Here is a 55,591-nt window from a genome sequence, read left to right as displayed (position 1 = left end):
CCGTACGGCACCGGGACCGGATCGCGGCACGGCGGCCCCGCGCCAGACGGGCGAGCGCCGGGGTACGGCCGGCGGGGCGTACCCGCCCCTGAACATGGTCTTGGCCCGTGACCATCGTTGCCGCGACGGCCACGGACCAAGATCCGGTCCCGTCGTTGCCGGTCGGGCGTTCTTGCACGGCGGGGGAGCCGCGCCGGCGACGACGGTGTCTCGGGGGTGTTCCGTTGTCGATCGGGTCGGTTGCTACGTGCGGCGGTGCCGTCGGCCGGGAACGGGTTCGGCGAGGCGTACGACCTTGACCCGCTGGCGGCCCGACCGCACCGCGCCCACCGAGGACGACAGGGCCCGGGCCAGCAGCAGTGCGGCGTCCCGGTCGTCGGCGCGTACGGTCTGGCGGCGCGGTTCCGGCGTGGTCTTCTCGTCGCGGAGCCGCTGGCCCTCGGCCCAGGCGGCAACGAGGTCGTCGTCAGCGACGGCGCGGATGTCGGTCCGTACGATGAGAAACCGCATGGTGTCTCCCGGCTCGGGTTGAACCGTTACGGATAGTCAGTGGTGTTGCCCGGTCCCGGGCGGGTCCGAGCTGTGAACATTCATCTGTGGAACTTCCACGGAACACCCTTGGTTATGTTCGCCCAGGTGTTTCGGGCCGGCAAGACAAACCCGATGATCGGCTGTGAGGCCCGTCCATTCGGGGGACAAATTACATCGATGCAGTTCGTTGCCTTGATCGCTGCCGGCCGCCGGCGGTGTTCCACCAGCGGCCGGCCTTGTCCGGGTCAACCGCGGTCGAACTCACCCGCCTTCGCCGCGCAGATGAAGCCCGACCAGCGTTCGGCGTCGAAGGTCAGCACGGGGCCGCCACGGTCCTTGCTGTCGCGTACGGCCACCGGCGCGCAGGAGTCGGCGCCCAGCGCGACCTCGACGCAGTTCGCGGTCTGACTACGGGAACTCGTCCGCCAGGCGGGTGTGTCGCCGGTCGGCATGGTGGGTCGACGGTTCGTCATCGATCAACTCCTGGTGTTCGACGGCCCGGCGCACGGCGCGGTGGCGCTCAGCGCCCCGGGTGAGGTTGGACTTCGCGGGTGCGTCACGCCGGTGGCCCGACCAGGGCGCCCGGTCCGGCGGTGGCGTTCGACGCGGCGGGGGCATTCGGGGTGGCGGTTCCCGGCCCGGCGCCCTCCGGCGCGGGCGTGGTCCTGCGGCGGTGCGGATGTCCCGGGCGCGGTGGCGGGACCGGCCGGGGTGCGGCGGCGTCGGCGAGCCAGGCGAGCGAATCCGCGGCCGACAACGCGGCCTCGCGGAGCCAGCCGAACACCGCCGTGTAGCGGTCGATCTCGGCGCGGTCGGTGAGTACCAGGTGGATGGAGAGCCCTTCGATCGCCAGGGTCTCCGGGTCCTGCGGGTGGTCGAACCCGTAGAGCGAGAAACCGGTGTGCGGCAGGTACCAGTCGCCGATCGTGGCCGCCCGTGGCAGCACCCGCAGGGTCACGTTGGGCCGGGTCGCCAGCTCGTGCAGGCGGATCAGCTGACCGCGTACGACGTCCGGCGGTCCACCCCGGCTGCCGAGCGCCGCCTCGTCGACCACGGCCTCGTACCGCAGCGACGTGTCGTCGCGGGTCAGCAGCGACTGGCGGGCCAGCCGGGCGGCCACCTCGGTCTCGGCGTCGGTGTTCTCCGCCGCGCCGGCGGCGAGCGGCCGCGACGAGAGAAAGCGCACGCGGGCGTACTCGGGGGTCTGCAACAGGCCCGGGACCAGCACCGGCGCCCACTCGCGGATCTCGGCGCAGCCGGCCTCCAGTTCGGCGTAGCCGCGCTGGCGGGCGGTCATCACCGGGTACGAACGCAGCCACGCGCGGGCGTCGCCGGCGGCCCGGGTGACCGCGACCAGATCGTCGCGCAGCGACCCGTCGACCGAGTACGCGTCCAGCAGGTCGAGCACGTCGCCCAGGTCGGGGCGGCTGCGACCGTTTTCCAGCCGGGACAGTTTGGAGGCCGAGGCCCAGCCGACCCGGGCGATCACCTGCTCCCCGGTCAGCCCCGCGGCCTCGCGCAGCCGGCGCAACTCGGCTCCGAGCCGGCGCCGCGCGGTCGGGATCGACACTGGTGACACCGACACCACTCCCTCGTCCGAATCGGTTCCGACGAGGCCGGCTCGTCGGCGATCTTTCGGGTGGCGGCCCGCACCAGTATGGCCCGCATGTCCTTGTTTTGTCGGGCGGTTTATCAGGCGTGTCATGCCGTGGACCGGAGCGGTCCGGCCCGGGCGCGGTGAGATCGAGCCATCCGCCGCCGGCGGGCATCGGCGTCGCTCGTTACTCGCCGGGCACGGTCGACAGCGGTACGGCGGCGGCCGACTCCAGTCGCGAGTGGATGGCCGTCCGGGCGCGCCGGTAGGCAACGGGGTCGTCGTGCAACAGCGATGTGGCGTTGGCCATCTCCAGCAGCGCGATCAACTCGAAGGCGAGCTGTTCGGCATCGGTCGTCGCCACGAGGTCGCCGAGTTGGCGTGCGTCCTCGATCGTGCGGGTCATCAGGCGGGTCCAGTCGAGGCCGGCGGCGGCCACCGCGTCGCGTACGGGGCCCGGGCGGGCATCGAACTCGGCGGCGACGGTGAAGAAGAAGCATCCGCCCGGGAACACCCGCCGTTGCGAGTAGTCCAGCCAGGCGTCGCACAGCCGACGCAGCCGACGCAGGCCCGGCGCGACGGCCATGGCGGGCTGGACCACCTCGTCCAGGTACACGCCGGACGCGGCGCGCAGGGTGGCGAGCTGAAGCTCCTCCTTGGAGCCGAAGTAGCCGAAGAGGCCGCTCTTGCTCACGCCGAGGTCGGCGGCGAGCCGTCCGATCGACAGGCCCTCCAGGCCGTCCCTGGAGGCGATGTCCGCGGCGCGACGGAGGATCGTCGCGCGGGCCCGCTCGTCACGCGGCCGACCGGCCATGCCGCCCCCTTGGTTCGCTCATTCAGCGTACGGACGTTCGGACGATGGTACCTCAGCTCGTGTTATCTTCCATTTCTAGCACGAACGATCGTTCTGAAAATAGGGAAGGGTGAGGGGATGGCGGACGTCGAAGGGGGCCGTGTGCTGCGGACCTCGTGGACGCCGGGGCCGGATGTCGGCACCACCGGCGCCGTGCTCGTCGCGGTGACCGCGTTCCGTGCCGACCACGCGCGGGACCTGCCGGGGATCTACCGGGCCGGCATGCGCCTGCGCGGCGCCTGGCCCGACCTGGCGGGTGCGGTCGGGATGTGGTTGTGGGCCGAACCGCTGAGGCGCCGGTGCGGTTCGGTGTCGGTCTGGCGAGACCAGGAGGCCCTACGGCGGTTCGTGGCGTGGCCCGACCACGTCGTGATCATGAAGCGCTACCGGCGGCGGGGCCGGCTGACCTCGACCAGCTGGGCGGCCGAGGGAGGCGAACCGTCAACCATCTGGCGGGCGGCCCGCCCGCACCTCACCGACCGGTGCGACTGACGGATCGCGGACGACCCGCAAGGCTCTGGAGAAACGCACAGACCCCGGCTCGCGGCCGGGGTCTTCCGCGTTGACGGTCGCCGCGCGGTGCGGTCAGGCGGTCACGCCCAGTTCGGCCAGCGTGTTCTTCACCTGGACGATCGTGGGGTTGGTCAGGACCGACTCGCCGCCGTTGGGGGAGACTATGCGGACCGTGGGCACGGTCTGGTTGCCGCCGTTGACGCTCTCCACGAACTTCGCCGCCGCCGGGTCCTGCTCGATGTCGACCACTTCGTAACCGATGCCTTCGCGGTCGAGTTGCGACTTCAGCCGGTGGCAGTAGCCGCACCACGGCGTGGAGTACATCGTCAGCATGGTCAATCCTCCTGGGGATGAGAGATGTGTCCTTGATCGGACCCACCAGGAACTTCAACGTACGGAGAAGCTGCCATGATTCCTACCTGTGGGGGTTGATGCGGGGAGGCGTTCCGGATCGCACGGTCCGGGGGCGGACCCTGGGTCGCACGGTCCGGGGGCGGGACGGGTGACGGCCGACCACGTCCTGGCCGGCCTCGACCCGGAGCAGCGGTCGGCGGTGACCGCCCCGGCCGGCCCGGTCTGCATCCTGGCCGGTGCCGGCACCGGCAAGACGAGGGCGATCACACACCGCATCGCCTATCGGGCCCTGTCCGGTGCGATCGCCGGCCGGCACGTGCTCGCGGTGACCTTCACCGCCCGGGCGGCGGCGGAGATGCGGGCCCGGCTGGCGTCCCTCGGCGTCGGAGGGGTGCAGGCCCGCACCTTCCACGCCGCCGCACTGCGGCAGGTCCGCTACTTCGCCCCCCGGCTGCTCGCCGGCCGGGAGATGCCCGAGCTTCTCGACAGCAAGGTCCGGCTGGTCACCCTCGCCGCCGCCCGGGCCGGGCTGCGCACCGACCGCGCCGCCGCCCGCGACCTGGCCGGTGAGATCGAGTGGGCGAAGTCGTCGCTGGTCGAGCCGGGTGACTACCCGGTCGCCGCGGCCAAGGCGATGCGGGAGACACCACACGAGCCGGCCAAGGTCGCCGAGGTGTTCGCCGCCTACGAGAAGATCAAGCGCGGCAACGGTGTGATCGACTTCGAGGACATGCTGCGGGCCGCGGTCTGGGGGATCGAGGAGCATCGCGACGTCGCCGATCAGGTCCACGCGCAGTACCGGCATTTCGTCGTCGACGAGTACCAGGACGTCAACCCGCTGCAACAGCGGCTGCTCGACGCCTGGCTGGGCGGCCGCGACGACCTGACCGTGGTCGGCGACGCCAGTCAGACCATCTACTCGTTCACCGGGGCCACCTCCGGCTACCTGATCGATTTTCCGCGCCGGCACCGCGCCGCGGTCGTGGTCCGGCTCGTCCGCGACTACCGGTCGACGCCGCAGGTCGTCGGGCTCGCCAACGCGGTGATCCGGCAGGCCCGGGGCACCGAGGCCAAACTGCGGCTCGAACTGGTCGGCCAGCGCCCACCGGGGCCCGAACCCGATGTGCGGATCTTCGCCGACGAGCCGGCCGAGGCCGCCGCCGTCGCCGTCCGCTGCCGGCAACTGGTCGACGCGGGCACCCCGACCCGCGAGATCGCCGTACTGTTCCGCACCAACGCCCAGTCCGAGGCGTACGAGAAGGCACTGGCCGAAGCCGAGGTGCCATACGTCGTACAGGGGGCGGAGCGGTTCTTCGAGCGCCCCGAGGTGCGGCAGGCGGTGATCGCGCTGCGGTCGGCGGTCCGGTCGACACCGGGTGAGACGCCGCTGGTCACGGCCGTCGTCGACGCGCTCACCGCCGTCGGGTGGGCACCCGACCAGCCGCCGCCCGGCGGTGCGGCGCGGGAGCGGTGGGAGGCGCTGGCCGCGCTCGTGCAGCTCGCCGAGGAGCACGCGGCCCGGCAGCCGGTGCTGCCGATCGGCGAGGCCGCGGCCGTCGAGCGTCCGGTCACTCTCGCCGACTTCTGTGAGGAACTGCAGCGGCGGGCCGCCCAGCAGCACGCCCCCACCGTCGAGGGGGTCACCCTCGCCTCGCTGCATTCGGCGAAGGGCCTCGAGTGGGACGCGGTCTTCCTGGTGGGCCTCTCCGACGGCACGCTGCCGACGACGTACGCCAAGACCGCCGAGCAGATCGAAGAGGAGCGGCGCCTGCTCTACGTCGGGGTGACCAGGGCAAGAGAATCGCTCTGGCTGTCGTACGCCGTGGCGCGCTCGCCCGGTGGCCGGGCGCGCCGGCCGTGCCGGTTCCTGCCCCAGTTCGACCGGTCGGGTGGCGATCGCGGCCGAGCCGCTGCCGGTGGCAGTCGGAAACCCGACGTTCGGCGAAACCAGGTGGTTTCCTGCCGGGTCTGCGGCGGCACCCTGCTGGCCGGCGTCGACCGCAAACTGGGCCGCTGCCCCGACTGCCCGTCCGACCTCGACGAGGAGTTGCTCGACCGGCTGCGCGAGTGGCGCGGCACGGTCGCCTCGACGCAGAAAGTCCCTGCGTACGTGGTGTTCACCGACGCCACGTTGATGGCCCTGGCGGAGCGCCGTCCGACCCGGTCCGAGGAGTTGCTGGCGATCGCCGGTATCGGCCCGCGAAAGCTCGCCCTCTACGGCGCCGCGGCGATCGCGCTGGTGGGTGGTGCGTCGGTGGCCGAAGTGACGCCGGAAAAAAGTTCTCCGGAAGAGCCGTAAAACCGTTTGCCCTCGCCCCCGATGCAGGCATAGCCTCATGGCACACCTCGCGAGCGGCGGCGTTACGGCTGCTCAAAGGGTGTACGAGACCGTGTCAGTGACGAGGGAAGCGTGAGGAGGCGGCACCATGGAGCTCTATGTCAACCAGCGTTCGGCGGGGCTGTCTGCTGCCCTCGTGTCGGTGCCAGTCGTCAGACTGCTGCCGGCCGCTGACGCTGCCCTACTGCCCGTGACGCACCCGGCGCCGACCCAGGCCGAACTGATCCTGGCGCCGAAATCCGTCCAGGGCAAGGGGATCAGTGGCTTCGCCGGCGGCGATGTCCCGAACGCTCCGAAGCGTATGGACGTCCGCGGAGTTCCACCTCGAGGAAGGCCGGTCTAGGAATAGACCACCGGCTCACCTCGAGGCCGCGGAACCCGTAACCGGGATCCGCGGCCTTAGTTTTTTGTCTCACCCAGCAACGACGATCCACAAGATCGAAGCGAGAGAGAGGTGACCGGGCGATGAGTCTGGCGCTGGCCCCCGTCGACGTCAACGTCGAACTGGAGGCGAACCTGCCCTGCCGGAAGTTCGACCCCGACCTGTGGTTCTCCGACGCCCCCGCCGAGCTGGAACTGGCCAAGTCGCTGTGCGGCGACTGCCCGCTCCGGGCCGCGTGCCTGGCCGGTGCGGTCGACCGCGCCGAGCCGTGGGGGGTCTGGGGTGGCGAGATCTTCGAGCGTGGCGCGGTCGTCCCGCGCAAGCGGCCCCGTGGCCGTCCGCGCAAGGAGGACGTCGCCCGTGACCAGGTCCTCCGGGTCGAGGTCGAAGCGCGGATGGCGGCCAACGGCCTCGCCGAGTCGCGCAGCAGCGTCCGGCTGGCGGCCTGACATGAACCCGATCCGTAAGTCCGCCGGTGTCGTACCGGCAATGAAGAACGAAATGACCATCGTCACTGCGACTCCGAGTGGGGCCGACACCATGTATCTCATCCAAGAAGCGTTGTCCCGAGCGCGAATGCGCCGGCCTCAGGCCGGCAAGACCACGCGCACTGAGGCAACCCGATCCGCCCGTACCATCTCGATGCAGGCCCGCCGGCAGGCGGCCCGGGACATAGGCGGCTACTGATAGATGACCGGTCAGGGGCTCGGCGGGGTATCCCGTCGAGCCCCTGACCGTTTTCCGAACCGTCCTCGACCGGCCGGGGCGAGCGCCGCGCCGGCCGGCGAGTCAGGGGATCGGGGCGAAACCGGGCAGCCAGCGTTCCAGGATCGAGCGGTAGGGCGCCTTCGCCTCGAGTTGGGACAGCACCCCGATCGAGCCGAGCGTCACCCGGTGGATCAGCAGGTAGGACGGTGGCAGGTTGAGGTGTCGATTGAGCTGGTAGGCCGGTGACCTGGGGTTGCCCAGCCGGGTCGCCTCGGAGCGCAGCCAGGCGCGGGTGAACCGGAACTCGTCGAGGGCCACCGGTTCCAGCATCGGCAGGATGAAGTCGAGTAGCGCCTGCGCGTCGATGTCGTCGGTCTGCTTGACGAAGCCCTCCTCGCGCAGGCCGTCGATGACCGCCCGCGCGTCACCGGCCAGCGCGAGCCGGACCAGCCGGCCGATCGGCTCCGGGTGGCCGCCGGGCAGCCGGGCCACCGCCCCGAAGTCGATGACGCCCAGGCGCCCGTCCGGCAGTAGCCGGAAGTTGCCCGGGTGCGGGTCGGCGTGCAGGAGCCCGGCGCGGGCCGGTGCCGAGAAGTGCAGGACGGCCATCAGCCGGCCGGCCCGGTCACGCTGTTCCTCGGTGCCTTCGTTGATGATCTTCGACAGCGGGGTGCCCTCGACCCACTCGGTCACCAGCACGCGGGGGGCGGAGGCGACCACCTTCGGTACGAAGATCTCCTCGTCGCCGGCGTACGCCTTGTGGAACGCCCGTTGGGACGTCGCCTCCAACTCGTAGTCGAGTTCCTCGGTGATCCGTTCCCGCAGTTCGGCGAGCAGCGGCTTGATGTCCAGACCCGGCTGGATGGCGCGGAACATCCCGCCGAGGCGGGAGAGTTGCTTGAGGTCGGCCAGCAGGGCGTCGCCGGCACCCGGGTATTGGATTTTGACGGCGACGGGCAGTCCCGCCTTGGCCCGGGTCTTCCAGACCGCCCGGTGCACCTGGCCGATGCTCGCCGCCGCGGCGGGTGAATCGTCGAACTCGACGAACTTCGCCCGCCAGTCCTCGCCCAACTGCTCGGCGAGCACCTTGTGCACGGTGGCCGCCGGAAGCGGGGGCGCGGCCTCCTGCAACTTGGTCAGCGCCTGCCGGTAGGGGGCCGCGATCTCTTCCGGGAGTGCCGCCTCGAACACCGACAGCGCCTGCCCGAACTTCATCGCGCCACCCTTGAGCTGCCCGAGGACGCTGAAGAGCTGTTCGGCCGTACGCTGCTGGATCTCGGCCGACACGACGTCGGAGGCCAGCCCGGTGACCCTCTTGCCCAGGCCGAGAACGGTCCGCCCCGCGAAGCCGAGGGGCAGAGCGGCGAGCTTGGCGGTGCGGGCCACGGCCCGACGCGGGATATCGGTCACCAGATCATTGTTACCGACTCGGCCCGTCGTTGGCCGCCATGCGGCGGTCGCCGGGGCCATTGGTGCCCTCGCCGTACCGGCGCCGACCGCGCCGGATGCAGTCGCAGCGTGGGTGGGGTGGCCAGGCGCGGCGCCGAATCCGCCCGGGTGCGCAGATTTCCACGGCCGCCCCCACCGTCTCCGGGGTGGCGCCGTCGAGGTGGGCAAGGATCTCCGCGGTGGCGAATCCCACCGCGGCGATCAGGGTCGCGGTGCTGCACGGCTCCTCGAAACTGCTCGCCGCCAGTTGGGCGGCCAGTGCCGGCCAGGCCGGATCGCGGTCCAGCCGGTGCAGGTCGAGACAGTGCAGGCAGGGGGAGCCGTCGGCCGGGACGAGCGGCCCGACGACCGGTGTGCCGTCGCGTACGCCCAGCAGCAGGTGCGCCTGCCGGCGGGCGGCGAAGCCGGCGGCGAGCAGTTGCGCCGGCCGGTCCATGCCGACCTGCACGACGAGCCCGGCCCGGCCCCGGCGTACCGGACGGGTGTCGGTGCCCGGGGCGGCCCGGGTGATCGCGGCGGCGAGTGCCTCGGCCCGGGGCCGGCGTACGTCTCCCGGGCCGAAACCGCCACCGACCGTCTCGGTCGGGCCCACCTCGCCGTCGAGTTCCGGGCTGACGTGACCGACGCCGGACTGGGCCAGGGCCACCGCGACGGGGGCGGCGAGCCGGCCGCGTCCGGTGACCACCACCCGGGCGGCGGCCCGGCGTCGCAGGACCTGGGCCGGGCTGCCGGGGGCGTCGGCGCCGCGCAGGGCGATGGCGTTGGCCTCGGCCGCCAGCCGGCGCCGGGCGGGCTCCGGCAGGTTGCCGGGCAGCAGGGCGTGGGCGCCCAGGATCAGTCCGGCGGCCCGCAGCGCGTCGATCAGGGTGCGGACGTCGTCGCGCGGTACGCCGATGCGGGCCGCCCGGTCGAGTACGGCGCGTTCGCTGTGCGAGCCGTCGAGCAGGTCGAGCAGGCGTGCCGCTCCCGGGTGGGCGACCTCGACCACGACGGCGTGGGCGGGATCCAGCCCGAGCTGGAGGGTGTGCCGGTCACGCCAGAGCCGGACCAGACCGGGGAGCAGGGTCGGGCGGGGAAGCGACGTTCTCGTCATGAGATGACACCCTGTCACCGTTGCCGAGCGCTCTGTCGTTCGTTATCCACAGTCGGCCGCCGCCGTATCCGGCGTTATCCACAGCGAAACCGGGGTTATCCACAACCCGCGGGTAGCTAGTGTCGTGCCTCCGACACGCTGCGTCGGCACCTGTCGCGCGGGAGGGGGTGGCCACCGGCCACCCCCTCCCGCGATCGTTCCTCCGGATCCTCGGTCAGACCTTCGCCTTCCCCAGGATCCGGTTGACTGTTGTGCCGCAGACCGGGCACTTGCCCTTGGCCATGTTCATCCCGGTCTTCGACACGGTGACCGTGCCTTCGAAGTCGCGCTTCTCCTTGCATTTGACGCAGTAACCGTTGTAGGTCTGGGCCTGATCGGCCACGATGTCCTCCTCGTCCGTTTTGTCGGGCGTTTGGCTCCCGACATGCACCCCGCGGTGAGAGCCATCCGGGCTCCGGCGCTGGGGGAACCTGTGGGCCACCTGATGTGACCACCGGTCCGGCGGACCCTACCCAGGTGTGGTCGGGTTCATGTCAGCGACGCGTCGACCTGTGAGCAAGCCGACGACGAGAGTGTGCATGCCGGAATAGATCGCATAAGTCAGGTTCGCTGGGACACGCCGGGTGAAGGCCCTCAGAAGTCACCTCGGGGGGCGGTTGGACTCCCCCGTGGATGATCCCCTAACGTGGGATCGACCGCTCGAGAACGCGCCAGAAGGACCACGTCTCGCGGTCCACCGGCGCATGCCGTCAAGAATTTTTTCGGACGACTAGTCGCTAACCGTTACTTTCCTGGCGCAACTCGGCACGTTGACACTTGCGGTGACCAGGCCATCAGGCATTAGCGTGCCATCGTGAACCAAACCCGGGGCGACGCGGGCCGGTAATGGCTGGGGCGCGGAAGCCGGTCGTCGAGGTACGGCGCAGCCAGCGCCGGCGCCGGACGGTGTCCGCCTACCGGGAGGGCGAGCGGGTCGTCGTCCTGATCCCCGACCAGTTCTCCCGCGCCGAGGAGACCGAGTGGGTCGACCGGATGCTCGCCCGGCTCGCCGCCCGCGAGGAGCGCCTCTGCCGCTCCGACGCCGAGTTGCTGGTCCGCGCCCAGCGCTTGATCACCCGCTATCTCAGCGAACACGCCCGGATCGCCGTACCCGCCAGCGTGCGGTGGGTCACCAACCAGAACGGCCGGTGGGGCTCCTGCACCCCCGCCGACCGCACCATCCGCATCTCCCACCGGATCCAGGAGATGCCCGAGTGGGTCATCGACTACGTGCTCCTGCACGAGTTGGCCCACCTCGTCGTGCCCAGCCACAACGCCCGGTTCTGGGAGCTGGTGGGGCGCTACCCGAAGACCGAACGGGCCCGTGGCTACCTCGAAGGGGTGGCCGCCGCCGCCGGGGTCGTACTCGCCGACTGAGGGCCGGCCCGCCGCGCCGGCAGGGTCTGCCATCCCGCCGCGCCGGCCGAGGGCCTGCCACCCTGTCGCGCCGACGGCGGACTAGGGTCATGCGGGTGGCACGACGAGTGGTGGTGGCGCTGATCGGCCCGGTGCGCTGGGCTCCCCCCGGCATCGAACCGGCCGCCTGGCGGGCGGCGCTCGCCGAGGACGTGGTCGACCTGCTGGCCACCATGAACGAGGTCGAACCGGCCATCGCCGCGGTCGCCGCCGACCGGCCGCTCGCCGACGCGGTCGCCTGGCCCGGGATGCCGATCTACGACCTGCCGGCGCGTGACGTCAACGCCGCCCTCGCCGCCGCCGCCCGGGACGGCTTCGAGCAGGCCGCCGTGATCACCACCGACGCACCGGACGTGCCGGGGCTGATCCTCGGCAAGCTGCTCCGCCCACTGACCACCCGGCCACTGGCCGTCGCCCCGGCCGAGGGCGGCGGGGGCCTGCTCGGCGTGGCGAGCCGGCTGCCGGTGCCGGACTGGCTGCCGCCGGTCGACCTCGACACCGCCGACCCGGCCGCGGTGCGGGCGGCGGCGCCCCGCCCCGCCGACGTCGTGGTGACGCCGGCGTGGCGGCGGCTGCGTGGTCCGGCCGACCTGGCCACCCTGGACCCGGCGGTCGAGGGCTGGGACAGCACTCGTCTCCTGCTCAGTCCCTGACCCGCGGCGTCAGCGCTGGTCCGGCTTGTCGCCCCCGAGGTCGGTGTCCGGGCCGAAGTCGAAATCGTCGAGATCGCCGAGATCGAGTTGGGTGCGGGCGTACGCGTCCGGGTCGGCGAAGTCGTCGCCGGACGGCAGCAGGTCGGGGTGCCCCCACAACGCGTCCCGGCCGGAGATGCCCCGGTGCTCGGTCAGCGCCGCCCACACCGCCGCCGCCTCGCGCAGCCGGCGCGGGCGCAACTCCAGCCCGACCAGGGCCACGAAGGTCTGCTCGGCGGGTCCGCCCGCCGCCCGGCGCCGCCGGAACGCCTCACCGAGGCGTACGACGTTCGGCAGCCGCTCGCCGGCCGCGCTGTCGACGACGTGGCACACCCAACCCTCGACCAGGGCCAACGCGGTCTCCAGGCGGGCCAGGGCGGCCTTCTGGGCGGGCGTGTCCTCGGGCGTGAAGATGCCTTCGAGCGCGATCGCCTGCATCGACTCCGGGTTCATCGGGTCGACCCGGGTCATCGCCTCCTCGATCGCCTCGCGGTCGACGGTGATGCCGGACGCGTACGCCTCGACCGCCGTCAGCACGTGCCCGCGCAGCCACGGCACGTGGCCGAAGAGCCGCTGGTGCGCCGCCTCGCGCAGCGCCACGTAGAGCCGTACCTCGTCCTCGGGCAGTTCCAGGCCCTCGCCGTACGCCTTGATGTTGGCCGGGATCAGCGCGGCGGTGCCGGCCGGGCCGAGCGGCAGCCCGATGTCGCCGGCCGACAGCACCTCCGCGGCCAGCGAGCCGAGCGCCTGACCGAGCTGGCCGCCGAAGAGCGCGCCACCGAGCGCGGCCACCATCGACTGCATCGGTCCGAGCTGGGCGCGGGCCTCCGGCGGCACCAGGTCGCCCATCGCGCCGACCATGCGTCCGGCGACCGGGTCGCAGAGCTTCTGCCACACGTCGAGCGTTTTGAAGATCCACTCGTTGCGGTTCCACGCCACCGACTTCTTGATCCCTGACGGCAGGGAACTGGCCGGTTCGAGCCACAGGTCGGCGAGGCGCAGCGCCTCCTCGACGGTGTGGCGCTCATAGACGTTCACCGCCGGATCGCCGGCCGCGGCCAGTTGACCGGCCGCTACCTGGCGCGCCAGGTCCCAGTTGACGGGCCCGTTGCCGGGCGCCGCGAGCAACTGCTGCAACTGGGCCATGAACTGCTGCATCTGCTGCGGGTCGTTGGGGTCGGGCGGCTGGCCACCCGGGAGCGCGAAGCCGAACGGAATATCAGGCACCCGTCAACCGTACGCGGGTCGACGGCCGTGATGCCCGTCCCCGGCTTCTGCTCAGGGAGAACTCCGGGCGGCACCGTCAGGGACGATAGGTACTCTTCCGCGCATGAGACGTCGCGGGGTCACGGTTCTGATCGGTGCGCTCTTCACCGCGTTGCTCAGCATCGGCGTGCTCGCCGCGCCGATCCCGTACGTCGTTCTCGGCCCCGGTCCGACGGTCGACACGTTGGGCACCGAGGACGACAAGGAGGTCATCCAGATCTCCGGCACGCCGACATCGACGTCGCAGGGCCAGCTACGGCTGACCACGGTCGGTGTGCAGCCCGACGTGAAGCTGCTCGCGGCGATCATCGGCTGGTTCTCCGACGACGAGGCGGTCGTACCCCGTGAGCTGATCTACCCGCCGAACGAGACCAGGGAACAGGTCGACCAGCGCAACGCCGAGGACTTCGCCGCCTCGCAGACCAGCGCGGAGACGGCGGCGCTGCGCAAGCTGGGGTATCCGGTGCAGGTGGTGGTCAAGGTGGTGAGCCCGGGTGGGCCGGCCGATGGCCAACTCCAGGTCGGTGACGTGATCACCTCGATCGACGGGCAGCCGGTGACGACCGCGACTGGGCTGACCGGGGTGATCCGCGGCAAACCCGCCGGCAGCACGGTGACCGTCGGCTACACGCGGAACGGGGCCGCGGCGACCGTGCCGCTGACCACCCGGGCGGAGAACGGCCAGCCGCCCCGCGTCGGCGTGGAGATCAGCCAGGAGCAGCCGCACCCGTTCGAACTCAAGATCGACCTGGACGAGATCGGCGGTCCGAGCGCCGGCCTGATGTTCGCCCTCGGCATCATCGACAAGATCGATCCGGAGGACCTGACCGGCGGGCACGTCATCGCCGGCACCGGGACCATCGACGACGTGGGCAACGTCGGTGCCATCGGCGGCATCCCGCAGAAGCTCGTCGGCGCCAAGACGGCCGGCGCCAAGGTCTTCCTCGTACCGGCCGACAACTGCGAGGAAGCCGTCCGCAACGCCCAGCCCGACCTGCCGCTGTTGAAGGTCGGAAACCTCGACGAGGCCCTTTCCGCGCTGGAGGCGGTACGGGCCGGACGGGAGGCTCCCAGGTGCTGAGACCGGCGGCGACCCGAGGCTTGACAAATCACAGATGGAAACACCCCGTAGTCTTGGTCACTGGTCGGAGCGGGTCGAACTCGAAGTGCGGAGCCAAACGTGGTCATGCGTAGCAGTCCCATGCCGAGAATGAGCCGACGCGGGCGGGTGACCGTCAGCGTGCTGATCGGCGTATTCCTGCTCTTCACCCTGCTCGGGTGGGGCGTGCAGGCGTGGACCGATTGGCTCTGGTTCGACGAGGTCGACTACACGCAGGTCTTCACCGGGGTGCTTACCACCCGCATCCTGCTCTTCCTGGCGATCGGCCTGGCGATGGCGGTGCTCATCGGCGGCAACCTGTGGCTGGCCTACCGGCTCCGGCCGCTGCTGCGCCCGCACTCGCCGGAGCAGGCCACGCTGGACCGCTACCGGATGTTGCTGAGCCCCCGGATCGGCACCTGGATCGCGGTCATCTCGATCGTCGTCGGCCTCTTCGCCGGCCTGTCGGCGCAGAGCCGGTGGAGCGAGTGGCTGCTCTTCCGCAACTCGCAGGAGTTCGGCGTCACCGACCCCGAGTTCAACGCCGACATCGGCTTCTACATCTTCGAGTTCCCGTTCTGGCGCTATCTGATCGGTGTCGGCTTCACCGCCGTGGTCCTGTCGGTGATCGGCGCGCTCGCCGTGCACTACATCTTCGGCGGGGTTCGGCTGCAGGGTGTGGGCGACCGGATGACCAACGGCGCGCGGGCCCACCTGACCAGCCTGGTCGCCGTCTTCGTGCTGCTCAAGGCCGTGGCGTACGTGCTCGACCGGCGTGCCCTGCTGCTGGAGTACAACGAGGAGGCGAAGATCTACGGCGCCGGCTACGCCGACATCAACGCGTTGCTGCCGGCCAAGGAGATCCTGGCCTACATCTCGATCGTGGTCGCCATCGCGATCATCGTCTTCTCCAACGCGGTGATGCGCAACCTCGTCTGGCCCGGTGTCTCGCTCGCCCTGCTGGGCATCTCGGCGGTGGCGATCGGCGGCATCTACCCGTGGGCGGTGCAGACCTTCGAGGTCAACCCGAGCCTGCGGGACAAGGAGTCGGAATACATCGGCCGCAGCATCGAGGCCACCCGTAAGGCGTTCGGGCTGGCCGACAGCACGACCACACCGTACGGGGCCAACAACCTGACCCCGCCCGAGTCGCTGGCCACCGACACCAACGTCGTGCCGAACATCCGGCTGCTCGACCCGCAACTGGTCTCCGAGACCTACACGCAGTTGCAGCAGGTCCGTGGCTTCTACGACTTCGGTCCGAAGCTCGACATCGACCGCTACAACGTGAACGGCAGGACCCAGGACTACGTCGTCGGCGTTCGCGAGATCAACTACCGTGGCCTGAGCGAGCAGCAGAGCAACTGGATCAACCGCCACACCGTCTTCACCCACGGCTACGGCCTGGTGGGCGCGCCGGCCAACCAGGTGGTCTGCGGCGGGCAGCCGTTCTTCGTCTCCGGCTTCCTCGGCGACCAGGCCCAGGAACAGTGCTCCTCGTCGACCGAGCAGATCCCGGCGCAGCAGCCGCGGATCTACTACGGCGAGCAGATGGACGCCACCGACTACGCGATCGTCGGCCAGGTCGACGAGGGCCGCAACGTCGAGTTCGACCGGCCGACCAGCGGCGGCGGCGAGGACTACTACACCTACACCGGCGAGGGCGGCGTCGCGATCGGCTCGTTCGCCCGCAAGCTGCTCTACTCGATCAAGGAGCAGGAGACGAACTTCCTGCTTTCCGACGCGGTCAACGAGAACTCCAAGCTGCTCTACGTCCGCAACCCGCGCGACCGGGTGGAGAAGGTGGCGCCGTTCCTGACCGTGGACGGCGACCCCTACCCGGCCCTGATCGACGGCCGGGTCCAGTGGATCGTCGACGGCTACACCACCGCCGCGACCTACCCGTACGCGGAGCGGATCAACCTGCAGACCGAGACCGCGGACGAGCTGACCGGGCTGGGCACCTTCGCGCTCGCCCGGGAGAACGTCAACTACATCCGCAACTCGGTCAAGGCCACCGTCGACGCCTACGACGGCACGGTCCGGCTCTACGAGTTCGACGAGGCCGACCCGGTGCTGAAGGCGTGGAACAAGGCGTTCGGCGGTGACCTCATCACCCCGAAGGCGGAGATCCCGGCCGAACTGAACCAGCACTTCCGCTACCCCGCCGACCTGTTCAAGGTGCAGCGCAACCTGCTGGCGAAGTTCCACGTCACCGACCCGTCGGAGTTCTTCTCCGGGCAGGACTTCTGGGAGGTGCCGAACGTCCCGGACGCGCCGGACAGCAACAAGAAGCAGCCGCCGTACTACCTCTACACCCAGTTCCCGGGGCAGGAGGGGCCGCGCTTCCAGCTCACGTCGGCGGTGACCCCGGCCGGCCGGCAGAACCTCGCCGCGCTGATCTCGGGCTCCTACGTGGACGGTAAGCCGCAGTTGGCGATGTGGGAGCTGCCCGACCAGACGGCGGTCTCCGGCCCGGTCCAGGTGCACCAGCGGATGACCAACAACGCCACGATCCGGCAGCAGCTCAACCTGCTCTCGTCCAACCAGGCCCAGGTGCAGTACGGCAACCTGCTGTCGCTGCCGTACGGCAACGGCATGCTCTACGTCGAGCCGGTCTACGTGAAGAGCAACCAGCAGAACGCCTATCCGCTGCTGCAGCGGGTGCTGCTCTCGTACGGCGACGGCGGCTCGTACGTCGTACTGGCCAACAACATCAAGGAAGGCATCGAGCAGCTCATCGAGCAGGGTCGCCAGGCGGGTACCGGACAGCCGCCACCGACCGGTAACGAGCCACCGCCGACCGGCAACGAGCCACCGCCGATGACCGGCCCGCTCGCCGAGGCCGCGGCCCAGGTGCAGACCGCCATCGCCGAGGTCAAGGCGGCGCAGACGTCGGGCGACTTCGAGCGGTACGGCCGCGCCCTGGCCGCGCTCGACCAGGCGATGACGGCGTTCCAGCAGGCCCAGCAGGCGGCCGGCGGTGGCGCCCCGGCCAACCCGCCACCGGCGTCTCCGTCGCCGGGCGCGTCGGAACCGCCACCACCGTCACCGACGCCGTCGGGGTAACCGGCAGCATGCAAGAGGGGCCCGCCATGGCGGGCCCCTCTTGTTGTGCCCGGCCGTCGCCGCGATGTGTCGACGGACGGCGGGACTTCTCCTGGTCGGCGGCATTGCCCGGGGCTCGGCTGCGGGAGTGGACGCCGGTGCGCTAGTGTTATCCCGGCACGAACGAGCGAGACCACGGCCAAACCCCGAAACGGGTGCGGCGCGAGTCAGCGGCGTGAGGCGACGCGGTGCAAGTCAGCGCGGCGTCAGGCAGCGCGGGGTGGAGCAGCTCGGTAGCTCGCTGGGCTCATAACCCAGAGGTCGCAGGTTCAAATCCTGTCCCCGCTACCACGGAAACGGCCCCGAAGAGAGATCTTCGGGGCCGTTTCGCTGCGCCCGATGCGATCTGTCCGCCCGACCCGATTCTCAGGCACTGACCTGGCCCAGGTGCGCGGCGCGACGGTCGCGCCGGCGGCGTGGTGACCGCCCGGGCACCGGATCCGGCAAGTCAGCGGATCCCGGATCGCGACGGTGGTCAGACGCGTGCGCTGAGCTCGGAAAACCGTCTGATCCACCGGCGGAGCCCCGGCCCGTGGGTGCGCCAGCCGCGCCCGGGGCCGGGGCTGTTTTGCGGGTGTGACGATGGGTGCGCTAGTGTTGTCCAGGCACGAACGAGCACGGCAAGTGCAAGGCTGGACAGCAGGAAACTGGGCAACACGAAAGCTGGACAGCCACACACGAGCCATCGCTCAGGCTACGCGGGGTGGAGCAGCTCGGTAGCTCGCTGGGCTCATAACCCAGAGGTCGCAGGTTCAAATCCTGTCCCCGCTACGAGATGAACGGCCCCGGAGAGAAATCTCCGGGGCCGTTTCGTTTCAGCCGTGTCCGGGCAGCACCCGCCTCAAGGGGGCGAAATGAGTGAGCCGGTAGCCGACGTGGTGGCCAGGGGCTACGACCGGGTGGCGCAGGCGTACGCCGGGCTCGAGGACGGTGTCGAGTGGCCCCGGCTGCGCCGGCTGCGGGAACTGCTGGCCCGGCTTCCGGACGGGTCCCGGGTGCTCGACCTCGGTTGCGGCAACGGGGTTCCGGCCACCGCCGAGATCGCTAAGCGGCACGTCGCGGTCGGTGTCGACGTGTCGCCCCGCCAGATCGAACTCGCCCGGCAGAACGTCCCGGACGCGACGCTGTCCGTCGGCGACGTCCTGGAGCTGCGCTACGAGCCCGGATCGTTCGACGCGATCGTCGCCTTCTACACCTTCGACCACATCCCGCGTGAGCGCCTGCCGGAGATGCTCGGCCTGATGCGTGGCTGGCTCGCCGACGGCGGCTGGGCGCTGTTCACGGTCGAGGCCGAGGAGCAGGTCGACATGGTCGCGAAGTGGTTGGGTGAGCCGATGTTCTTCAGCTCGTACGACGCGGAGACCAGCCGGCGACTGGTCGCCGAGGCCGGCTTCGAGATCGTCGACGCCGAGGTCGAGGAGCAGTTGGAGGGCGGCCACCCGGTCAGCTACCTCTGGATCACGGCCCGTCGGCGCGAGGAGGAACGGTGAAGAACCCCGACGAGTGGGACCGGGCATACGCGGCCGCCGGCCTGGCGTTCGATGTGGAGCCACATCCCGAGTTGGCGCGGGCGGTCGGTGACCTGCAGCCCGGGCGGGCCGTGGAGTTCGGCTGCGGGGAGGGACGTCCGGCGATCTGGTTGGCCACCCGGGGCTGGCGGGTCACCGCCGTCGACTTCTCGCAGGTGGCCGTCGACCGGGGGCGGCAGGTGGCGGACCGGCACGGGGTCGAGGTCGACTGGCAGGTCGCCGACGCGCGGGCGTACGAGCCGGTTGGGTCGATCGACCTTGCCGTGGTGCTCTACCTGCACATCGGCAGCGCGGAGATCGCGACGGTACTGCGCCGGGCCGCGGCCGCGCTGGCGCCGGGCGGCACCTTGTTCGTGCTCGGCTGGGACCGGAGCAACGCCGTCGCGGGGACCGGGGGCCCGCGCCCGGCCGACCTGCTCTACGACGCCGCGGAACTGACCCGGGCGGTCGCCGGGCTGCGGGTGCGGCGGGCCGAGGCGGTGCCGCAGCTCGGCTCGGCCGACGCGGCCGACCTGGTGCTGACGGCGTACCGGCCGCCGGCCTGACCGGACCGCCACACTCCGGCTACCCTCCCAAACGATCGTTTGGCTATCGTTCGGGGAAAGTCGCCGCTCCAGAGGTTGGTGGTCCGATGTCAGAGGCTTTCCTCGTCGGCGGGGTCCGCACCCCGATCGGCCGGTACGGCGGCGTGCTCGCCGGCGTACGGCCGGACGACCTCGCCGCCCTGGTGGTCGGTGCCGCCGTGGAGCGCGCCGGCGTCGAGCCGGCGGCGGTGGACGAGGTGATCCTCGGCGCGGCCAACCAGGCGGGCGAGGACAACCGGAACGTGGCCCGGATGGCGGTGCTGCTCGCCGGCCTGCCGGACGAGGTGCCCGCGTATACGGTGAACCGGCTGTGCGCGAGCGGCCTGACCGCGGTCGCGAACGCCGCGCAGGCGGTCCGGGCCGGCGACGCGGACATCGTCGTCGCCGGCGGCGTCGAGTCGATGACCAGGGCGCCGTGGGTGACCGAGAAGCCGGCGACCGCCTGGGCGAAGCCGGGCGCGACCTTCGACACCGCGCTCGGCTGGCGCCTGGTCAACCAGCGGATGACCGGGCTCGACGGGGGCAAGGCCACGCTTTCGATGGGCGAGACCGCCGAGGAGGTCGCGAAGCTCGACGGAATCAGCCGGTCGGCCAGCGACGCGTACGCCCTGCGCAGCCAGGAGCGGGCGGCGGCGGCGATCGCGGCCGGCCGGTTCGCCGCCGAGATCGTGCCGGTGCCGACCCGGACCGGCCCCGTCGACACCGACGAGTGCCCGCGACAGACCTCGCTCGACCGGCTGGCCGGCCTCAAGCCGGTGTTCCGGGCGGACGGCATCGTCACCGCCGGCTCGTCCAGCCCGCTGTCCGACGGCGCCGCGGCCATCGTGGTCGCCAGCGCCGAGGCCGTACGCCGGTACGGCCTCACCCCCCGCGCCCGGATCCTGGCCGGTACGTCCGCCGGGGTGCCGCCGCACCTGATGGGCCTCGGGCCGGTGCCCGCGACCGAGAAGGCGCTCGCCCGGGCCGGACTGTCCATCGGTGACCTCGACGCGGTCGAACTCAACGAGGCGTTCGCCGCCCAGGTGCTGGCCTGTGCCGGCCGGCTCGGCGTCGACGGGGAGCGGCTCAACGCCGACGGCGGGGCGATCGCCCTCGGCCACCCGCTGGGCGGCTCCGGCACCCGGCTGGTGGTCACCCTTCTCGGCCGGCTGGAACGCGACGGTGGCCGGCGCGGCCTGGCGACGATGTGTGTCGGTGTCGGCCAGGGCGCGGCGCTGCTGGTCGAGCGGTTGTAGATCCGGCCCGGTGCCGGCGCGGTGGCGGGTCCGGCCACTGTGTAGTGTCGGCCCGGCCCCGAGTCTCGACCCGCGCGTGGGGTGACGGCTACGGGTTGGTAAATGTGTTGGCTGATCGGCTGAAGCCGTCAGCCCGGGACTCGACCTAGGCTCCGATGCCATGTTGTTATCCCATCGCCGGAAAGACACCGGCCCGGCCATCGCCGAGTTCTGGCGGTGGTGGCCACAGGGCCGCCCGAGCGTGGAAGCCGCCATCGCCGACGGCGACTGGTCGCCGGCGCTCGTCGCCGAGATCGCCGGCCGGGTCAAGGCCATCCACAAAGGTCTGGAGTGGGAGTTCTCGCGGGGCAACCGGTCGAGTCATCTGCTCGTCGTCTCCGCGGCCGGTGACGCCCGGTTGCGGTCGATCGCCGAACGGTGGCGGCGGGCCGCCCCACCTCCGGACCGGCACTGGGAGTTCCAGTCCACCCGCCAGCCCGACCCCGACGCGCTGAGCGCTGCCCTCACGGTCGCCGGCTTCGAGGTCAAACTGCCCGACCTGGCGTACGGGTTCGCCGTCGACAGCGGTCGCCACGAGGTCGACATCGTGGTCTACCACCCGATGTTCGGGCAGATGCCGGTCCTGGAACGACTCCGGGTGGTGTTCCTGGCCCTGGACTGGCTGCTCGGCGAGGTCGCCGCCGAACTGTGGATCGGCACGGTCGAGACCGCCGTCGAGCCGACCCCCGACATGCGCGGCGGCGAGGCGCTGGTGGCTGCGGTGGCGCACGTGGCCGCCCAGGTCGACGACCAGACCTGGGAGCTGCGGGAGTTGCGGGACGGCCGGCGGACCTACATCGCCTCGCTCCGGCATCCGCTCAAACCGGTCCGGTGGCCGCATCTCGACACCCACCTGCGGGTCGAGGTCGGCTTCCCGGGCGTCGGTGACAGCGGGATGCCCGACGACACCACCCTGGCCGACCTGCGGGCGCTGGAGGCCCGGCTGATGGCGGCGCTCGGCGCCGACGCCGTACTCGTCGCGCACGAGACGCGCGCCGGGCGGCGGATCTTCCACTGCTACGCCGAGGCCGACCGGCCGGTCGAGGCGACCGCGGCGGCGGTGATCGGCGGCTGGGCACGGGGCCGGACCAGGGTCCGCTGCCGGCCCGATCCCGGCTGGGAGGGTATCCGTCACCTGGGCTGATCCCGGCTGTTGGGGTACGCGACTTGCTCCCGGCCGTCAGGATGGACCCATGTCTTCACTCGGAAAGTGGTGGGTGCGGCTCGGCGCGCTGGTCAGCACCCTGACTCTGGCGGTGTTCGTGCCGGCGGCGGCCTGGGCCGCCCAGACCGGCGTCGACGGGGTGGCCGGTGAACTCGCCCGTGGTCGCGGGCGTGGCTTCGGCGGCTTCCTCATCGGGCTGTGCTGCCTGTTCGTGGTCGGGATCATCGTGGTCGCGCTCGTGCTGGTGATGCGCAGGAGGGGCGGCGGCCGGCGCTGACCAGCCCCGGCCCGCGCGGTGCCGGCGTACGGCGTACGACGTCGGGCCGCGCGTTCTAGGTGGCCAGGGCGGCGCGGGCCTCGGCGACGAACTCGTAGGCGGCCGTGCGCGGGGTGGCCCGGCCGAACTGCACGTCCTCGGCGTGGGCGACCAGCAGGGCCCGGATCCGGGCGTGGCCCTTCGGTGGCGGTGCCGGCGCGGGGCCGAAGTGCTCCGCCATCCGGGCCTCGAACGTCACCGTGCGCTTCATCTTCTCGTCGGTCAGGTTCGCGTTCACCGCGTCCCGGACCCGGGCGTTCGGGCTCAGCCCACGCTCGGTGCCGAGGATGGCGCCAGCCTCCGGATCGTTCACCAGAAAGTTGATCACGTCGACCACGGTGTCGGCGTGCCGGGTGCCCCGGAAGGCCGCCCAGTACATCGACGCCTGCGTCCACTGTCCCTTCGGCGAACCCGGGTAGGAGACGACCCGGAGATCATCCTTTGTGTACCGCTGCAACTCGGTGAGCTCGTTCGACCACGCGAACGACGTGGCGGCCCGGCGGTTGACGACGAGTTGCCGGGCAGCCTCACCGCCGTTGGCCTGCTGGGTCACCGCCGCCGACGGGGTGGCCCGGGAGGCCCGCGCACGCTGCCACAGCTCGAACCAGCGGGTCACGTCCGCCTCGCTGAAGCCGATCTCGCGGCCCTGGTAGAACTCCTTGCCCTGGGTCCGCAGCCACAGCCACAGCGCCCGGTGGTCGGCGGAGGCGTCCATCGCGCCGGCCGTCTGCCCGCCGCTTGCGCGGGTCACCTCCGACGCCCACCGGAAGAACTCGTCGTACGTCATGCCGATCCGCGGCTCGTCCAGTCCGAGCCGGTCGAGCAGCGACCTGTTGTAGACCATCGCGGGCGTGTTCGCGGCGGCGGCGACCGCGACGGTACGTCCGCCGACCTGCCCGTACTGAGCGAGGCCACGGGGGAACTGGCTGAGGTCGAGCGCGCCGGAGGCGACGTGACCGCTCAGGTCCAGCACGATGCGGCTGTCGACGTACTCGGTCAGGTAGTCGTCGTCGATCTGGAACAGGTCGGCGACGTTGCCGGCCCCGGCCTGGGTGGCCAGGCGCTCGTAGTAGCCGGTCTCGCCCTGCCAGGTGACCCGGAACGTGACCTCGGGGTGTCGGGACGAGTAGAGCTGCAGCGCCCGCTCGGTCAGTTCGGCCCGGCGTTCGCCGCCCCACCAGAAGACGGACAACTCGACGCGGTCCCCGCTGTCGACCGTACGGTCGTCGGTGCACGCGGTGAGGCCGATGGTGGCGAACAGGACGAGCGCCAGCATCGGGGAGAGTCGGCGTAGCCGGCCTGGAGTGGGGGTGTGGCGGCGTAGCCGGCCTGGAGTGGGGGAGAGTCGGCGTAGCCGGCCTGGGATGGCGGCGAGCCGGCTCAGCCGGCCTGGGGCGGGGGTGAGGCGGCTCGGCCGGCCTGGGGCGGGGGCGTGGCGGCTCGGCCGGCCTGAGGCGGGGGCGTGACGGCGTAGCCGGCCTGGAGCGGGGGAGAGCCGGCGGCGCGGCTGCCCCGGGGGCGGGGGCGGGGCGGGTACGGCAGGGGGCACGGCATCTCCAGATGGGCGCCGCCGGTGCACGGCGATCCGGATCATTTACACAGGTGGGCCGGCGGGGTGTCAACGGACTGCCGGTCAGGCTGGCCGGACAGGACGGTTGAAAGCGCCGGGTGGCGGCCGGATCAGGTGGCGTGTCCGGGGTGGCGGGCCGGCCCGGTGCCGGGGCGGGGCGAGCGGGGCCGCGTGATGTACTGACCGGGTGAAACTGCTGCACTCGGGCAAGGTCCGCGACGTATACGCCGACGGCGACGATCTCATCCTGGTCGCCTCCGACCGGGTTTCGGTCTACGACGTCGTGCTGCCGACCCCGATCCCGGACAAGGGCAGACTGCTCACCCAGCTTTCGCTGTGGTGGTTCGAGCAGCTCGCCGACCTGGTGCCCAACCACGTCGTCTCCGCCACCGACGTACCGGCGGAGTTCGCCGGCCGGGCGATCCGCTGCCGCCGGCTGGAGATGGTCCCGGTCGAGTGCATCGCCCGGGGCTACCTGACCGGTCTCGGCCTGAAGGAGTACGAGCGGAGCGGGTCGGTCTCCGGCCTCCAGCTCAACCCCGGCCTGGTCGAGGCGTCGAAGCTGCCCGAGCCGATCTTCACCCCGACCACCAAGGCGCCGGTCGGCGAGCACGACGAGTTCATGACGTACGCCGAGGTCGTCGACAAGGTCGGCGCGGAGACGGCGGAGCAGTTGCGGGACGTCACCGTACGGGTCTACCGGCGGGGCGCCGAACTGGCGGCCGAGCGGGGGATCATCGTCGCCGACACGAAGATCGAACTGGGCTGGGCGCCGGACGGCACCCTGGTGCTCGGCGACGAGGTGCTCACCTCGGATTCGTCGCGGTTCTGGCCGGCGGACTCCTACGAGCCGGGCCGGACCCAGTTCTCGTTCGACAAGCAGTACCTGCGGAACTGGGCAGCCGGCACCGGATGGGACAAGCAGGCGCCCGCGCCGGAGGTGCCGGCCGAGGTGGTCGAGATGACCCGGGCCCGCTACGTCGAGGTCTACGAGCGCCTGACCGGCCGCACCTGGTGACCCTGTACCCGCGATCTTGCACTTGTCGCCGCCCGATCCGGGCGAATGGGGGAGACAACCGCAAGATCGCGGGAAGGCGGGGGCGGTCAGTCGACCCAGTCGAGGGTGCGGGCGACCGCCTTTCGCCACTGGGCGAGTTCACGGTCGCGGTGCGCTGGATCCATCGCCGGCCGCCACCGGGCGTCCTCGCGCCACTGGGCCCGTAGCGTGTCCAGGTCCGGCCAGTAGCCGACGGCCAGCCCGGCGGCGTACGCGGCGCCGAGGCAGGTCGTCTCGGCGACCGTCGGCCGCACCACCGGCACGTCCAGCACGTCGGCGAGGAACTGCATCAGCAACTCGTTGGCGGTCATGCCGCCGTCGACCCGCAGCCGGCGCAGTGCCACGTCGGAGTCGGCGTTCATCGCGTCGACCACCTCGCGGGTCTGCCACGCGGACGCCTCCAGCACCGCCCGGGCCAGGTGCCCCTTGGTGATGTAGCCGGTCAGTCCGGCGATGACGCCCCGGGCGTCGGTGCGCCAGTGCGGGGCGAACAGCCCGGCGAACGCCGGCACGATGTAGCAGCCGCCGTTGTCGTCGACGGTGCGGGCCAGCGTCTCGACCTCGGCGGCGGTGGAGATCAGGCCCAGGTTGTCACGCAGCCACTGCACCAGCGACCCGGTCACCGCGATCGCGCCCTCCAGGGCGTACGTCGCCGGCCGGTCACCGATCCGGTAGGCGACCGTGGTCAGCAGCCCGTGGCTGGACACGACAGGGGTGGCACCGGTGTTCAGCAGCAGGAAGCTGCCGGTGCCGTACGTGCACTTGGCCTCGCCGGGCTGGAAGCAGGTCTGGCCGAACAGGGCGGCCTGCTGGTCGCCGAGGGCGCTGGCCACCGGCACCCCGGCCAGCGTGCCGCGCGCCTCGCCGTACACCTCGGCCGACGACCGGATCTGCGGCAGCATCGCGGCCGGGATGCCGGCGGCGGCGAGGATCTCCTCGTCCCAGTCGAGCGTGTGCAGGTCCATGAGCAGGGTCCGGCTGGCGTTGGTGACGTCGGTGACGTGCCGCCCGGTGAGCTTCCAGATCAGCCAACTGTCCATGGTGCCGAAGAGCACCTCGCCGCGCTCGGCCCGGTCCCGTAGCCCGTCGACGTGCTCCAGCAGCCACATCAGCTTCGGCCCCGCGAAGTAGGTGGCCAGCGGCAGCCCGGTCCGGGCCCGGAACCGCTGTTCGCCGTACGTCTCGTCGAGCCGCCGCAGCTGCCCGCCGGTGCGGGTGTCCTGCCAGACGATCGCGTTGTGCACCGGCCGGCCGGTGTCGCGGTCCCAGACCACCGTCGTCTCGCGCTGGTTGGTGATGCCGATGGCGGCGAGGCGCTCCGGGCCGATCGACGCGGAGGCGAGTGCCTCGCGTACGACGGTCTCGACGTTGGCCCAGATCTCCTCGGCGTCGTGCTCGACCCAGCCGGGCCGGGGGAAGATCTGCCGGTGTTCGCGCTGGGCCACGGTGACAATGGCACCGGTGGAGTCGAAGACGATGCACCGCGAAGACGTGGTGCCCTGGTCGATGGCGGCGACGTACGAGTCGGTCACCCGAGCACCGTAACGCCGGGGCCGGACCTTCGCGAGCCGCTGGTAGCGTGCCGGGATGGCGTTGTTCGATCTTCCGCTGGACCGGCTGTGGACCTACCGGCCGGAGGTGGCCGCACCGGCCGATCTGGACGGATTCTGGGCCACGACACTCGCCGAGGCGCGGGCCGCGGCCGCACCCGTCGAGGTGCGTCGGTTCGAGACCGCGCTGCGCGGCGTGACGACGTACGACGTGACGTTCACCGGCTTCGCCGGCCAGCCGGTGCGGGCCTGGCTCAACCTGCCGGCGGCCGCGTCCGGGCCGCTGCCGCTCGTCGTCGAGTTCATCGGGTACGGCGGCGGCCGGGGCCGCCCGCACGAGTGGCTCCTGTGGTCGGCGGCCGGCTACGCCCACCTGGTGATGGACACCCGTGGCCAGGGCGGGATGTGGCGGGGCGGGGACACCCCCGACCCGGGGCCGGACGGCGCCGGCCCGTCGGTGCCGGGGTTCCTGACCCGGGGCGTGCTCGACCCGGCCGGCTACTACTACCGGCGGTTGCTGACCGACGCGGTGCGGGCCGTCGACATCGCCCCGGAACTGCCCGGCGTCGACGCGTCCCGGCTGGCCGTGGTGGGCGGCAGCCAGGGCGGCGGGCTGGCGCTGGCGGCGGCGTCGCTGTCGGGCGGCCCGGTGCGGGCGGTCGTGTCGCAGGTTCCGTTCCTGTGCCACGTACGGCGGGCGGTGACGATCACCGACGCCGACCCGTACGCCGAGCTTGTGCGTTTCTGCCGGGTTCACCCGGAGCGGGCGGCCGCCGCACTGTCCACGGTGGATCACGTGGACCTGCTGCACCTGGTGCCCCGGGCGACCGCGCCGGCGCTGTTCAGCGCGGCGCTGATGGACCAGACGTGTCCACCGTCGACGGTGTTCGCGGCCTACCACGCGTACGCGGGGCCGAAGGAGATCGAGGTCTACGAGTGGGACGGGCACGAGGGCGGCCGGGCGCACTTCGCCGCCCGCAGCCTGGACTTCGTCGCGGCACATCTGCCCTGACCGCCCTCTCCCTTCCCACGCCTTTCCCCGCGATCTTGCGGTTGTCTCCCCCCTTTGTCGGGTTTGCCGGGCGACAACTGCAAGATCGCGGGGAGTGGGAAGGTCAGGCGCGGCGCCACTTCTGGTTGGCGCCGCCGTTGCACTCCCAGAGCTGGAGCGGGGTGCCGTCGGCGGAGTTATAGGCGGACACGTCCACACACTTGTTGGCCTGTGGATTGACCAGGTCACCGGCCGCGCTCAGCACGAACTGCTGGGCCGGATTGCCGCTGCAGTTGGCGAGCTGGATCGCCGCGCCGTTGGCGGACGAGCCCCACGCCACGTCCATGCACTTGCCCAGCGCGCGCAGCGTGCCGTCGCCCGGAGCGGTCCAGCGCTGCGCGGCGGTGCCGTTGCAGGTCCAGAGCTGGAGCCGGGCGCCGTCGACGGAGTTGCCGCCGGGTACGTCGATGCACTTGTTGGCGTAGCCGACGATGGCGTTGCCGCCGCCCCCGCCGTTGTTCTGGTGGGCGTAGACACGTACGTAGTCGATCGTCATCTGCTGCGGGAACTGGGTGGTGCCGTCGGGGTAGCCGGGCCAGTGGCCGCCCACCGCCACGTTGAGGATCATGAAGAACGGGTGGTCGAAGACCCAGCGGTTGCCCCGGAGATCGGCAGGGGTCTTGCGGCCGTACTGGATGCCGTCGATGTACCAGGTGATCGAGTCCGGTGCCCAGTCCACGGTGTAGACGTGGAAGTCGTCGGCGAGCCGCCGGCCGCCGGGCAGGGTGTAGCTGCTGGTGATGCTGGCGCCGCCGGAGTAGCCGGGGCCGTGCAGCGTGCCGTGTACGGTGCTCGGCTCGCGGCCGATGTTCTCCATGATGTCGATCTCGCCCGAGTTGGGCCACCCGACGCTGCCGAGGTCGTTGCCGAGCATCCAGAACGCCGGCCAGATGCCCTGGCCGCGCGGCACCTTGATCCGGGCCTCGAAGCGCCCGTACGCCTGGGTGAACTTGCCGTTGGTCAGCAGTCGGGCCGAGGTGTACTGGCAGCGGCCGTAGTGGCAGTTGTAGTTGGCGGGGTTCTCCCGGCGGGCGGTGATCACCATGTTGCCGTTGCCGTCGAGCGCGGAGTTGCTGCGGCTGTTCGTGTAGTACTGCTGCTCGTTGTTGCCCCAGCCGCCGCCGCCGATGTCGTAGGACCACTTGCTCGGGTCCGGTGCGCCGCCGGCCGGCCCGTTGAACTCGTCGGACCAGGTCAGCGGGCCGGGTGCGGCCAACGCGGTGCCGGACGTCTGTGGTGCCACCAGCATGGCGGCCAGGCTGGCGCCGGCGACGGCCAGCGCGAGCAGGGTGCGGGGTCTGGTTCTGGACACGATGCACACTCCCTGTGGCTGATGTCCATCAATCAGTAAGCAAACTTTATAGATTGATGTAAATCAGAATTTATGTGCGGTTGACCACAGTGTCAAGAGAGCGCTCTCGCGTTGCTGTGGGTCCGGTCGTGGGAGGGCTGCGCGGCTGCGGTTGGCCTGGTCACGTCGCGCTGGGCCGGCGGGTCCGTGGTCCCGTGGTCCCGTGGAGCCCGCGCTGATCAAGGAGCAATCGTGGCCTGTGCGGGGCGAATTGCCGGAGACATCCCCTTGATCGGCGCGGCCCCTCGGCGCATGGGTGGGCGGCGGGGTCAGGCGGGGGTGTACGGGGCTGGCCTAGCATGGCGGCGTGCGTGACATGGCGACCGAGCTGCGGGTCACCACCCGCAATGCCCGCTTCCAGCAGTGGTACGCCCTGTTGGAGAACCGGAACCGCCGGCACCGCGCCGGCGAGTTCCTGGTGCAGGGCGTACGGCCGATCACCATGGCCGTCCGCCACGGCTGGGAGATCCGGGCCCTGCTCCACGACCGCAGTGGCCCGCTGTCCCGCTGGGCCCGGGAGATCCTCGACGCGACGCCGGCCACCCGGGTCGCGATGGCCCCCGAACTGCTCGCCGAACTGGGGGAGAAGGCCGAGGAGTCGCCGGAACTCGTTGCCGTCGTCGGGCTGCCCGCCGACGACCTGGAGCGCATCCCGACCGGCCCGGATCTCCTCGCGGTGGTCTTCGACCGCCCCACCAACCCGGGCAACATCGGCACCCTGTTGCGCTCGGCGGACGCGTTCGGCGCCTCCGGTGTCATCGTCACGGGCCACGCCGCCGACGTCTACGACCCCCGTGCGGTACGGGCCAGCACCGGTTCGCTGTTCGCCGTACCGGCGGTCCGGTTGTCCTCGGCCGAGCCCGTGCTGGACTGGTTGGACGCCCTGTGGGCCGCCGGGATCGAGGTCGACGTGGTCGCCACCGACGAGCGGGCCGAGGTCGACCTGCCGGATGCCGACCTGACCGGCCCGACGTTGCTGCTCGTCGGCAACGAGACCACCGGCCTCAGCGCCGCGTGGCGGGAGCGTGCCGACCGGGCGGTCCGGATTCCGATGGGTGGTTCGGCCAGCTCGCTCAATGCCGCCACCGCCGCGTCGATCGTGCTGTACGAGGCGGCCCGGCAGCGGTCGGCGGGTCACCCGGCCGGTTGATCGGTGTTACCCCCGGGCCGCCACTTCGGCGGTCGCGGCACGAACCGGACCGCCGGCGCGGGTCAGTCGCCGGGGTCGGCGGCGACCGGGTCGGGGCCGAGTGCCGCGCTGATGCGTACGGTGGTGCCGGTCGGGCTGCTCCGCACCACCATCTCGTCGCTGAGCTGGTCGGCGAGCCAAAGCCCCCAGCCGCCGGCGGTGTGCGGGGCGGGCCGGTCCCGGTTGCCGAGCCGCTCGGCGCCGATTCCGCCACCGGCGTCGGAGACCTCGCACAGGACGGTGTCCTCCCGGCTCCACAACCGCAGCCGGCCCCGGCCGCCGCCGTGCCGTACGGCGTTCGTGATCAGCTCGTTGACGGCGAGCACGAAGTCGTCGAGCCGTTGGCCGGTGAGCCCGGCGGCCGTCGCGCACGACGCGACGACGTGACGCAGGTTGGTCACCTGGTCACGGTCGAAGGTCTCGGTGAGCAGCGGCGGAGGTTCGATGGGCATAACCGTACGCGGTGGATGCTGCTCTGCGTCGGTCATGTGTTGTCCAGCCACCGATAGTCGGGTCCCCGGCCACACCACGCTACGTCGGACGACGGCGCGACGCATCCCTGACCTGCGCGGAGAAGCCTCACGATCGTTTATCAGTCAGGCATATGACATCGTCGGGACGTGATGGATTGCGGGGGTGGGCGGTGGTCCGCCGGTTCGGTCCGGCGGGCGGGCCGGTGACGACGATGGGGCCGGGCAGCCTCCAGCAGCCGATGTGGCGGGCCATCGCGGTGTTCCGGTTCGCCGCGCTGGCGTACGTGCTGGTCATCGTCGCCCGGGACGTGCGCGACTACACCCGGCCGCTGGCCGCGCTGCCGGTGCTCGTCGTGCTGCTCGGTTGGACGGTCGCGACCGCGTACGCGTACGCCCGGCCGGTCTGGCGCCGGTGGCCGCTGCTCGGTGCCGATCTGCTGATGTCCGTCGCGGTCCTGGTGGTCACGCCGTGGGTGGTCGGCCGTACGGCGTTGAACGCGGGCGCGCCCACGCTCGGGGTGGCCTGGCAGGCCGGGCCGGTGCTGACCTGGGCGGTGTCCGGTGGCCGGCGACGTGGCGTGGTCGCCGCACTGGTGGTCGGTGGTGCCGACCTGGCAGTCCGGGAACGGCTGACCCGGTCGTCGCTGACCGGCACCGCGTTGATGCTGCTCGCCGCGCTCGCGGTCGGTCACGTGGTGCGGTTGACCAGCGCCGCCGAGGAGCGGTGGCAGCGGGCGGTGGCGCTGGAGGCGGCGACCCGGGAGCGGGAAGCCGCCACCCGGGAGCGGGAACGGCTGGCCCGGGGCATCCACGACTCGGTGCTGCAGGTGCTCGCGCTCGTGCAGCGGCGGGGCGCGCATCTCGACGGCGAGGCCGGTGAACTGGCCCGGCTGGCCGGTGAGCAGGAGGAGGCGCTCCGCGCGTTGATCGCGCGGGAGCCGACTGATGACGACGGTCAGCTGCTGGACCTGCGTACGTTGATCGGCCGTTACACCTCCCCGCTGGTGTCGGTCGCCACGCCGGCCACTCCCGTACGCCTGCCGGCCGGGACGGCCCGGGAGATCGGCGCGGCGGTCGGCGCGGCACTCGACAACGTCGAACGGCACTGCGGTCCACAGGCCCGGGCCTGGGTGCTGGTCGAGGACGAGGGCGGCGCGGTGATCGTCTCGGTCCGCGACGAGGGGCCCGGCCTGCCGCCCGGCCGGCTGGACGAGGCGGCCGGCCAGGGGCGTCTCGGCGTCGCCCAGTCGATCCGGGGCCGCGTCAGCGACCTCGGCGGCACGGTCACCATCACCTCGGTGGCCGGTGAGGGCACCGAGGTCGAACTCACCGTCCCTAGGCTGGACCCATGAGCGAGGGGACACCAGAGCGAGGGGACGCCATGAGCGAGCGGAGCGAGCGAGTCGATTGGCTCAGGTTGACTCACGGCGGCCGTGAGCGGAGCGAGGGGAAGCCGTGAGCGGGCAGCCGATCCGGGTGATGGTGGTCGACGACCATCCGATGTGGCGTCAGGGCGTCGCGCGCGATCTCGACGAGGCCGGCTGCGAGGTGGTCGCGACCACCGGTGAGGGGCGCCAGGCGGTCCGGATCGCCGGGGCCACCCGTCCCGACGTCGTGGTGCTGGACCTCCAACTGCCGGACATCTCCGGCGTCGAGGTCATCCACGGCCTGGTCGCGGCCGTACCCGGCGTACGGGTGCTGATGCTGTCGGCCAGCGGTGAGCAGCAGAGTGTGCTCGACGCGGTGAAGGCCGGCGCGACCGGCTATCTGGTGAAGTCGGCGGCGCCGCACGAGTTCATCGAGGCGGTACGGCGTACGGCCGCCGGGGACGCCGTCTTCACCCCGGGGCTCGCCGGGCTGGTGCTGGGGGAGTACCGGCGGCTGGCCACCGAGCCGGAGACGACCGACGACGCCGGTACGCCCCGGCTCACCGACCGGGAGACCGAGGTGCTGCGGTTGGTGGCGAAGGGGATGTCGTACAAGCAGATCGCGCAGCGGCTCGGCCTGTCGCATCGCACCGTGCAGAACCACGTGCAGAACACGCTGGGCAAGCTCCAGTTGCACAACCGGGTGGAACTGACCCGGTATGCCATCGAGCGCGGCCTGGACTGAACCCCGGACCCCGGCCACCCGGTCCGGTTCAGTGCAGCGGCGGTGGCTCGGTCTCGTGGATCGCCAGTTCCTCCGCGGTCGCGCCGCCACCGGCCGCGCCCGCGTCGTGGGCGATCGAGTCGGTTTCGCGGTCGGTCTCCAGGCCCTCGTCGGATTCGACCAGCCGGCCGACCGTCCCGCCGATGGAACTGTCCAGGCTCCCGTTGTCGTAGATCGACACCTGGGACGACGGGTCGGACGTCGGACCGGGGTTGAGCACGTCGGAGTCGAACTGCGCCTGCGCGGCGGCCTCCTCGCTGGTCGCCTCGTCGGCCAGCCTGGGATCGGCCGGGGTACCGAGGGGTTCCTCGACCGGGGGGTCGAGCCGCTCGCGGGCGATCTTGGCGTCCAGCGACTCGCCGTGCAGCTGCTCCTCGGCCGTGGTGCCGAAGCTGTCGACCGCCATCGGCTCGTCGGCCGGCAGGGTGGCCGGGTCGGGACCGTCGGCTTCCCGGCCGGTGTCGACGCCGTCCTTGGCGGCGGAGTCGTCGTCGGCGACCCGGGGTATGCCTTCGGCCTCCGGGTCGGAGACCGGCTTCGGATACTCGTCAGCACGCATGCCATCCGGACTACCCAGCGGGCCACAGCGGTAACCGGATCTTCGCTGCGTCCGGCTTCCTGGAAGTCTGCTGAAAATGATCCGTCGATCATTGCCCCGTGCGATCAACGGCCAGTAGGGTCGCCGGCAAGAAGTCCCATGAACCGGACTTCACGGGGTGCTCAAGACGCGGGCATCAGTCAGCACAGCGGCGCTGTGCCGCGATCCTCCGCCAACCGCCCGGTGCGGTGGCGGCCCCCTGGAGGCTGCCCATGGTCCCTACGTCCGTCGCGACCGTACCGACCGATCCCGGCATGCTCGACGAACTGGCCGAGTCCTACGCGGCTCGGGTCACCGGTCTGGCACCGGACGCCGCCGAGCGGTGCCGGCTCCGGGAGCGGCTCGTCCACGCCGCGCTGCCGCTGGCCGCCCGGCTCGCCCGTCGTTACCAGGGGCGGGGAGAGCCGCTGGAGGACCTGGAGCAGGTGGCCCGCCTCGGGCTGCTCAAAGCCGTCGACCGCTACGACCCCGGGCGCGGCGCCTTCACCGGCTTCGCCGCCATCACCATGGCCGGCGAACTGCGCCGGCACTTCCGCGACCGCACCTGGGGCGTACACGTTCCGCGCCGGATGCAGGAACGCAGCATGGAGGTCAGCCGGGTCACCGCGGAGCTGACCACCGAACTGCACCGGGCACCGACCACGGCCGAACTGGCCGACCGGATGGGCACCGGCACCGAGGACATCCGGACAGCGCAGGAGACGTCGGCCGCCTACAGCGCGATGTCGCTGAACGCGCCGGCCCACGCCGACGCGACCGGCGAGCTGGCCGACCAGCTCGGCGACGCGGACGGCAACCTCGACTCGGTCGACGACCGGCTGACCGTCAGCGCCCTGCTGTGCCGGCTGCCGGCCCGTGAGCGGCGGATCCTCGCCCTGCGGTTCTACGGCAACCACACCCAGGCCGAGATCGCCGCCGAGCTGGGCATCTCGCAGATGCACGTGTCCCGGCTGCTGAGCCGGGCGCTGGCCTGGCTGCGGGAGGCGATGTTCAGCGACGCGCCGCTGCGCTGGCAGGCCGGGGTGGTGCCGACCGACGCGCGGGACCTGTCGGTGCGGATCCGGCTCACCGGGGCGGTCGCGGTGGTCGCGGTCGCCGGCGAGGTCGACCGCGACAACGCCGGCCTGCTGCGGGACCGGTTGCTCGAAGCGGTCCGCCGGGGCGTTCCGGAGGTCGCCGTCGACCTGGGCGGCGTACCGTTCATCGACGCGGCGGGCATCTCCGCGATCCTGGTCGGCTTCGAGGCCGGGCGCGGCGCCGGGGTCCGGCTGCGGATCACCGCGCCCCGGCCGCAGGTGCTGCGTACGCTCCAGGCCGCCGGGCTGCAACCGTTGCTCGAATCGTCCCCGAAGTCCGCCGGCTGACGCCGACGGTCGCCCGGCGACGGGCGGGCTGTGGCTAGGCCGGCTCGTCGTCGGGGTGCAGCATCGCCCACACGACCTTGCCGTCGTCGAGGGCGGTGGTCCCCCAGCGGCGGGCGACCGTGTCGATCAGAAGCAGGCCCCGGCCGCCGGTCGACGACGGCGCGACCGGCCCGCCGAAGCGCGGCAGCACCGTCGACCAGTCCCGTACCGACAGGTGCAGGGCGCCGTCGCGGGCCGCCAGTCGTACGGTCATCGGGGTGTGGGCGTGGGCGACCACGTTGTTGACCATCTCGGTCGCCGCGATGCACGCCGAGCCGGCGACCTCCGGCAGGTCCCACCGCCCGCACCCCTCGGTCACCAGGTCACGGACCCGGCGGGCGGCTCCCACGACCGGCTCCAGGTCGTCCCGGAGCGTGGTCACCGGTCGTGGGGCGGCCAGCCGGGCGAACGCCTCGGGCAGGTCGCGCGCCACCGGCACCCCGGCCTCGCCCCAGGAGGTGTCCGGCATGGCGGGCGGCACGTAGAGCACGAACCGGCCGGCCGGCCACTGCTCGGCCTCGGCGGCGACCGCCCGGAACACGGCCAGCGCCGCCGGCTCGTCGACCCGCAGCCCGGACACGTCGACGACCACGGTGTCACCCCGGTCGGCGAGACATTTCAGCAGCGCGCCCCGCAGCGATTCGGCGGCGGGCAGGTCGAGGACGCCGACGAGTTCGACGAGCCCGCTCGGGTCGTCACTCTTCACCAGGCATCGCACGTCGGTCGGCATGATCGCTCCATTGTGCATGTCGGTCCACCGGCGCGCAGCGGATGATTCCGCACCGATGGTCGCAGGCCGCCACGCGCCCGGCCGGTTCCGTGTTTCCGGTACCCCGTGCCACACCGGGACATGCGGCCGGCGTTTCCCCGGGGCGATCTTCTGGGTACCGGCCCGGCCATGTGCCGGAACAGATCATGGTGGCCCACCGCCCGGGACCTGTCGTGACGGAGGGGCCGGATCCGCTCGCCGCCGTCGTCGAGCAACTCCGGGCCGAACGCGACGGCCTGCGTACCGCGATGCGCGGCCGGGCGATCATCGAACAGGCCAAGGGCGTGCTGATGGCCCGTGAGCGGATCACCGCCGAGGAGGCGTTCGACCGGCTTCGCCGGGTGTCGCAACGGACCAACGTCCGGCTGGTCGAGGTGGCGGCGCGTACCGTCGCCCGGGTCGCCCCGCCCCCGACCGTCGGCCGGCTCCGGGCCGCCGCCGTCCGGCCGTCGGTTCCGGCCGACGACGACGGTACGGCCGCGACCCCGGACCGGGACGACGGACGGGCCGGGACCGACCGGCTCGTGGCGTACAGCCGGCACCTGCTGATGGTCACCCGGGTGGACGCGGCGGAAGCGTACGACGACCTGGTGGAGGCGCTGGCGGAGACCGGCCCGGACTGGCCCGGTCCCGGCTCGGTGGTGCTGGCGCTGACCGAACCCGACGGGGCGCTACGGGTCGTCGCCGCCCGTGGGATACCGGCCGAGTTGGCCAGCCAGTGGGCCCGGATACCGCCCCAGATCGACACCCCGCTGACCGACGCCGCCCGCGACCGGAGCCCCGTCCTGCTGCCCGACCGGGAGGCGGTACGGTGGACGTACCCACGGCTTCTGGAGCTGAACGCCCGGCTGGCCGCCTGCGCGGCGCTGCCGCTCACCCACCGTGGCCGGCTGCTCGGGGTCGTCGGCCTGACCTGGCGGGTGCCGGTCGACCTCGACCACACCCGGCAGACCTACCTGATGGCGGGCGCGGACGTGGTCGCCCGTGGCGTGGCCCGGCTGACCGCCGGTGCCGGCGCCGCACCGCCGGACTGGATCCGGGCCGTGCTCGACGCGAGCGTGGTGCCGGCCGCCGCGCTGCGGGCGCGCCGGGCCGGCGCCGAACCGGCCGACTTCGAGTTCGCGCAGTTCAACGATCTGGCCGCGCGGTGCGCGGACCGGCACGGCGTACGGCTGGCCGGCACGACCCTGCTGACCGCCCTGCCCGGTGTCGGCCCCGGCGAGCTGTTCCCGTTCTGTCGCGACGTCCTCACCGACGGGCTGCCCCGGTCCCTCACCGGGGTCCGGCCGCCGACGGCCCAAGAGGGGGAGCCGGGCGGCGGGTACGAGGTACGGGCGGCGCGGCTCGGCGACCTGGTGTTGATGAGCTGGCGACCGGTCGCCGCCGACCCGGGCGGTCCGGCCACCGGACGGCGTACCGGCGACCGGGGCGGCACCGGCCGGTTCGGCGTCGACGGACGGCCACCCGGCGGCCGCCCCGCGCCCGGCCGACCGAGTTGACACGTTTCGTCTCCCCGCCCAGTGGTTAATGGGAGCCTCTGACCAGAGGCTCCGACAACCCTGACCGTCGCGGAGGTGAGCCTATGCGTGTCGGACTCGTGTGCGCCCATGCCGGACCGGTGGGCACGGACCGGACGACATCCGCCAGCACCCACGAGCACGTCGCCCGGGTCGCCGCCGAACTGACCGGCCTCGGGCACGAGGTACGGGTCTACGAACGGCGCGAGGATCCCGCCGCCGAGGCCACCGTCACGGTCGACGGCTACCGGATCGAGCGGGTCCCGGTCGGCCCGTCCAGCCGTACGCCCACCGCACCGCTGGTGCCGTACGTGCCCGAGTACGGCCGCTGGCTCAGCGAACGCTGGTCCGGCGGTGCCTGGGAGCCGGAAATCGTCCACGGGCACTTCTGGCTGGGCGGGCTCGCCGCGGCCAACGCCGTCCGCGCCACCGACATCCCGGTCGTGCAGACGTTCCACTCGCTCGGCGCCGAGCAGTTGCGTCATCTCGGCCGTGACTACGACGGGCCGGGGGAGCGGATCCCGCTCGAACTCGCCCTCACCCGGGCCGTCGACATGGCCGTCGCGCAGTCCACCGACGAGGTCGACGAACTCACCCGGATGGGACTGCAACGGGCCGCGGTGACCGTGGTGCCGGCCGGGGTCGACACCACCCGGTTCCACCCCGACGGCGAGGCCGTACCCCGGGACCGCAAGCCGCGCATCCTGTCCGTCGGCGGTCTCGGGCCGCGGCACGGACACGACGACCTGATCCGGGCGATGCGGCTCGTCGGTGACGTCGAACTCGTCATCGCCGGCGGCCCGCCGGCCGGCGAACTGGCCAACCACGCCGAGGCCCGCCGGCTGGGCGAGCTAGCCCGGCGCTACGGGGTCGGCGAACGGGTACGCCTGGTCGGTGCGGTGCCGCACGAGCAGATGCCGGCCTGGTACCGCTCCGCGGACGTGGTCGCCTGCACCCCCCGCTACGCGTCGGCCGGCCGGGTCCCGCTGGAGGCGATGGCCTGCGGCGTGCCGGTCGTCGGCTACGCGTTCGGCGGGATCACCGACACGGTCCTCGACGAGGTCACCGGTCGGCTCGTCCAGACCGGCGACGTACGCGGGCTCGGCATCACCCTGCGCCGGCTGCTCGCCGACGACGCGGGCCGGTTCGCGTACGGGCACGCGGCGGTGGACCGGGTCCGGTGCAGCTACACCTGGGACCGTACGGCCGGAGCGCTGGAGCGCCTCTACGAGCGGGTGGTGCGCCGTCGCCGCCCGGCGGAGAACTGACCGACGGATCAGCGCCGGCCGGCAGCGGCGGCCGACCGGGCATCCGCGCCGGCCGGCTGGCCGGCCACCGCGTGGTGGTGCTGCGGTTCGGCGTACCGGGTCAGGCCGATCACCGAAACCAGGGTGACCAGGAAACCGAGCGCGGCCAGCCACTCCCGGCCCGGCCAGATCTTGTCGTTGAGCAGGGCCAGGCCGACGACCGCCGCCGGCAGCGCGCCCGCCGCGTCCATCGCGGCCACCGCCGCCGTCGTCGAACCGCGCTGCATGGCCAGCGCGAGCAGCAGTTGCCCGACGACCGAGTGGGCGATCAGCAGGTGGAACAGCGGGCTGCGGACGCAGGCGCCCCACGAGTCGACCGACGCCAGCGGGCGGGCCGCCACCGCGGCGGCGGAGAACGCCAGCCCGGCGAGGGAACCCAGCGCCACCGAGCCGGGCACCCCGTGCAGGCGTACGGCGAACACCCCGAGCAGCGCGACCACGCCCAGGGCCACCACCAGCCCGACGACCAGGGCGACCCCGATCGGCTTGGCGGGTGCCGGCCGGGCCGACAGGACCAGCGCCGCGATCCCGACGAACAGCAGCACCAGCAACGCGATCTCCGCGCGCGGCAGGCGCCATCTCAGCACCAGTACGCCGAGCACCGCGGTCACCCCCAGCCCGGCGGCGACGCTGGACTGCACCAGGAACAGCGGCAGATCCCGACGGGCCAGGAAGGCCAGCCCGAAACCGAGGGTCTGGAAGCCCAGCCCGAAGAGGTAGACCGGCTGGCCGGCGAGCCGGACCAGCAGCCCCGGGTCGATCCGGCGGTGCACCCCGGTCCGGGTGGCGGCGATCGACTGGAGGAGGTTGGCGAGGCCGTACGCGGCGACCATCGCCGCCAGGAAGCACCAACCCGTCGAGATCACTGGGCGAGGATAGATGCTTCGGCGCCCCGCTTCATCTCGTGGTGCTCACGACACCCGCGCCCGCGCGGGCCGACCGGTCAGCGGGTCAGCCGGAGCAGGATGTCCTCGTGCAGCGGGCCGTTGGTCGCCACCGCGCTGCCGCCGCCGGGGCCCGGCCGGCCGGCGAGGTCGCTGAACCGGCCACCGGCCTCGGTGACGATCGGGATCAGCGCGGCGAGGTCCCACAGCGACAGCTCCGGCTCCACCATCACGTCCACCGCGCCCTCGGCGAGGAGCATGTAGCCGTAGAAGTCGCCGTACGCGCGGGTGCGCCAGCTCTGCCGCATGATGCCGAGCATCGCGTCGAGCCGGCCGGTCTCCTCCCAGCCGGACAGCGACGAGTAGCAGAAGCTGGCGTCGCCGAGCCGGCGTACGGCGGAGGTCCGGATCGGGGTGGCGGCGGCGGTGTGCCGGCCGGCGTACGCCCCGTGCCCGACCGCCGCCCACCAGCGCCGGCCCAGCGCCGGGGCGGACACCAGCCCGACGACCGGCTGGTCGCCCTCCATCAGGGCGATCAGGGTGGCCCAGATCGGCACGCCACGCACGAAGTTCTTGGTGCCGTCGATCGGGTCGACGACCCACTGGCGGGTGCTCGGGCCGGCGGCGGCCTCGGACGCGCCGAACTCCTCGCCCAGCACCCCGTCGCGCGGCCGGGTACGCGCCAGTGTGGCGCGGACGGCCTTCTCCACGGCGGTGTCCGCGTCGGAGACCGGGGTCAGGTCGGGCTTGGACTCGACGTGCAGGTCCAGGGCGCGGAACCGGGCCATCGAGATCGAGTCCGCGGTGTCGGCGAGCAGATGGGCAAGGGAGAGGTCGTCGGCGTACCGGGCCATGGCGGGAAACGTAGCCGATGGCGGCGAGCGGCCCGCGCGCGGACCGCTATTCGATCTCGCCGGCCCGGGATGCCAGCAGGCGGCGGTAGGACTGTAGTCGGCGCGGGTCGGCGTTGCCGGCCGCCACCCAGGCGTCGAGGGCACACTCCGTCTCGCCGGCGGTGTGCTCGCAGTTGGGCGGGCAGTCGACGGTGCCCTCGACGAGGTCGGGGAAGCCGTGCAGCAGGCTCTCGGCCGACACGTGGGCCAGCCCGAAGCTGCGTACGCCGGGGGTGTCGACGATCCATCCCGGCTCGGTGGCGCCGGGCAGCGGCAGCGCGACCGCGCTGGTCGACGTGTGCCGGCCGCGACCGATGGCGCTGACCGTGCCGACCGCCCGGTCGGCGTCCGGAACCAGCCGGTTGACCAGCGTCGACTTGCCCACCCCGGAGTGGCCGACGAGGACCGAGATCCGGCCGGCGAGCCGCTCGCGCAACTCGCCCAGGTCGGAGTCCGGCCGCACCAGCACGTACGGCAGGTCGAGTTCGGTGTAGTAGTCCAGGACCGCCTCCGGGCCGGCGAGGTCGGCCTTGGTGAGGCAGAGCAGCGGCTCGATGTCGGCGTCGTACGCGGCGACCAGGCAGCGGTCGACGAACCCGGTCCGCGGCGGCGGGTCGGCCAGGGCGGTCACGATGACGAGCTGGTCGGCGTTGGCGACCACGACCCGTTCGAGCCGGCCCTCGGCGGTGGTCTCGTCGTCGTCGGCGGTGCGCCGCAGCACCGAACTGCGTTCGGCGATCCGTACGATCCGGGCCAGCGCGCCGGGCGCTCCCGAGGTGTCGCCGACCAGCGAGACGCGGTCACCGACGACGACCGACTTGCGGCCCAGTTCGCGGGCACGCATCGCGGTGACCCGGGTGGCCGACTCGTCGAGCACGCAGGTGTAGCGGCCCCGGTCGACGGCGATGACGAAGCCGTCGACGGCGGCGGCGTGCCGGGGTCGGGTCCGGGTACGGGGCCGCGACGATCTACCCGGACGGACCCGTACGTCGTCCTCGTCGTATTCCCGCTTCCGACCCGCCAGCGGTCCGCCCCCTCAGTCTCCGGCCACCATTGCCGACCATAGTGCCGGAAACTCGGGCTGTGTCTTCGCGGTGCACGTCACGTCGCTGAGTTCGACCCCGGGCACCGCCAGCCCGACGATCGCCGCGGCGTGCGCCATCCGGTGGTCGTGGTAGGTCTCGAAGCCGCCGCCGTGCAGCGGACGCGGCCGGATGTCGAGGCCGTCGGCAGTCTCGGTGACATCGGCGCCGAGCCCGGTCAGCTCGCGGGCGAGGGCGGCGAGCCGGTCGGTCTCGTGGCCGCGGATGTGGGCGACGCCGCGCAGCTTCGACGGCGAGTCGGCGAGCGCGGCCAGCGCGGCGACCGCCGGGGTCAGCTCCGCCACCTCGGACAGGTCGGCGTCGATGCCGTGGACCGTCCCGGTGCCGCGTACGGTCAGCCCCTCGGCGTCGAGGGTCACCTGACCGCCGAGCTGGTGCAGCAGCGTACGGAGCTGGTCGACCGGTTGCGCGCTGTTGCGCGGCCAGCCGTGCAGGGTCACCCGGCCGCCGGTGACCAGGGCGGCGGCGAAGTAGGGCACGGCGCCGGACAGGTCGGGTTCGATGTCCCACTCGCGCCCGGAGAGCCGCCCGGGCTCGACGGTCCACACGTCCGGGGTGCCGTCGTCGACGGCGGCACCGGCGGCCCGCAGCATCCGGGTCGTCATCCGCAGGTGTGGCGCGGACGGGACCGGCGGGCCCTGGTGGCGCACCACCACGCCGCGGTCGAAGCGGGGCGCGGCCAGCAGCAGGCCGGAGACGAACTGGCTGGAGGCGGAGGCGTCGATGGTGACCTCGCCACCGGCCACCCGGCCGGTGCCGTGGACGGTCAGCGGCAGCCCGCCGGTGGGCGCGACGTCGAGGCGTACGCCCAGCGTGCGCAGCGCCCCGAGCAGCGGGCCGAGTGGCCGGGTGCGGGCCACCGGGTCGCCGTCGAAGGTGACCGGCCCGTCGGTGAGGCCGGCGACCGGAGGCCCGAACCGCATGACGGTGCCGGCCAGGCCGACGTCGACGTGCGCGGGACCGCGTAGCGGCTGCGGCCGGACCACCCAGCGGTTGTCGTCGTTGGTGGAGACGCCGATGCCGAGGTTGCGCAGCCCGGCGGCCATCAGTTCGGTGTCGCGGGCGCGTAGCGGCAGGTGCAGGGTCGACGGCCCGTCGGCGAGCGCGCTGAGCACGAGGGCCCGGGCCGTGATCGACTTGGAGCCGGGCAGGTGCACGCCCAGGTCGACCGGATCGGTCGCGGTCGGTGCGGTCCACGGCTGGGGCGGGCGGGTCGCGGTCGGGTTGGCCACGCCTACAGTCTGCCGTGCCGCGCGGACCGGGCGGGACCGGCGCCGGGCCGGCTCCCGCTGATCGGGACGGGTGGTCCCGGTGGATTAGCGTGTGTCGCATGTGTGGGCGGTACGCGACGACCCGGAGCGCGGCGGATCTCAGCGCGCTCTTCGAGTCGTACGACGACACGGGCGGGCGGGTCGGGGCCGACTACAACGTCGCGCCGACCGACCCGGTGCCGATCGTGCGGATGTCGACGACCCACGAGGGCCGGACGCTCTCGGTGGCCCGGTGGGGGCTCGTGCCGTCGTGGGCCAAGGACGCCCGGGGCGCCGCCCGCATGATCAACGCCCGGGCCGAGACGGTCGCCACCACCGCCGCGTACGCCCGTCCGTTCGCCCGCCGGCGGTGCCTGGTCCCGGCCGACGGCTGGTACGAGTGGGTGCGGGGCACCGGGGGTGCGCGCAAGCAGGCGTATTTCATGACCCCGCGCGACGGCGGCGTGCTCGCCCTCGCCGGTATCTGGTCGGTCTGGGGTGACGGGGCGGAGCCGCTGCTGACCTGCAGCGTGCTGACCATGGCCGCGGCCGGTGACTTGGCGCTGGTCCACGACCGGATGCCGTTGCTGCTCACCGCCGACCGCTGGGACGGCTGGCTGGCCGGTGGTGGCGAGCCGGCGGAACTGTTGGTGCCACCCGGCGACGAGGTGCTCTCCGGAATCGAGATCCGTCCGGTCGGACCGGCTGTCGGTGACGTCCGCAATGACGGACCGGAACTGGTTTCCCGGGTGCCGGCGGGGCCACTCGGAGCGCCTGCCGAAGCGCCGGTGGAATTGACATTGTTCTGAACAGAAGCCCATCCTGTTCATCGCTTTTAAGGGCGATATGTCGCCTTGTATTTTCCCCTGTTGGGCGGCAAACCCTTGTCTCCACTGCTGTTTGTGCGATACAACACAGCGCCGGCAGTGGGTGTCGATTCGCACCGGGCGAATGGCGTCCATGGATACTTTGCCGGTCCCACGGGGGAGGTGGGTGGATGACACGGGCGCGGATGCCACGCCCGCACGAGGTTGCCGCGGCACGAAGGGACCCGAGACTGATTCGGGCCCTCGACGAGCGACAACTCGACGATGCCTGGCGGACCAGGGGTGTATGCCAGAGCGTGGACCCAGAGACGTTCTTTCCGGCGCCGAGCGAGCCGGCGGACGCGGCCATCGCGTTGTGCCGCACCTGCGATGTGCAGGGTGCCTGCCTCGCCTGGGCGCTGGACGTCGGTGACTGTCACGGGGTGTGGGGCGCGACGACCCCACGCGAACGGCGGGCGATGCTGGTGGCCTGGCGCAGCCAGCTCGGGCCGGACCCGGACGGGGCCGACGAGCCGGGGCCCGACCTACGCCAACTGCTCGACCTGGTGCCGACCCGCTGACCCGTGCGCCCGGGCCGTCCCGGGCGCACGCCGGACCGGCGACCGCCACGCCGGCGACACCACGGGGCGATCTGCCGGGCCGTCGGGTCTACGCGACGCACAATGGCCGGATGGGGCGTACCTGGGAAGTTCCGACGCCGCGCGGACCCGCGCGGCTCGCCCTCGACCCCGCGGCCGGTCCGGCGCGTGGCCTGCTCGTGCTCGGCCACGGGGCAGGTGGTGACGTCGACGCGCCCGACCTGGTCGCCGTGCGGAAGCAGGCGGTCGAGGCCGGACTGACCGTCGTCCGGATGACCCAGCCCTACCGGGTCGCCGGCCGCCGGGCGCCGGCACCGGCCGCCCACCTCGACGAGGCGTGGACGGCCGCCGTCGCCGCACTGCGGGCCGACGGCGCGGTCGCCGCCGGCCTGCCGCTGCTGGTCGGCGGCCGGTCCAGCGGGGCGCGGGTCGCCTGCCGCACCGCCGCCGCGCTCGACGCGGCGGCGGTCGTGGCGCTGGCGTTCCCGCTGCACCCGCCCGGCCGGCCGGAACGGTCCCGGGCCGCCGAACTGGCGAGCGGGGTGCCGACCGTGGTCGTGAACGGTGACCGGGACGCCTTCGGGGTGCCGTCCGCGTCGCCCGGCGTCGAGGTCTTCGTCCGTCCCGGCGAGGGGCACGACCTGCGGCGCGATCCCGCCGCCACGGCCGCGCTGGTGGTCGACTGGCTGCGCGCCCACGGCTTCGCCGGCTGACCGGCGCGCGGTCCGGGCACGGACCGTGTCCTGGCCCGCCCGGCCGTCGTTGCACCGGGTGAGCCGGCAGGCTCCCCGGACCGTCCGGCCGACACCGGCCGGGTCCGACTCTCCCAGGCCCTTCCTGGTCCCAGTGGTGGCCCACGCCACTGCCGGGACCAGGGTGGGTGGCCACCCGGACGGAATGTCGGGGCGGTAGCTGTGCGTTACAACCCCCGGAAGCTTCGCTAGCGAGGGGGGTTTGATCCGGTGCGAACCGAGACACGCGACCGGGAGCAGAGCGACCGGGAGGCGACGCGCGTCCAGCGGCTGCTCACGGCTCCCGAGTGGCCGGCGACGCCCGAGCCGGACGGCGTGACCGTCGGCACTCCCGCCCGAACCCGAACTGCCGGCGCTGTCGAGCGCGTATCCTCGGCGGGACGGGTCACGCGAGGAGACGTGCGGTTGACTTCAGAGAAGACGGACGAACGCCGGACACGGTTCGAACGCGACGCGTTGCCGTTCGTCGACCAGTTGTACGCCGCCGGACTGCGGATGACCCGCAATCCGGCTGACGCCGAAGACCTGGTCCAGGAGACCTACCTGAAGGCATACTCCGCCTTCCACCAGTTCGAAGAGGGCACCAACCTCAAGGCCTGGCTCTACCGGATCCTGACCAACACCTACATCAACTCCTACCGGCGCCGGCAGCGCCAGCCGATCCAGGCGCCGACCGAGGAGATCACCGACTGGCAGCTCGCCGAGGCCGAGTCGCACACGTCGAGCGGGCTGAAATCGGCCGAGACCGAGGCGCTCGAGCGGCTGCCCGACAGCGACATCAAGAACGCCCTCCAGCAGTTGCCCGAGGAGTTCCGGCTCGCGGTCTACCTCGCCGACGTCGAGGGGTTCTCCTACAAGGAGATCGCCGAAATCATGGGCACCCCGATCGGCACCGTCATGTCCCGGTTGCACCGCGGACGCCGGAATTTGCGCAAGATGCTGGAGCGCTACGCTGCCGATCGGGGCTTCAACGGGGTCCCGTCGACGTCCGGGACCGGATCAGCCGGTCAGGAGGTGTGAGCGACCGTGAGCTGCGGTGAACCACACGAGACCGACTGCACCGATGTCCTCGCCGAGGTCTACCTCTACCTCGACCTCGAGTGCGGCGACGAACGGCGCGACCTGATCCGCGACCACCTCGACGAGTGCTCGCCCTGCCTGCGGCAGTACGGCATCGAGCAGGAGGTCAAGGCGCTGGTGGCGCGCTGCTGCGGCAACGAGACCGCGCCGGTGGAGCTGCGCGCCCGGCTGCGGGCCCGCCTCGGCGAACTGGTCGTCGAGGCCGAGACCCGCGAATACCTGCCCGACTAGGGGACCGGCCGACCGCGCCGGCCCGCCCGATCCACGAAACGACGATCGCCGCCGTCGTACCGTCCGGTACGGCGGCGGCGATCGTCGTCGGCGCTCAGGAGTTGGGGCGCTTGCCGTGGTTGGCGGCGCTCTTCTTCCGGGCCTTCTTCTTCCGGGACTTCTTCGCCATGCTGGCCTCCCTGAACGGAACGGCTCTCCCGTTTGGCGGGAGCGGACCCGATGATGCTAGTCCGGCCCGCCACCCTTCCCACCTTTCACCCTGCCGCATGCCGTCGCATGATTGGATACCGTTCGCACGCACACTCACCGACGAGGAGGGCGACCGATGGCCGAGGAGATCCGCGCCGAAATGGTGGCGAACGTCTGGAAGGTCGTCGCGGCGGCCGGCGACTCCGTCGCCGACGGCGACACGCTGGTGATCCTGGAATCGATGAAGATGGAGATCCCGGTCGTCGCCGAGTCCGCCGGGGTACTCGCCCGGCTCGCCGTCAACGAGGGCGACGTGGTCCAGGAGGGCGACCTGATCGCCGTCATCGAATGAGCCCGGTGGTCGTACGGCCGGCCGAGCCGGCCGAGTTCGACACGGTCGCCCGGCTGACCCTCGCCGCGTACGAGGCGGACGGCCAGCTCAAGGAGGACCGTGGCTACGCGCCGACGCTCGCCGACGCGGCGGGCCGGGCCGCCACGGGTGAGCTGCTCGTCGCGGTCGACGAGGTGACCGGCCGGCTGCTCGGCTCGGTCACCTTCGTGCTTCCCGGTTCCAGGTACGCCGAGCTGGCCGGCACCGGCGAGGCCGAGTTCCGGATGCTGTCCGTCGATCCCGCCGCCCAGGGCCGGGGGGTCGGCGAGGCCCTCACCCGGGCCTGCCTGGCCCGGGCCGCCGAGCTGGGCTGTCACGCCGTGGTGATCTCCACCCGGACGTTCACCGAGTCGGCACACCGGCTCTACCACCGGGTGGGCTTCGTGCGTACGCCCGGCGCCGACTGGTCGCCGGTGCCCGGGGTCGACCTGATCGCCTGGCGGTACGACCTCACCACCGCCGGGCCGTAAAACGCGACTGCGCGGCTCAGCCGCGTCCGGTCAGCCAGCGGCGCAGGCGGCGCAACGGCCCGCCCCGGGCCGCCGCCGACTCCACGGCCGACGTCTCCTCGACGATCAGCCGGGCGGCGGTCGCCGCGGCGGCGCCGTCGAGCCCGGGGGTCGCCAGGGCGAGCTGCGCCAGCGACCAGTTGATCGTCACCGGCCGGGTGTTCGCCACCGTCACCCCGTCGGCCAGCCGCTCGGCCACCACGCCGGCCACGTCGGCGCGTACGGACGGGTCGACCCAGGCCGCGGTGACCAGGGCGAACAGGGCGGCCTCGGTGGTCCAGTCCTCGACGCCCCACAGCAGGTCGACCAGCACCCGGCGGCGGGTCGACTCCGGCCACGGCTCGTCGGTGCGGTGGTGCAGCAGGCCGAGGCAGGCCCAGACCTGCACGCACCGTACCCACAGCGCCGGGTCGTGTTTCGCCAGCGCCGCCCCGAGTTCGGTGTCGGGTACGGGCGGCGGGTGCACCAGCAGGCCCAGCAGGTCGTCGATGTCGACGGCGGCGAGGGTGACGGCGCGGTCGTACGCGGCCGGCGGGTGTGGCCACGCCGGGTAGGCGAGATGACGTACGCGTTCGCCGGCAGCCGCCGAAGGCGGGGGCAGTGCCGGGCTGGCGGTGGTGCCCTCGTAGCGCCACAGCTGGCGGGTGCCGGCGCGGCGCGGCCGCCGGATGTCGGGTTCGCCGATCCCGGTGACCACCACCTCGGCGTCGGGCAGGGCGGTGGCGACCGTACGCATCGCGCTCGGCGGCTCGAGGCCGCTGACGGTCAGCCGGTGCGGGGTCGCCTGTTCGGCGAGCGCCTGCCGCAGCACGTTGGCGACCGCCTCGGCGGCGGTCGGCAGGTGGCCCAGCCACGGCCGGTCCTGGCAGCACTCGGCGAGGTCGTTGTGCTCGTGGGAGTTGTCGGGGTGGTCGCGCTGGAAGTCGGCCAGGGCCACCAGGTGGGCGAGGTCGCCGTCGCGCCGGTAGCGCAGCCGGTGCGCGGTGTGTACGGCGCAGTCGAACGTCGGGTCCTTGGCCAGTGCCCGGTCCGTCCAGCCGATGGCATCGTCGAGCCGGCCGTGGTCGGCGAGGGTGCCGGCGATGTCGGCGTACACGGACAGGTCGTCGGGGTCGTGTTCGACGGCCCGGCGCAGCGCCTCGATCGCCTCGGTGGTGCGGCCGGCGCTGCGGTAGGCGTAGCCGAGCCAGACCTCGGAGAGCTTCGACGGCAGGGCGGCCACGCCCCGGCTCGCCCATTCGACGGCGAGGGTGACCTCGCCGAGCCGGCGGGCCAGCGCGGACGCCGCGCCGAGCAGCAGCCCGTGGCCCGGATACTCGTCGACCGAGTGCCGGGCCAGTGCCAGGTACGGCAGCAGCGGCGTCCGGTCGGCTTCCGGCACCGGGTCGCCGATGCCGGCGCAGACCTGCATCATGATCCGGGCCAGCAGGTCGGGTTCGAGGCGGGCCGGCAGTTCGGGCGCGGCGACCCAGGGCACCCCGGCCCAGTCGCCGCCGGGGGCGTGGCCGGTGGCCGCGGCGAGCAGTTCGAGCCCTTCGCCGGGCCGTCCGGCGGCGGCGAGCAGGTGGGCGCGGGCGACGGCGGTGCCGATGAAGACGTGGTCGTCGACGGGGAAGAGGGGGACCCCGCCCCCGGGGAGTACGGCGAACTGGGCGAGTACCTCGTGCACCTCGGGCATGGTGGGGGCGTGGGCGACCGCTCCGGCGACGTGGTCGGCGGCGTGCGACAGGTCGCCTTCGTCGAGTGCCAGCCGGGCGAGTGCCAGCTCCCCTTCCGCCGACAGGCGGGGGTCGTTCATTCCCTCGGACACGTCGTGGTTCCTCGTTCTCCGATCGGGCTCCGGGCTTGCGCAGCCTAGGCCATGCCGGCGAAGGGCGTGATCCACTGCGCATTGCTGCGCGAATAGTTGCGAGATTTGGCTGTACCGTGCAAAGCTGCGCATGAAACGCGCGGGAAGCGCGCATGAGCGGGGAGGTCGACATGGGGGAGAATCCGGTGCCACAGCCCGGCGCGGGCATGGCCGCCGACATCGCCGAGCAGCCGGCCGGCTACGCCCGCCTGCTGGAGCCGGTCCACGCCGACCCGATCGCCGAGGTGGCCGCCGCCGTCGCCGCCCGCCGCCCCCGGCACGTCGTCTTCACCGCCCGGGGCACCTCCGACCACGCCGCGCTCTACGCCGCGTACCTCACCGAGATCCGCCTCGGCCTGCCCGCCGGCCTCGCCTCGCCGAGCGCCGTCACCGTCTTCGGCGCCCGCCCCGACCTGTCCGACGCCCTCGTCGTCGGGGTCAGCCAGAGCGGCGGCTCACCCGACCTGACCGAGGTGCTCCGGGTGGCGCGGGCCTCCGGCGCGCTCACCCTCGCCGTCACCAACAACCCGTCGTCGCCGCTGGCCGAGACCGCCGAACTCGCCATCGACGTCGCCGCCGGGCACGAGCGCGCGGTCGCCGCCACCAAGACGTACACGGCCGAGCTGTTCGCCCTGCTCATGCTCGTCGAGGGCATCCGCGCCGGCGACGGCGTGCTGCCCGCCGAGGAACGCGACGCCCTGGCCGCGCTGCCCGACCTCGCCGCCCGGCTGCTCGACGACCCGACCGCCCGCGGTCTCGCGCCGCGCTACCGGTTCGCCGCCCGGATGGTCACCACCGGCCGGGGCTACGCCTACCCGACCGCCCGCGAGGCCGCACTGAAACTGATGGAGACGTCCTACCTGCCCGCACTCGCGTTCTCCGGCGCCGACCTGCTGCACGGGCCGCTCGCGATGGCCGACCCGGACGTGCCGGTGCTGGCCGTCGTCGGTGCCGGCCCCGGCGGGGAGTCGATGCGCGAGGTGCTGGCCAAGCTCGGCGAACGCCGGGCCGACGTCGTCGCGATCGGACCCGGCGACGTCGCCGGGGCCGCGAGCCGGATCGCCGTGCCGCCGGTGGACGAGAGGTACGCCCCGCTGCTCGACATCCTGCCGGTGCAGCAGCTCGCGCTGGCCCTGGCGCTGGCCCGCGGCGAGGACCCGGACGCGCCACGCGGCCTGAAGAAGGTCACGTCGACGCTCTGACGCCACCCGTGGGAGGCTGTCCCGGTGTCCACGCTGCGTGACCTCGTCGAGGAGCACACCGGGCTGCGCCCGGTCGACATCGACCACCTGCACCGCATCGCCGGCGACTGGCAGCTCCTCTCCGACCTGTCCTTCGCCGACCTGCTGCTCTGGGTGCCGATCGACGAGGACGCCGAGTCGTTCCTGTGCGTCGCCCAGGTGCGCCCGACGACCGCGCCGACGGCGTACCTCGACGACCAGGTCGGCCGGATCGTCGGTGGGCCCGAGGTTGCCCACCTGACCATCGCCTACCGGCAGGGCCGGATCTGGCGGGAGGGCGACCCCGTCTGGTACGGCGACACCCCGGCCCGGCACGAGGCGATCCCGGTCCGGCTGCGGGCCGCCGACGGCGAGTCCGGCGAGGTGATCGGGGTCATCGGCCGGGACACCAACCTGTCCACCGCCCGCACCCCGAGCCAGCTCGAACTGAACTACCTCACCACCGCCGACGACCTCGCCCAGATGGTCGCCGACGGCACCTTCCCGCCACCGCGCCGGCCGGGAGAGACCACGTCGGCGCCGCGCGTCGGCGACGGCCTGGTCCGCCTCGACGCCAGCGGCAAGGTCACCTACGCCAGCCCCAACGCCCAGTCCGCCTACCGGCGGCTGGGGTTCGCGTCGCACCTGGTCGGCGAGGATCTGGCGGCGCTCAGCGGCCGGCTCGCCGACGACCCGCTGGAGGGCACCGAGGCCGCCAACCGGGTGCTCGCCGCGCTGGGCGGCGAGGCACCGAGCCGGCAGGAGATCGACGCCCGGGGCGCCACCGTGCTCACCCGTGCCCTGCCGCTGATGCCCGCCGGGGTGCCGATCGGCGCGCTGGTCCTGGTCCGTGACATCACCGAGGTACGCCGGCGCGACCGGGCACTGATCACCAAGGACGCCACCATCCGGGAGATCCACCACCGGGTGAAGAACAACCTGCAGACGGTCGCCGCCCTGCTCCGGCTACAGGCGCGGCGGGTCGGCATCCCGGCGGCGAAGGCGGCGCTGGAGGAGTCCGTACGCCGGGTCGCGTCGATTGCGATCGTCCACGAGACGCTGTCGATGTCGACCGACGAAGAGGTGGAGTTCGACCAGATCATCGACCGGATCGCGGTGGCGGCGGCCGAGGTGGCGAGCACCGAGACCCCGATCCGGATGCGCCGGGAGGGCACCTTCGGGATCCTGCCGGCCGAGATCGCCACCTCGCTCGCGATGGTGCTCAACGAGTTGCTGCTCAACGCGGTCGAGCACGGGTTCCCGCCGCCCGGCGAGGAATCGGCGGCCGCCGCGCCGGCCGAGGTCGTGGTCTCGGCCTACCGGTTCCGCAAGCAGTTGCACGCGACGGTGGCCGACAGCGGTCGTGGCCTGCCGGCCGACTTCGACGCCGAGCGGGGTGGCCGGCTCGGCCTGCAGATCGTCCGCGCCCTGGCCACCGGCGAGCTGCGCGGCACCATCGAGTTGCGCAACCGCGCCGAGGGCGGCACCGAGGCGATTCTGGTGGTCCCGTTGACCAAACGCTGACGCTCTCCTTCTTCTCTTCCCCCCATGATCCGCGTGATCAGGGACCAGGTCGGGCGGGTCGTCGGCACGGCGGGATGCAAACTCCCTGATCACGACGATCTCGCGGATCTGTGGCGAAGAGCCGGGGCGGGGTCAGCGGGGGGTGGGTGACAGCAGGGCGACGGTCAGGCCGTCGACGGTCCAGGTGCGGTCCACGGTGAAGCCCGCCCGCAGCGCGCCCGCCTTCGGCTCCGGCACCGCCGTCAGCGGATCGGCGCCGTGCTCGCCGGCGAGCAGCAGCCACACCCGGCCGGCCGGCGCCAGACAGGGGGCCGGATCGGCGCACTCGTCTGCCCACAGGCTGCCGGCGCGTACCGGGTCCCGGACCGCGAGCAGGTCGTCCGGCCGTCCGTCCCGCAGATGGTAGGCGAGCGCGAGATCCAGGAACCGCCAGCCGTCGCGGGGCGAGTAGACGACGGCGTCGCCGGGCCGGTCGCCCGCGTCGATGATCCGCGCCGCGGCGGCGTAGTCGACCGGCCGCGTCCGCGGCCACTCGTGGGTCCGGCGCATGCCGGCCTGTTCCGGCCCACCGAGTACGGCGACGACGGCGACCACCGGCAGCGCGGCGCGCACGTCGACGGCGGCCAGGGCGGCACCCGCGAGCAGGCCGGCGAACGGCACGGTGAAGACCAGATAGCGGGGCACCCACAGCGGGGTCACCAGCCCCGCGACGAACAGCACGGCAACCGGCAGCAGCACGCACGCCCCGAGCGCCACCGCCCACCCCCGCCGCCCGATGCGGCCCGGGCGGGCGGCGGCCCGGCCGACCGGGGCACCCGTGCCGGCGTCGCTGCCCGCGCCGGGCGGGGCCGGGCCGGCGCCCGTACCGGCCGGGTCGAGGCGGGCGGCTCCGTCGGCCGGATCGGGACGGGCGGCTTCGTCGGTCGTACCGGCCCGGTGGAGCAGCGTGGCGAACCCGAGGGCGGCCAGCACGGCCACCGCCCCGCCGACCGCCGCCGCGCCGGTCACCCCGCCGGGAAACCGCACCAGTTCGCCGAGGCCGGGCCGGCCCACCCAGTCGAGCTGCCGCTGGTGTTGCCCGCCGCCGAGCAGCACCAGCGGGGTGACCACCGCCACCGCCGGCAGCAGGGCCACCGGCCAGCGCAGCAGCCGCCGGTCCCGGGTCCGCCGCAGGGCGAGCAGGACGGCGACGGCATGGCCGGCGAGCAGCGTCGCCGCGACGAGGTGGCCGAGGCCGAGCCCCGCCACCGCGAGCCCGTACGCGAGCCAGCGCCACCACCCGGGCCGGTCGAGCGCCCGGACCAACAGCAGGGTGGCCAGCACGGCCAGCATCGTGACGAGCGCGTACGGCCGGGCCTCCTGCCCGTACCGGGAGGTGCTGGGCACGACGGCGAAGAGCAGCCCGGCGAGCAGCCCGGCGCCGGGACCGAGGAGGCGGCCGCCGAGGATCGCGGTCAGCGCGGCGGCGGCGGTCATCGCCACGGCGGACGGCAGCCGCAGCGCGGTGGGGGAGTCACCGAAGAGGCTGGTCCAGCCGTGCATGAACAGGTAGTACGGCGTCGCGCTGGCGTCGACGGTCCGGGCCATCTGGAGCAGGTCGGGCAGGTCGCGGGTGGCGGCGCTCCAGGTGGCCAGCTCGTCCCGCCAGGGCTGCGGCCGGCCGAGTTGGACCAGGGTCACCGCCAGTGTCGCCAGGGCCGGCCACCACCATGCCGTACGGCCCGGTCGAGGGTCGCCGCGTGACGCGATCCGAAGTGGCAAAATGCCCCTCTAGAAGGCATTGGATCTGATTGGTCGGCTATCTCCCGCCTGTTGTGAAGCCTCCCACAGCCGGACCGTCATGTGGGATCGAAACCGCACACTCTGGCTGGTGGGACCCGGGTGTGGCAGCATGGTCGGCATGACCGACGCTGTCGACCGCCGTCTCGTGGCACGCCGCCACGTGGACTACGGCCGCGTCCGCAGCGCCATCTGTCCGGCCCACTGACCCCGCCCGAAAACTCTCTCTCGGGCGCGCACCGCGCCGGCTCCCGACACCGACGTCGTCAGGCCCCGCATCACAGGCGGGGCGGCCGCTCGCACACCGCGTGTCCACCGCAGAGCAATCCCCAAGCAGGAGGACGCCGCGATGGCGGTCAGCGACACCCCGACCCGCGCCGGCGCGTCCGGCGGCACGGCAGCCCCGCGCCCGGCCGCCCGGGCGGCCCGCAAACCACGTGGCGAGGGGCAGTGGGCGGTCGGCCACCGCGAGCCGCTCAACCCCAACGAGCGGACGAAGAAGGACGACAACCCGCTCAACGTACGGGCCCGGATCGAGAACATCTACGCCCGGGGCGGCTTCGCCTCGATCGACCCGCAGGACCTGCGCGGCCGGTTCCGCTGGTGGGGCCTCTACACCCAGCGCAAGGCCGGCATCGACGGCGGACGCACCGCCGTCCTGGAGCCGCACGAGCTGGAAGACGAATACTTCATGCTCCGGGTCCGCATCGACGGCGGACAGCTCAACCTGGCCCAGCTGCGGGTCATCGCGGACATCTCGCAGGAGTTCGCCCGGGACACCGCCGACATCACCGACCGGCAGAACATCCAGCTGCACTGGATCCGGGTCGAGGACATGCCGGAGATCTGGCGCCGGCTGGAGGCCGTCGGTCTGGAGACCACCGAGGCGTGCGGCGACTGCCCGCGCATCGTGCTCGGCAGCCCGGTCGCCGGGGTGGCCGCCGACGAACTGCTCGACCCCACGTCGGCCATCGACGAGATCGTGGCGCGCTACGTCGGCGACCCCGCCTTCTCCAACCTGCCGCGCAAGTTCAAGTCGTCGATCTCCTGGCTGGCCGACACGCCGTACGAGGTCAACGACATCTCGTTCGTCGGCGTCGACCACCCCGAGCACGGCCCCGGCTTCGACCTCTGGGTCGGCGGCGGGCTGAGCACCAACCCGATGCTCGCCCAGCGGCTCGGCGTCTGGGTGCCGCTCAGCGAGGTGCCCGACGTCTGGGTCGGCGTGGTGTCGATCTTCCGCGACTACGGATACCGCCGGCTGCGGCACCGGGCCCGGCTGAAGTTCCTGGTCGCCGACTGGGGCGTGGAGAAGTTCCGGGAGATCCTGGAGAAGGAATACCTCGGCCGGACCATGCTCGACGGGCCGGCGCCCGAACTGCCCGGCAAGCCGATCGACCACATCGGGGTGCACGAGCAGAAGGACGGCCGGTCCTACGTCGGTGCCGCCCCGGTCGTCGGCCGGGTCTCCGGATCGCAGCTCGCCCGGCTCGCCGACGTGGTGGAAGCCGCCGGCAGCGACCGGGTACGGCTGACGCCGTACCAGAAGCTCCTGGTTCTTGATCTTGAGTCGGACCGGGTCGAGCCGCTGGTGACCGCGCTACGGGAGATCGGGCTGGAGGCCCGGCCGTCGGCGTGGCGGCGCGGCACGATGGCCTGCACCGGCATCGAGTACTGCAAGCTCGCGATCGTCGAGACCAAGGCCCGCGGCATGGAACTGGTCGCCCGGCTGGAGGAACGGCTGCGCGAGTTCGACGCCGACATCTCGATCCACATCAACGGCTGCCCGAACGCCTGCGCCCGCACCCAGGTCGCCGACATCGGCCTGAAGGGCCAGCTCGTGGTCGGTCCGGACGGCCGCCAGGTCGAGGGCTACCAGGTGCACCTGGGCGGCGGCCTCGGCATGGCCCAGGGCCAGACCGCCGGGTTCGGCCGCAAGCTGCGCGGTCTCAAGACCACCGCCGAGGAGCTTCCCGAGTACGTCGAGCGGCTGGCCCGCCGCTACCTGGCCGGCCGGACCGACGGCGAGTCGTTCGCCGACTGGGTCGTCCGCGTCGACGAGGAGGAACTGCGGTGAGCGAGCGTAGCGAGCGAGCCATGGGGCTCAGTGCCGGACGCGGCGGCGCCGAGCGCAGCGAGGTGACGTCGAGCGAGCGTAGCGAGCGAGCCATGGGGCTCAGTGCCGGACGCGGCGGCGCCGAGCGCAGCGAGGTGACGTCGAGCGAGCGTAGCGAGCGAGCCAG

The 55,591-nt window shown here is 72.6% G+C and carries 53 protein-coding genes and 2 tRNA genes (1 of these 55 running past the window's edge); 34 read left to right on the top strand and 21 right to left on the bottom strand.

The genetic code is table 11. The annotated features are described in order from the left end of the window. A protein-coding gene (locus AB0I42_RS02125; RefSeq protein WP_357533289.1) for a hypothetical protein crosses the window boundary here: on the top strand, positions 1-92 show its 3' end. The gene continues 952 nt to the left of window position 1, outside the view; only the last 92 of its 1,044 coding nucleotides appear in the window; the start codon falls outside the window, past its left edge; the stop codon is at positions 90-92. A 151-nt stretch (positions 93-243) separates the two neighbouring features. On the opposite strand, the gene AB0I42_RS02120 is transcribed toward AB0I42_RS02125, so the two are convergent. The 4 genes from AB0I42_RS02120 to AB0I42_RS02105 all read right to left on the bottom strand — a co-directional run bounded on the left by AB0I42_RS02120 (position 244) and on the right by AB0I42_RS02105 (position 2,939). Continuing rightward, positions 244-510 carry a hypothetical protein gene (locus AB0I42_RS02120; RefSeq protein WP_357533287.1) on the bottom strand — a complete coding sequence of 89 codons (267 nt, stop codon included), beginning with the start codon at positions 508-510 and terminating at the stop codon, positions 244-246. Positions 511-776: 266 nt separating this feature from the next. Continuing rightward, complete coding sequence (locus AB0I42_RS02115) at positions 777-1,004, bottom strand: DUF397 domain-containing protein (protein ID WP_357533285.1); 228 nt, start codon at positions 1,002-1,004, stop codon at positions 777-779. Between the two features lie 83 nt (positions 1,005-1,087). Then, positions 1,088-2,110, bottom strand: coding sequence for a helix-turn-helix transcriptional regulator (locus AB0I42_RS02110; RefSeq protein ID WP_357533283.1), 1,023 nt, complete (start codon positions 2,108-2,110; stop codon positions 1,088-1,090). 202 nt (positions 2,111-2,312) lie between these two features. Further along, the gene (locus AB0I42_RS02105; RefSeq protein WP_357533282.1) at positions 2,313-2,939 is read right to left on the bottom strand and encodes a TetR/AcrR family transcriptional regulator; all 627 of its coding nucleotides are present in this window, start codon (positions 2,937-2,939) and stop codon (positions 2,313-2,315) included. A 117-nt stretch (positions 2,940-3,056) separates the two neighbouring features. On the opposite strand from AB0I42_RS02105, the gene AB0I42_RS02100 reads away from it, so the two are divergent. Then, positions 3,057-3,470: a hypothetical protein gene (locus AB0I42_RS02100; protein ID WP_357533280.1), complete on the top strand. Its 414-nt coding sequence runs from the start codon at positions 3,057-3,059 to the stop codon at positions 3,468-3,470. Between the two features lie 93 nt (positions 3,471-3,563). Here AB0I42_RS02100 and AB0I42_RS02095 read toward each other — a convergent pair whose 3' ends face one another. Next, on the bottom strand, positions 3,564-3,824 hold the full coding sequence (locus AB0I42_RS02095; RefSeq protein ID WP_357533279.1) for a mycoredoxin: 261 nt from the start codon (positions 3,822-3,824) through the stop codon (positions 3,564-3,566). A gap of 169 nt (positions 3,825-3,993) precedes the next feature. On the opposite strand from AB0I42_RS02095, the gene AB0I42_RS02090 reads away from it, so the two are divergent. The 3 genes from AB0I42_RS02090 to AB0I42_RS02080 all read left to right on the top strand — a co-directional run bounded on the left by AB0I42_RS02090 (position 3,994) and on the right by AB0I42_RS02080 (position 7,014). Continuing rightward, on the top strand, positions 3,994-6,144 hold the full coding sequence (locus tag AB0I42_RS02090) for an ATP-dependent DNA helicase UvrD2 (protein ID WP_357533277.1): 2,151 nt from the start codon (positions 3,994-3,996) through the stop codon (positions 6,142-6,144). Between the two features lie 127 nt (positions 6,145-6,271). Further along, complete coding sequence (locus AB0I42_RS02085) at positions 6,272-6,526, top strand: hypothetical protein (RefSeq protein WP_357533275.1); 255 nt, start codon at positions 6,272-6,274, stop codon at positions 6,524-6,526. Between the two features lie 122 nt (positions 6,527-6,648). Beyond that, on the top strand, positions 6,649-7,014 hold the full coding sequence (locus AB0I42_RS02080; protein WP_357533273.1) for a WhiB family transcriptional regulator: 366 nt from the start codon (positions 6,649-6,651) through the stop codon (positions 7,012-7,014). Between the two features lie 340 nt (positions 7,015-7,354). Here AB0I42_RS02080 and AB0I42_RS02075 read toward each other — a convergent pair whose 3' ends face one another. The 3 genes from AB0I42_RS02075 to AB0I42_RS02065 form a co-directional block, all read right to left on the bottom strand. Next, positions 7,355-8,683 carry an AarF/ABC1/UbiB kinase family protein gene (locus AB0I42_RS02075; RefSeq protein ID WP_357533271.1) on the bottom strand — a complete coding sequence of 443 codons (1,329 nt, stop codon included), beginning with the start codon at positions 8,681-8,683 and terminating at the stop codon, positions 7,355-7,357. 10 nt (positions 8,684-8,693) lie between these two features. After that, positions 8,694-9,815, bottom strand: a complete 1,122-nt coding sequence (locus AB0I42_RS02070; protein ID WP_357533269.1) for a hypothetical protein — start codon at positions 9,813-9,815, stop codon at positions 8,694-8,696. 214 nt (positions 9,816-10,029) lie between these two features. Further along, positions 10,030-10,197 (bottom strand): DUF5679 domain-containing protein, encoded by a 168-nt coding sequence (locus AB0I42_RS02065; RefSeq protein ID WP_212826663.1) that lies wholly within the window; start codon positions 10,195-10,197, stop codon positions 10,030-10,032. 503 nt (positions 10,198-10,700) lie between these two features. On the opposite strand from AB0I42_RS02065, the gene AB0I42_RS02060 reads away from it, so the two are divergent. Beyond that, on the top strand, positions 10,701-11,231 hold the full coding sequence (locus AB0I42_RS02060; RefSeq protein ID WP_357533267.1) for a M48 family metallopeptidase: 531 nt from the start codon (positions 10,701-10,703) through the stop codon (positions 11,229-11,231). Positions 11,232-11,326: 95 nt separating this feature from the next. Continuing rightward, positions 11,327-11,923 (top strand): hypothetical protein, encoded by a 597-nt coding sequence (locus AB0I42_RS02055; RefSeq protein WP_357533265.1) that lies wholly within the window; start codon positions 11,327-11,329, stop codon positions 11,921-11,923. A gap of 9 nt (positions 11,924-11,932) precedes the next feature. Here the strand turns inward: AB0I42_RS02055 and AB0I42_RS02050 are convergent, their stop codons facing one another. After that, positions 11,933-13,189, bottom strand: a complete 1,257-nt coding sequence (locus tag AB0I42_RS02050; protein WP_357533263.1) for a zinc-dependent metalloprotease — start codon at positions 13,187-13,189, stop codon at positions 11,933-11,935. A gap of 103 nt (positions 13,190-13,292) precedes the next feature. Between AB0I42_RS02050 and AB0I42_RS02045 the strand changes: the two genes are divergently transcribed. The 9 genes from AB0I42_RS02045 (at position 13,293) to AB0I42_RS02005 (ending at position 22,264) form a co-directional block, all read left to right on the top strand. Then, complete coding sequence (locus AB0I42_RS02045; RefSeq protein ID WP_357533261.1) at positions 13,293-14,309, top strand: PDZ domain-containing protein; 1,017 nt, start codon at positions 13,293-13,295, stop codon at positions 14,307-14,309. A 105-nt stretch (positions 14,310-14,414) separates the two neighbouring features. Beyond that, positions 14,415-17,396, top strand: a complete 2,982-nt coding sequence (locus AB0I42_RS02040) for a UPF0182 family protein (protein WP_357533259.1) — start codon at positions 14,415-14,417, stop codon at positions 17,394-17,396. A gap of 253 nt (positions 17,397-17,649) precedes the next feature. Further along, positions 17,650-17,726, top strand: a tRNA-Met gene (locus AB0I42_RS02035). Between the two features lie 406 nt (positions 17,727-18,132). Beyond that, positions 18,133-18,206 (top strand) — tRNA-Met (locus AB0I42_RS02030). Positions 18,207-18,289: 83 nt separating this feature from the next. After that, positions 18,290-18,925: a class I SAM-dependent methyltransferase gene (locus tag AB0I42_RS02025; protein WP_357533257.1), complete on the top strand. Its 636-nt coding sequence runs from the start codon at positions 18,290-18,292 to the stop codon at positions 18,923-18,925. Next, positions 18,922-19,509, top strand: coding sequence for a class I SAM-dependent methyltransferase (locus AB0I42_RS02020; RefSeq protein WP_357533255.1), 588 nt, complete (start codon positions 18,922-18,924; stop codon positions 19,507-19,509). Before AB0I42_RS02025 ends, AB0I42_RS02020 begins: the two co-directional genes overlap by 4 nt. 86 nt (positions 19,510-19,595) lie before the next feature. After that, entirely contained in the window at positions 19,596-20,783 is a 1,188-nt protein-coding gene (locus AB0I42_RS02015; RefSeq protein ID WP_357533253.1) for an acetyl-CoA C-acyltransferase, read from the top strand. 160 nt (positions 20,784-20,943) lie between these two features. Continuing rightward, positions 20,944-21,966, top strand: coding sequence for a DUF695 domain-containing protein (locus AB0I42_RS02010; protein WP_357533251.1), 1,023 nt, complete (start codon positions 20,944-20,946; stop codon positions 21,964-21,966). 49 nt (positions 21,967-22,015) lie between these two features. Further along, positions 22,016-22,264 carry a hypothetical protein gene (locus AB0I42_RS02005; protein ID WP_357533249.1) on the top strand — a complete coding sequence of 83 codons (249 nt, stop codon included), beginning with the start codon at positions 22,016-22,018 and terminating at the stop codon, positions 22,262-22,264. A gap of 55 nt (positions 22,265-22,319) precedes the next feature. Here the strand turns inward: AB0I42_RS02005 and AB0I42_RS02000 are convergent, their stop codons facing one another. After that, on the bottom strand, positions 22,320-23,579 hold the full coding sequence (locus AB0I42_RS02000) for an ABC transporter substrate-binding protein (protein ID WP_357533247.1): 1,260 nt from the start codon (positions 23,577-23,579) through the stop codon (positions 22,320-22,322). Between the two features lie 481 nt (positions 23,580-24,060). Between AB0I42_RS02000 and AB0I42_RS01995 the strand changes: the two genes are divergently transcribed. Further along, entirely contained in the window at positions 24,061-24,891 is an 831-nt protein-coding gene (locus tag AB0I42_RS01995; RefSeq protein WP_357533245.1) for a phosphoribosylaminoimidazolesuccinocarboxamide synthase, read from the top strand. A gap of 86 nt (positions 24,892-24,977) precedes the next feature. Here AB0I42_RS01995 and glpK read toward each other — a convergent pair whose 3' ends face one another. Next, complete coding sequence (glpK, locus tag AB0I42_RS01990; RefSeq protein WP_357533243.1) at positions 24,978-26,462, bottom strand: glycerol kinase GlpK; 1,485 nt, start codon at positions 26,460-26,462, stop codon at positions 24,978-24,980. A gap of 55 nt (positions 26,463-26,517) precedes the next feature. Between glpK and AB0I42_RS01985 the strand changes: the two genes are divergently transcribed. Further along, on the top strand, positions 26,518-27,492 hold the full coding sequence (locus AB0I42_RS01985) for an acetylxylan esterase (protein ID WP_357533241.1): 975 nt from the start codon (positions 26,518-26,520) through the stop codon (positions 27,490-27,492). A gap of 103 nt (positions 27,493-27,595) precedes the next feature. Here the strand turns inward: AB0I42_RS01985 and AB0I42_RS01980 are convergent, their stop codons facing one another. Next, a complete protein-coding gene (locus AB0I42_RS01980) occupies positions 27,596-28,780 on the bottom strand; it encodes a family 16 glycosylhydrolase (RefSeq protein ID WP_357533457.1) in 1,185 nt (394 codons plus the stop codon). A 418-nt stretch (positions 28,781-29,198) separates the two neighbouring features. On the opposite strand from AB0I42_RS01980, the gene AB0I42_RS01975 reads away from it, so the two are divergent. After that, positions 29,199-30,032 (top strand): TrmH family RNA methyltransferase, encoded by an 834-nt coding sequence (locus AB0I42_RS01975; protein ID WP_357533455.1) that lies wholly within the window; start codon positions 29,199-29,201, stop codon positions 30,030-30,032. A 62-nt stretch (positions 30,033-30,094) separates the two neighbouring features. On the opposite strand, the gene AB0I42_RS01970 is transcribed toward AB0I42_RS01975, so the two are convergent. Further along, positions 30,095-30,559 carry an ATP-binding protein gene (locus AB0I42_RS01970; RefSeq protein ID WP_357533239.1) on the bottom strand — a complete coding sequence of 155 codons (465 nt, stop codon included), beginning with the start codon at positions 30,557-30,559 and terminating at the stop codon, positions 30,095-30,097. Positions 30,560-30,756: 197 nt separating this feature from the next. Between AB0I42_RS01970 and AB0I42_RS01965 the strand changes: the two genes are divergently transcribed. Further along, complete coding sequence (locus AB0I42_RS01965) at positions 30,757-31,896, top strand: DUF5931 domain-containing protein (RefSeq protein WP_357533453.1); 1,140 nt, start codon at positions 30,757-30,759, stop codon at positions 31,894-31,896. A gap of 127 nt (positions 31,897-32,023) precedes the next feature. Further along, positions 32,024-32,656 (top strand): response regulator transcription factor, encoded by a 633-nt coding sequence (locus AB0I42_RS01960; RefSeq protein WP_357533452.1) that lies wholly within the window; start codon positions 32,024-32,026, stop codon positions 32,654-32,656. A 28-nt stretch (positions 32,657-32,684) separates the two neighbouring features. Here the strand turns inward: AB0I42_RS01960 and AB0I42_RS01955 are convergent, their stop codons facing one another. After that, positions 32,685-33,254: a DUF5709 domain-containing protein gene (locus tag AB0I42_RS01955; RefSeq protein WP_357533237.1), complete on the bottom strand. Its 570-nt coding sequence runs from the start codon at positions 33,252-33,254 to the stop codon at positions 32,685-32,687. A 251-nt stretch (positions 33,255-33,505) separates the two neighbouring features. Between AB0I42_RS01955 and AB0I42_RS01950 the strand changes: the two genes are divergently transcribed. Then, positions 33,506-34,657, top strand: coding sequence for a SigB/SigF/SigG family RNA polymerase sigma factor (locus AB0I42_RS01950; protein ID WP_357533235.1), 1,152 nt, complete (start codon positions 33,506-33,508; stop codon positions 34,655-34,657). A 34-nt stretch (positions 34,658-34,691) separates the two neighbouring features. Here AB0I42_RS01950 and AB0I42_RS01945 read toward each other — a convergent pair whose 3' ends face one another. After that, the gene (locus tag AB0I42_RS01945; RefSeq protein WP_357533234.1) at positions 34,692-35,426 is read right to left on the bottom strand and encodes an ATP-binding protein; all 735 of its coding nucleotides are present in this window, start codon (positions 35,424-35,426) and stop codon (positions 34,692-34,694) included. 212 nt (positions 35,427-35,638) lie between these two features. Here AB0I42_RS01945 and AB0I42_RS01940 point away from each other — a divergent pair, with 212 nt between their 5' ends. Both AB0I42_RS01940 and AB0I42_RS01935 read left to right on the top strand, forming a co-directional pair. Further along, entirely contained in the window at positions 35,639-36,964 is a 1,326-nt protein-coding gene (locus AB0I42_RS01940) for an ANTAR domain-containing protein (RefSeq protein WP_357533232.1), read from the top strand. A gap of 83 nt (positions 36,965-37,047) precedes the next feature. Further along, positions 37,048-38,250, top strand: coding sequence for a glycosyltransferase (locus AB0I42_RS01935; RefSeq protein WP_357533230.1), 1,203 nt, complete (start codon positions 37,048-37,050; stop codon positions 38,248-38,250). An 8-nt stretch (positions 38,251-38,258) separates the two neighbouring features. Here AB0I42_RS01935 and AB0I42_RS01930 read toward each other — a convergent pair whose 3' ends face one another. The 4 genes from AB0I42_RS01930 to aroA all read right to left on the bottom strand — a co-directional run bounded on the left by AB0I42_RS01930 (position 38,259) and on the right by aroA (position 42,401). Continuing rightward, complete coding sequence (locus AB0I42_RS01930) at positions 38,259-39,122, bottom strand: hypothetical protein (protein WP_357533450.1); 864 nt, start codon at positions 39,120-39,122, stop codon at positions 38,259-38,261. A 110-nt stretch (positions 39,123-39,232) separates the two neighbouring features. Further along, positions 39,233-40,027, bottom strand: a complete 795-nt coding sequence (hisN, locus tag AB0I42_RS01925) for a histidinol-phosphatase (protein WP_357533229.1) — start codon at positions 40,025-40,027, stop codon at positions 39,233-39,235. Between the two features lie 46 nt (positions 40,028-40,073). Then, positions 40,074-40,973 carry a ribosome small subunit-dependent GTPase A gene (gene rsgA, locus AB0I42_RS01920; RefSeq protein ID WP_357533448.1) on the bottom strand — a complete coding sequence of 300 codons (900 nt, stop codon included), beginning with the start codon at positions 40,971-40,973 and terminating at the stop codon, positions 40,074-40,076. Positions 40,974-41,102: 129 nt separating this feature from the next. Beyond that, positions 41,103-42,401, bottom strand: coding sequence for a 3-phosphoshikimate 1-carboxyvinyltransferase (aroA, locus tag AB0I42_RS01915; RefSeq protein ID WP_357533228.1), 1,299 nt, complete (start codon positions 42,399-42,401; stop codon positions 41,103-41,105). Positions 42,402-42,499: 98 nt separating this feature from the next. Between aroA and AB0I42_RS01910 the strand changes: the two genes are divergently transcribed. From AB0I42_RS01910 to AB0I42_RS01880, 7 genes are all read left to right on the top strand, one after another. Then, positions 42,500-43,228, top strand: a complete 729-nt coding sequence (locus AB0I42_RS01910; RefSeq protein ID WP_357533227.1) for an SOS response-associated peptidase — start codon at positions 42,500-42,502, stop codon at positions 43,226-43,228. A gap of 188 nt (positions 43,229-43,416) precedes the next feature. Continuing rightward, on the top strand, positions 43,417-43,806 hold the full coding sequence (locus AB0I42_RS01905) for a WhiB family transcriptional regulator (protein WP_357533226.1): 390 nt from the start codon (positions 43,417-43,419) through the stop codon (positions 43,804-43,806). A 110-nt stretch (positions 43,807-43,916) separates the two neighbouring features. Continuing rightward, positions 43,917-44,537, top strand: coding sequence for an alpha/beta family hydrolase (locus AB0I42_RS01900; RefSeq protein WP_357533224.1), 621 nt, complete (start codon positions 43,917-43,919; stop codon positions 44,535-44,537). A gap of 249 nt (positions 44,538-44,786) precedes the next feature. After that, positions 44,787-45,596 carry a sigma-70 family RNA polymerase sigma factor gene (locus tag AB0I42_RS01895; RefSeq protein ID WP_357533222.1) on the top strand — a complete coding sequence of 270 codons (810 nt, stop codon included), beginning with the start codon at positions 44,787-44,789 and terminating at the stop codon, positions 45,594-45,596. Between the two features lie 6 nt (positions 45,597-45,602). Beyond that, positions 45,603-45,887 (top strand): mycothiol system anti-sigma-R factor, encoded by a 285-nt coding sequence (gene rsrA, locus AB0I42_RS01890; RefSeq protein WP_357533220.1) that lies wholly within the window; start codon positions 45,603-45,605, stop codon positions 45,885-45,887. 325 nt (positions 45,888-46,212) lie between these two features. Then, positions 46,213-46,428 carry a biotin/lipoyl-binding carrier protein gene (locus tag AB0I42_RS01885; RefSeq protein ID WP_357533218.1) on the top strand — a complete coding sequence of 72 codons (216 nt, stop codon included), beginning with the start codon at positions 46,213-46,215 and terminating at the stop codon, positions 46,426-46,428. After that, positions 46,425-46,937, top strand: coding sequence for a GNAT family N-acetyltransferase (locus AB0I42_RS01880; RefSeq protein ID WP_357533216.1), 513 nt, complete (start codon positions 46,425-46,427; stop codon positions 46,935-46,937). Before AB0I42_RS01885 ends, AB0I42_RS01880 begins: the two co-directional genes overlap by 4 nt. Positions 46,938-46,953: 16 nt before the next feature. Here AB0I42_RS01880 and AB0I42_RS01875 read toward each other — a convergent pair whose 3' ends face one another. Continuing rightward, entirely contained in the window at positions 46,954-48,774 is a 1,821-nt protein-coding gene (locus tag AB0I42_RS01875; RefSeq protein WP_357533446.1) for a tetratricopeptide repeat protein, read from the bottom strand. Positions 48,775-48,992: 218 nt separating this feature from the next. On the opposite strand from AB0I42_RS01875, the gene AB0I42_RS01870 reads away from it, so the two are divergent. Together AB0I42_RS01870 and AB0I42_RS01865 are read left to right on the top strand one after the other, a co-directional pair. Further along, positions 48,993-50,027, top strand: coding sequence for an SIS domain-containing protein (locus AB0I42_RS01870; RefSeq protein WP_357533444.1), 1,035 nt, complete (start codon positions 48,993-48,995; stop codon positions 50,025-50,027). A 24-nt stretch (positions 50,028-50,051) separates the two neighbouring features. Continuing rightward, complete coding sequence (locus tag AB0I42_RS01865; protein WP_357533215.1) at positions 50,052-51,569, top strand: histidine kinase N-terminal domain-containing protein; 1,518 nt, start codon at positions 50,052-50,054, stop codon at positions 51,567-51,569. 132 nt (positions 51,570-51,701) lie between these two features. Here the strand turns inward: AB0I42_RS01865 and AB0I42_RS01860 are convergent, their stop codons facing one another. Continuing rightward, positions 51,702-53,156: a glycosyltransferase family 39 protein gene (locus tag AB0I42_RS01860; RefSeq protein WP_357533442.1), complete on the bottom strand. Its 1,455-nt coding sequence runs from the start codon at positions 53,154-53,156 to the stop codon at positions 51,702-51,704. A 541-nt stretch (positions 53,157-53,697) separates the two neighbouring features. Here AB0I42_RS01860 and AB0I42_RS01855 point away from each other — a divergent pair. Further along, positions 53,698-55,425 carry a nitrite/sulfite reductase gene (locus AB0I42_RS01855; protein WP_357533213.1) on the top strand — a complete coding sequence of 576 codons (1,728 nt, stop codon included), beginning with the start codon at positions 53,698-53,700 and terminating at the stop codon, positions 55,423-55,425. Positions 55,426-55,591 lie beyond the last annotated feature (166 nt).

This window comes from Polymorphospora sp. NPDC050346 (genome assembly GCF_040655695.1).
GTDB classification, from domain to species: domain Bacteria; phylum Actinomycetota; class Actinomycetes; order Mycobacteriales; family Micromonosporaceae; genus Polymorphospora; species Polymorphospora lycopeni.
This window is presented reverse-complemented; position numbering and strand designations above follow the sequence as displayed.

Excerpts from the sequence above, each read along its gene's own strand:
- AB0I42_RS01945 (WP_357533234.1), bottom strand. The coding sequence starts at position 35,426 with ATGCCGACCGACGTGCGATGCCTGGTGAAGAGTGACGACCCGAGCGGG.
- AB0I42_RS01855 (WP_357533213.1), top strand. The coding sequence starts at position 53,698 with ATGGCGGTCAGCGACACCCCGACCCGCGCCGGCGCGTCCGGCGGCACG.
- AB0I42_RS01905 (WP_357533226.1), top strand. The coding sequence starts at position 43,417 with ATGACACGGGCGCGGATGCCACGCCCGCACGAGGTTGCCGCGGCACGA.
- AB0I42_RS01965 (WP_357533453.1), top strand. The coding sequence starts at position 30,757 with ATGGGGCCGGGCAGCCTCCAGCAGCCGATGTGGCGGGCCATCGCGGTG.
- AB0I42_RS01875 (WP_357533446.1), bottom strand. The coding sequence starts at position 48,774 with ATGAACGACCCCCGCCTGTCGGCGGAAGGGGAGCTGGCACTCGCCCGG.
- AB0I42_RS01930 (WP_357533450.1), bottom strand. The coding sequence starts at position 39,122 with ATGGTCGCCGCGTACGGCCTCGCCAACCTCCTCCAGTCGATCGCCGCC.
- AB0I42_RS01960 (WP_357533452.1), top strand. The coding sequence starts at position 32,024 with ATGGTGGTCGACGACCATCCGATGTGGCGTCAGGGCGTCGCGCGCGAT.
- AB0I42_RS01870 (WP_357533444.1), top strand. The coding sequence starts at position 48,993 with ATGGCCGCCGACATCGCCGAGCAGCCGGCCGGCTACGCCCGCCTGCTG.
- AB0I42_RS02040 (WP_357533259.1), top strand. The coding sequence starts at position 14,415 with ATGCGTAGCAGTCCCATGCCGAGAATGAGCCGACGCGGGCGGGTGACC.
- AB0I42_RS02070 (WP_357533269.1), bottom strand. The coding sequence starts at position 9,815 with ATGACGAGAACGTCGCTTCCCCGCCCGACCCTGCTCCCCGGTCTGGTC.
- AB0I42_RS02010 (WP_357533251.1), top strand. The coding sequence starts at position 20,944 with ATGTTGTTATCCCATCGCCGGAAAGACACCGGCCCGGCCATCGCCGAG.
- AB0I42_RS01900 (WP_357533224.1), top strand. The coding sequence starts at position 43,917 with ATGGGGCGTACCTGGGAAGTTCCGACGCCGCGCGGACCCGCGCGGCTC.
- AB0I42_RS01985 (WP_357533241.1), top strand. The coding sequence starts at position 26,518 with ATGGCGTTGTTCGATCTTCCGCTGGACCGGCTGTGGACCTACCGGCCG.
- hisN (WP_357533229.1), bottom strand. The coding sequence starts at position 40,027 with ATGGCCCGGTACGCCGACGACCTCTCCCTTGCCCATCTGCTCGCCGAC.
- AB0I42_RS01955 (WP_357533237.1), bottom strand. The coding sequence starts at position 33,254 with ATGCGTGCTGACGAGTATCCGAAGCCGGTCTCCGACCCGGAGGCCGAA.
- AB0I42_RS02115 (WP_357533285.1), bottom strand. The coding sequence starts at position 1,004 with ATGACGAACCGTCGACCCACCATGCCGACCGGCGACACACCCGCCTGG.
- AB0I42_RS02085 (WP_357533275.1), top strand. The coding sequence starts at position 6,272 with ATGGAGCTCTATGTCAACCAGCGTTCGGCGGGGCTGTCTGCTGCCCTC.
- AB0I42_RS02025 (WP_357533257.1), top strand. The coding sequence starts at position 18,290 with ATGAGTGAGCCGGTAGCCGACGTGGTGGCCAGGGGCTACGACCGGGTG.
- AB0I42_RS01860 (WP_357533442.1), bottom strand. The coding sequence starts at position 53,156 with ATGGCCCGGACCGTCGACGCCAGCGCGACGCCGTACTACCTGTTCATG.
- AB0I42_RS01935 (WP_357533230.1), top strand. The coding sequence starts at position 37,048 with ATGCGTGTCGGACTCGTGTGCGCCCATGCCGGACCGGTGGGCACGGAC.
- AB0I42_RS02015 (WP_357533253.1), top strand. The coding sequence starts at position 19,596 with ATGTCAGAGGCTTTCCTCGTCGGCGGGGTCCGCACCCCGATCGGCCGG.
- AB0I42_RS02105 (WP_357533282.1), bottom strand. The coding sequence starts at position 2,939 with ATGGCCGGTCGGCCGCGTGACGAGCGGGCCCGCGCGACGATCCTCCGT.
- AB0I42_RS02120 (WP_357533287.1), bottom strand. The coding sequence starts at position 510 with ATGCGGTTTCTCATCGTACGGACCGACATCCGCGCCGTCGCTGACGAC.
- AB0I42_RS01880 (WP_357533216.1), top strand. The coding sequence starts at position 46,425 with ATGAGCCCGGTGGTCGTACGGCCGGCCGAGCCGGCCGAGTTCGACACG.
- AB0I42_RS02005 (WP_357533249.1), top strand. The coding sequence starts at position 22,016 with ATGTCTTCACTCGGAAAGTGGTGGGTGCGGCTCGGCGCGCTGGTCAGC.
- AB0I42_RS02095 (WP_357533279.1), bottom strand. The coding sequence starts at position 3,824 with ATGCTGACGATGTACTCCACGCCGTGGTGCGGCTACTGCCACCGGCTG.
- AB0I42_RS01950 (WP_357533235.1), top strand. The coding sequence starts at position 33,506 with ATGGTCCCTACGTCCGTCGCGACCGTACCGACCGATCCCGGCATGCTC.
- AB0I42_RS01885 (WP_357533218.1), top strand. The coding sequence starts at position 46,213 with ATGGCCGAGGAGATCCGCGCCGAAATGGTGGCGAACGTCTGGAAGGTC.
- AB0I42_RS02000 (WP_357533247.1), bottom strand. The coding sequence starts at position 23,579 with ATGCTGGCGCTCGTCCTGTTCGCCACCATCGGCCTCACCGCGTGCACC.
- AB0I42_RS02080 (WP_357533273.1), top strand. The coding sequence starts at position 6,649 with ATGAGTCTGGCGCTGGCCCCCGTCGACGTCAACGTCGAACTGGAGGCG.
- AB0I42_RS02100 (WP_357533280.1), top strand. The coding sequence starts at position 3,057 with ATGGCGGACGTCGAAGGGGGCCGTGTGCTGCGGACCTCGTGGACGCCG.
- AB0I42_RS02060 (WP_357533267.1), top strand. The coding sequence starts at position 10,701 with ATGGCTGGGGCGCGGAAGCCGGTCGTCGAGGTACGGCGCAGCCAGCGC.
- AB0I42_RS01970 (WP_357533239.1), bottom strand. The coding sequence starts at position 30,559 with ATGACCGACGCAGAGCAGCATCCACCGCGTACGGTTATGCCCATCGAA.
- AB0I42_RS02045 (WP_357533261.1), top strand. The coding sequence starts at position 13,293 with ATGAGACGTCGCGGGGTCACGGTTCTGATCGGTGCGCTCTTCACCGCG.
- AB0I42_RS01980 (WP_357533457.1), bottom strand. The coding sequence starts at position 28,780 with ATGCTGGTGGCACCACAGACGTCCGGCACCGCGTTGGCCGCACCCGGC.
- AB0I42_RS01975 (WP_357533455.1), top strand. The coding sequence starts at position 29,199 with ATGGCGACCGAGCTGCGGGTCACCACCCGCAATGCCCGCTTCCAGCAG.
- AB0I42_RS01910 (WP_357533227.1), top strand. The coding sequence starts at position 42,500 with ATGTGTGGGCGGTACGCGACGACCCGGAGCGCGGCGGATCTCAGCGCG.